Raw genomic sequence first — 57,671 nt, 5'->3', positions numbered from 1 at the left:
GTAAAAAGTCTTTCCAGTATCGTATGCACCAGGCTTCCCAGCGCGACAGCCTGTGATTCTTCGGCCAGATCCCTGAAATGCGCCAGGTACTTGAAATAGAAGGAAAGCGGACAGTTCAGGTAGGTGTCCACTTTGGAAGGTGAAAAAGTCATGTTTGAAAGCGTTTTCATGATCTCATCCTTGAAAATCTTGAGACCTGTATCTTTTTTCAGCCTTACAGGGAAAGCCTGTTCGAAAACGGAAGCCGAAAGCCTGCCTGAAACTTTTTCCTGTTCCCAGATGAATTCTTCCACAAAACGACTTTTGACTTTGTCCGCTCCTGTTAAATGGAACAGATGGGCTTCACCTGAACCTTGAACCGCTGCTCTGAAATAATGTCTGTAAAGAAGTTCCCTGTCCCTGTATGTTGGCAGGCCCGCCGCTTTGCGCAGCGCGGGAGAAATCAGGGCCTCATATTTCCTGACACTTGGGAGCACGTCGTCATTCAAGTCCAGAAAAAAAACCCTGCCGAATTTGAGGGATCTGGTCTCGAACAGTCCGAGCACCTGATAGCCTTTGAGAGGCACACCCCTGAAATTTACTGAAGTCTGCTCAGCCAGATGCCTGAAAATGTTGAAAAGATCCGTGCTTTTCCCGCTTCCGGCCTCATACTCGGAAAGGCAGCTTTTTTCCAGGCTTGAGAACAGTGTCAGGAAGCTTTCCAGAAACTCAGGCGCAAAGTAGTAATGCACGCTGTCGCTGTTTCCGGACAGAAAGAGGAGCATTGATTTGAATCCGGAAAACAGGCCTGCCAGCGATGAGACAGCTTCGAAATTCCGGATGAATTTAGCGAGCAGGAAATGAAGCAGCCGCTCCTCTATAGCAGGAGGCAGTCCGTTGTGTGAAGTTCTCAAGTCAGGCTTCAAGAGGTCAGGCAGCTCGGAGATGGAAAAAAACTGGAGCTGCTTTTTTTCGAAGGTTTCAGCCAGATTCTGCACCACCATCCTGGTGAGAGAAGGGTCCTGACCTTCAAACGAGATGCTTTTCACATACGGATGGGAGAAAAGCGAGAGAAAATTCCTGGAGTAATATTTTTCCTCCACTCTGGTTTCCTGCACCTGCATGATCCGTTCGAGCAGGCTGTAAAAAGGGGTGCGTTTAAGCGGATATGTCAGAGAAACGTTGTAATCCTGGTCCAGGTAATCCGCGGTTTCCCAGAGGAAAGGTATCAGTGATTCTGACCTCGGCATTACCACCGCACAGTCAGACAGATCTCCTGATCCGCGCAACAATTCGCGCAGCAGCACCATTTCGTGCTGCACACTGGTAGCCTGATGATGGGTCACAGCAGGTTTTTTTAAAATGGAACTTACGCGTTCCTGAGTCGTTTCGAAACTGCGTGACAGATTCAGGACCACCTGATCTGCAGGCTCGCACTGTGCAAGATATACTGAAGGCCTGCTTTCCATGATCCTCCTGAACAGCTTCTGTTCGCTGGCTGTCAGGGAATAGAATGAAGCGAAGATGATTTGATCGACGCCTGGCAGTTCGATCCTGCTGAGATCGCCTGCCCTGCGGCAGAGTAGACCTGCAGTATGCAGTTTTTCCCGATCAAGCATCCTGCACCAGCTGGAAAAGATCTCGCCCATGTTTTTCCAGAGATATAGCGCTTCAGGCGGAGCTTCCGCGAATTCCTGGGCTTCAGAAAGTTGCCTGATTTCAGTTTCTCCGATCGATCCTGACAGGAATTCCTCGAATAACCTGAAAAGTTCCAGTCCCCAGTAGAAAAATGCCGAGAAGCTTCTGAACGAGCTGAGTTTCTGCTGCAACGGGCCTGAAGGAAGTTCATTCAGAAACTTGTAAAGCAGGAAGCTGCCTTCGCTTGAATCGATTTCCCGGCCTGCCGGTTCCACGCACCTGTTGATCAGTTCGGAAAGCGACAGGATCTGCGGAGGCAGGAAATCGCGTCCCAGTTTCAGGGAGAGCTTTTTTCTCAGATACAGCGCCGGCCGCTTGCCCGGGAAAATCACCATTTTCCTCTCAAGCTGACTTCCGTCGAGCAGCATGCCGCAAAGATGTTCCAGCAGGTCAACGCTGTAATCAAGAGTGATGAATTTTTTCAGCATGTTATTCTCAAATGCATTTCTCCAGGTTCTGTTCCTTCAGATAAAAGATGTATCCTTCTGCTGATGTCGCCTTGAAGATGCCGCCAAGATGCTTGAGATACTTTCTCACCTGTTCGTGATGAGATTCGGTTCTGGCTCCTGTCTTGTAATCCAGCACCGTGAGCTTGCCCTCCCGCAGAATCACCCGATCTGCAACCAGCCTTTCTCCTTCAGCAGTCATGAATTCCAGTTCAGTGAAAATTTCGCCTGAGTCAGGGGAAAAGAAGCTGTTCAGCTTTTCAATCGTCGGGATTATGGTGCTGATGGCAATTTCAGCTGGAATCAGGTTCTGCCGCACAGCCCTGGAAGAGCGGATTTTATCAAGCAGCACTTCCCTGTTTTTCTCAGGATCAGCGTAAATAATCTCCGACAGGATGGAATGCACTGCATCTCCGAAATCTGCTGATTCGGAGGATTCCAGCGATTGGAGCGTGATTTTCTCGCGCACCAGTTTGTCGTACCAGTGGGTCTGAGGCCTGGGCAGTTCCTTGCTGACTTCCGGTTCCACCGGCGATTCAGTGCTGGTTTTCAAAAGAGATCCATATTGCAGGTTTCTTGCATCTCCGGTGAACAGAAGATCAGGCAGAAGATTATCGTCAGTCTCAGGAATCAGGACATGAATTTCCTGCCTGGCTCTGGTAAAGCTCACATAATTCAGGTTGAGTTCATCCACAAACGAGTTCAGCTGTTCATTTTTATACGCATCTACAGCTGCCGCAACGAGAGGTTCGGTGCAGGATGCCAGATTTCCGGCCAGACCGGCGGTCATTTTCACCATTGTGACCGAGCCATCCATTGCAGGGACGAAAAACTCGTTTTTCCTGGAGCTGCGCTTTTTGATGCATTGCCCTGGCAGGACTGTGATGTCAAAAGATAATCCTTTTGACCTGTGCATGGTCATGATCCGGATGCCGGCCAGAGAACCGGATAATTTGAGATAAAACGAGTCATCATCACCGGAAGCTATGAACTCCAGCAATGCTTCCAGGCTGTTTTCTCCTCTCTCTTCCCTGGATGAGACCAGTTCCAGAAAATGGTGGAAGATTCCGGAAAGATCCCTGTGTAAGGAAAAACACTGCCAGTTTTCCATGATTTCCCGGACCAGGTCATAGGGGGGGAGGAATCCGACCCGCTTGAAAAAAGGGGAAAAATGGTTTTCCCAGAATGTCGGGTATTTTTCGCGGAAAGAAATGTAAAGAGGTACTTGACGCCGGCAGTTCAACTGCCAGGAAAGCAGCTCTTTTCCAGACAGGCCGGTCAGCGCTCTAAAGAGATTCCCTGAGACTGCCGTGAAAAAGGAGAGATTGTCAAGCGGCGAATTCAGGAAGCGCAACAGGGCAGTGATTTCCGCGATTTCCTGGTTTTCCCTCACATCCAGACTTTTTTCGGAAATAACTGTAAAGGGGAGAGCCATGGAAAGGAGTAAAGAGGCGATTTTTTCCTCTTCGTCTCTTTTGCGCACCAGCACTGCAATTTCAGCATTCCCGTCGGGAAACCGCGCAGCGAGGCCAGCGAAAATTTCCTTCAGTTTTTCTTCCTGAATGCCTTCTGCGTTTTCGTGGCAGGTCAGCGAGACATAGCCTCCGGACGTGGATTCAGGGATTTTCTGGGCAGGGGAAGAATAGATTTCAGCTATGGAATCTGCGAATGCCTGGTCGAAAAAGCTTTTAGCATCCGCCTGCCGTAAAATCCAGGCAGAGAGGTTGACTGTCGAAAAAGTGTGATTCACGAACTTCACGATTTCAGGAGCGCTGCGGAAATTGGTTTCCAGATAAAAATCGACTTTCTGCTCGACTGCAGGGAAAAGATCTGGAATTTCCAGGAATAGTCTGGAACTGCCGCCTGAAAATCTGTAGATCGCCTGTTTCATGTCTCCGACCAGGAAGAAGGAGCTGCCTGAGGCGTGTTCGCCTGACAGTGCGTTTTCCACCAGCGGGAAGAGGTTTGAAAGCTGCAGCCTGCTCGTATCCTGGAACTCATCGATCAGGAAATGGGTGAAGTCAGCGCCTGCGAAAAACAGACAGGCAGGCATGCCTCCCGAATCTCCGATCAGGGAGTGGATCCGCATGTTAAGTTCGTCGATGAACAGGAGATTCCCTCTGTTTTCCACATCAGTCAGTATGCTTTTGATTTCCTGATGTATCTTCAGATGATGATAGGTGTCCTTCCCGAGGCTTGCTGCCACGAAACGGCCGTAATCTTCGCAGAGACGCACTTCCAGTCCCTTGAAATCGAAATTCCTGTTTTTTTTCAGCCACGCCTCCACTGGTTCCAGCGGCCATTGCTTGGAATCCGGCGGCATTGTGAACTCCCTTGATTTTTCCAGGAATTTAAGAAAATACTGGATGAAACTGTCGGATTGTCCTGATTCGTCGATCAGAGCGAGCAGCTCAGAGGCGGTTTTAAGGAATCTGATCAGCAGTTCATAATAATCGTCCCTGAGTTCAGCCTGGAAACCGTCTGCAGAAGAAAGTTCCCTGGTTCTGAGTTCAATCACTTTTTCCATGATCCTGTCATGCACTGACCAGGTATCAGATCTGTCATAAGTGAACATCAGTTCAAGCAGGTCATTGATCAGCCCTGTGATCTCAGGCTCCGCGACTTTCCCGTATTTGCGGAGAAACTGCTGTAAACAGTATTCCAGGTAGAAATTCACGTCCAGCCGGATTTCCTGGCGGGGCGATGAGCGCAGTTCCAGGGCAGAGACAGTGACCAGAGTATTGATGAAACTGTCGATTGTGCGCACGTTGAAATCAGAATAATGCGAGATCAGATAATCGATCTGCCTGATGATTTCTTTCTGTTCTGGTTTTTCCGGGATCAGACCTTCCACACTGTCCGTATTCAGGGCTTTTCCGCTGCCAGGAAAAGCCAGCGACTTGAGAGTGCTGAGAATGCGGGTCTTCATCTCTGCAGTAGCGGCATTGGTAAAAGTGATGGCCAGGATGTTTTCGAGCTTGACGCCTTTCTCGAACAGAAGCTTTATGAACCAGGCAGCCAGCAGATTGGTCTTGCCCGATCCGGCCGAAGCGTTCACGCGCAGAATCAGCGGGAATTTCAGCTCGCACAATTCTGAGATGTCGTGGATTTTACGGATGGGAGCGCCTTTCAGGGAGAAGTCCAGGAATCAAGCTTCCCGTCCAGAAAAGTGCATCGCCCGTCATGGGCATGATTGAAATATTCATAGTCCCAAACAGTGTACTTGAACTTCGGAGAAATCAGTTCAGACTTTGTGATTTTTTCCGGGTCACCCAGGATTTTTTTGACCTCTTTCTCGGTCATTCCTTTTGTCAATGTCTCCCAGAGAGTCCTTAATTTCAACAGTGAAGCCGGATCTTTTTTATTAACGGAATTGTTTTTCAGTTCCGACACTTCGATTTCCAGGGTCTGGATTCGCGCTTCCAGCCTGATCAGTTCGGAAACCAGAATTGAAATCTTCAACTGCAGTTCTTTGATCGTGTTTTCATTTGAAACCGCAGTTGTCAGATCGGATTTCACCTGGGCTGTGAGAGTAAAAGAAAGAAAAAGAAAGCTTATGATCAATAAATTTTTCATGACTACATTGTATTTTTTTTGAGGGAATTTGTCAAAATGAATCTGCAGGGCTGGATGCAGTGACAGGCTTGTCTCCGCAAGTGCAGTTAAAATTTTATCAGCTGGGAAATCTTGTAAATTGCGCTGAATCCGTTCAGAAAAGCGTGGAGCCAGATCCCTGACCAGACATTTTTAGTTTTATACACAGCTATGGCCAGCAACACTCCCATCAGGAACTGTTCCTGGATGCAGCCTGCCAGTGCTCCATAAAAACTGTGGAAGAATTCGCTTTTTACATTCAGATATCTCATAGGAAAATGATAAATTCCAAAAATCAGGGAACTCGCTGCTACAGCTATCACCGGCGAGCCGGTCAGACTTTTGAGGGACGACATCAGGCAGCCCCTGAACAGGAATTCTTCCCAGAAAGCTACCATGATCAGCATCTGCAGCATGGCCAGAGGGAGCCAGAGAAAAACTTTAGGGGTTTTCATGATCTGGAGTATCTTTTCCGAATCCCGGACTGTAAACATCAATAAGGGCAGGAACCAGATCATTACAGGCAGCATCTGCCTGAATCCGGAAAAAATCCTTTTAAATTCAAAATTCACATCTTTCAGGCTGTATCCCATGAATTTGAGGATTGCCGCAGGGATCAGAAACTGCACCAGCCAGTAAAATATCGATGCCCCCAGAATTGTGAGCCAGTACATCGAAATCAGATAAACCGCCAGGTAGCAGATCAGAAAAACTGCCGTTTTTTTGTCAGGGCCTGATTTTTCCTCATTGGAAGGATTCATTCTGATTAAAAATATTGCGGCCAGCAGATTCCACAAGACAAAGAGAAAAGGAAACTCTTTGAAGTAATAACAGGAACCGAGATAAATTCCGATTCCGGTCAGAACAAACATCAGTTCAGATGCAGTCAAACTGCTGTAAAATCCTGTCAATTTTTTTCTCATACTGTTTTTCTGACTTCTTCCAAAGTGTATTCGAACTTATCCCTGTTCTTCAAAATAAAGTCCGCGATCAGACTGATTTTTTCCTGCTCTTTTTCCACTTGTTCGCGGCTTTCCGCGGTTATCAAAGGGCCGGGCAGGCTTTCTCTGTTCCGAAAAGCCGCTGCAGGAAGGAGCAGGAACCTGAAACTGATCTTTTTTAGAAATGAGGGTATTTTAAGCGTATCCGGATTTACCGCCAGGTTCGGTTCGCAGACCAGGAGCCAGCCGAATGTTGTTGTTGATACTGAAACCAGGGCCAGCTGATCCAAACCATGAGGGTCGTCCAGGGTGAATCTGATCCAGGGGAGCTGCAATTTTTCAGGATGCCCGCCGCAACTTTCATTGGTGATGATTCCGGTCAGGCCGTTCAGTTCGTTCACAAGTGAAAGAATTTCAGGCTCAATCTTGAGCTCTGATTCATGAAAACTCCTGGATTTTTCGATTTTTTGCAGTATCTGGCTGGTTTTCAAATTGGAATCAGTTTTTCTGAACATGAAAAGATTGTATCTTAACGCAAGCTTGATTTAAAGGAAAGCGATAAGCAATTAGGACTGATAATTCTATGACAATGAATCAACCAGTCCGGTCGGATAAAGAATGCTGCCATTCCTGAAATCAGAGAGCGGCTTCCAGAGGCAGCGGAATTTTTCGCCATTGTCTTCCACGCCCTCCAATTCGGATCTGGAGTAGATTTCCCTGTCGAGCGACTCGATTTCAAAGACGAATACGATTTCATGTCCAGGCACGCCATTGCAGGTGAAGATGTTTTCCAGCACTGCGATCCGGTTCAGGATTTTTACATTTAGATTCAGTTCTTCCCGGAATTCCCTGACCAGAGCCTGTTCAGCTGTTTCGCCGAACTCGATTCCGCCGCCGCAGGGCCGGTAGAAAGTCTCGTTTTTCACACTGTCAGATCCTTCAAAGACCAGGATCTGATCATTCCGGCGAAGAATTCCAATCGCAATCGGTCTGATCTTCATAAAAAAATCATAATTAAATTACCTTGAATTCATGGAAATTATCGATAGGCCTGGCTGGACGGAACAAGTGGGGAACCACTAGCTCTTCTTGCGGCCCTTTCTTACCTGTTCCAGGTATTCCTTGGCAGGCGGCACGTTGTCCACTATAAAGGAGACGTCTTGGCACGGATAATCAGGGCATAAACCGCAGTTTTCATATTTTTTCGCCAGATTGCATTTGCGGACCTTGCATTCATTGCAGTGGGAGAATTTTACTCCTTGGCCCTTGCAGCCTTCGCAGTTGATCTGCTCCGGCTTGATGTCAGAGTTGAACTGGGCAGACCATTTTTTGGCAGTCTCCTGTCTCAGCTTGCCGTCGTTATTTTTCGTGGCGAGATAAGCTTCGCAGGTGCCGCATTCCAGACCACAGTAAGAATTCATGAGACCTCCATTTTTTGGTTCGGGGTTCGAGATACGGGGTACGGGGATTTCCGAATCACGAACCTCGCACCACGCACCTCGTACCCCCAAGTCAGTTTGAAAGAAATATTGAGATGATTCATTACAGGATACCTTTAGAATTTTTGAAAAGACCGGCTGTATGATTGTTAAAAAGCTCCAGGGCCTGCTGCCGGATCAGGCTGTAATCCACTTTTTCCCATTTCGGTTCTACTTTCCCGCTTTTGGGGAATATTGCTTTCTGCAGCCTTGTGATGATCTGATATGAGGCGAATGAATGGGGCTGGCTGCGGTCGTTCTTTGCTTCGGATGCAAACCATAAAAGCCGCCTGTTTTTTTTCCAGTAGATCAGTTCCACCAGCTTGGCGCGATATTCCAGATCTATCTGGCAAAGATCAGGGTATTTTTTGTAATCGGAAAAATGCTGAGCTTCGTGCCTGAGGAAAGAAACCTGAAAATCGTCTGTATTCATTTTTTTGGCATAGCATTTATGAACGCAATAAAGGCCATCTTTTTTCGCCCAGCCCCCTGTTCCGGCCAGATCGAACGTGGCATAAGAAAGCCAGCTTCGCATCAGAAAACCGCGCAGGAAAAAGACGGGCAGATTGTAAGATCCGTCAGGCAGAGCTACTTTAATGATCTTTTTTTCGGACTTTTCATAGATATACGGACCGAGCAGTCCGCTAGTCTTGCCACCGAGAAAATGGAAACCCTTTTTCCCGACCTTTTCCGAGATCAGTGATTCCAGTTTCTCGCTGTCCGGTTTTCCCGAAGCCCCCATGATCGTAGCCAGCCGTTCCAGCAGAACTTTTTCGGCTGCGTCTGCACTCTGCTTCCTGGTAAGGACTGAAGTAATATACTCGCAGTATGCGCGGCAGATCCTGCGCAGGAAGGGATCCCCTGTCTTGAATGAATAGCGGTGGTTTAAGCTGAAAAATCTGCGTTTCACCTTGTCCCTGAGTTTAGCGGCGGAAGTTCCGGGATTCTTTAAGTCGCAAAGGTATTCATAGGCAGAGATAAGGTCACCCTGACAGCAGAGAGAAACATATTTATTACGGATTTCCTTGAATTTTATCATCTTAACCACCAGCACAGGTTTCATTATGATGTTTGGAAGTTTCAATTGATATTATATTCCTGTGAAGGATTTTTAACAATTTCAGGCATTTCTGTTTTCAGATGGAATTTGTTCGTCCATGACCAGACTGGATTACCTTTTGAGAATGCCGCCAACTCCTCCTGAAATTACAGCACTTACATTGATCAGGGCCTGCGGGATCCGCATCCTGCTGGTAGTGGCAAGATAGCAGGACCGCCATTCAGGTGAAAATTTTTCCTTGTACTTTCTAAGCCCCTGGAAATTGTAGAAATGTTCGCCATGTTTATATACAAAGGACAAAGTCCTGTTCCAGACAGGCATGGCTGAACTTTCGGGAAGGCCTGACAGGGGAGCCATCCCCAAGTTGAAATACTTATAACCTTTATCCTTTGCATAAAAAATTGTCCTGGTCAGAAGGTAGTCCATGCTTCCTCCTGGTGAGGCAGGGCTGAATCTCATCAGGTCAATCGAAGATTCCTCATTCCCAGCGCTTTCCAGGAGATTGGCGAATGCCAGGGGAACATCGTTCTGAAAAACAAGCGCTGTCGGGAATTTAGACAGATATTCTGCATCAAAGAATCCCAGGGAAAATCCTTTTTCCCTGGTGTTTTTTTCCTGCAGCCACTGGTCTGAAATTTCTTTCATTCTTGGCAGGATTTCACCGGTATGCTCTCTGGAAATCACCTCGAATCTGCAGTTCAGATGCTCCATTCTGTTGATCGTCTGCCTGTAATCGCTTCCTTTTTTTCCCTGCAGGGAGAGTTCGGAAAGTCTGATCCGCCCAGTTTCACCGATTTTCACAAGGGAAAGGCCCACATCCAGATAATGACTGAGAAATCTGTCTGAAATTTCGTAGAAAACCGGTTCCCTGTCGTATTGATCGCACAGGTCGCGGAAGGAACCGATCAGTCCGGGAATTTCTTCAGAAGGTCCGACAGGATCGCCCATGGAGATGAAGCAGTTCCCGTGTGCGCCAAACATGATGAAGGCATTGCCTGACTCTGAAAAGTGGAACAGTTTATCTCCAAGCAGTGAAAGAAAAGCCGATGTATCGATTGATTTTTTCAGGATGCCTTCAACTTTAGCGATGATTTCAGGATTGTTTTTCTGAAAGTCCGGCTGACCTGCTTTGAAAAGCTGATGCATCCCATAGAGCAGCATAATGATTGCGATACCGATCTCAGCCCTTAGAAACCTTGGAGCACCGCCCATCAGCGCGAATTTCCACCACAGTTCGCTTGTGAACTGGACATGCTTGTAGGAGAAAAATCCAAGCCAGAGAGAGCTCAGGACTACAAGCAGCATCGAATAAGTCCAGACTCCGGAAAACATCCTTCCGGAAAGTCTGGTAGCACGGTTGAAGAAAATCCGGTTTGGGATCAGAAGAACCGCGATCAGCAGGAAAAGAGCAGCCTCTTCATAATTCAGGCCTTTGACCAGGGAAAAAGCCGCTCCCAGAAAGAGTAGCAGAATGGTTGAGTAATAGGCTGCATCCAGTCTGCGGTAAAGACCGTGAGCTATGATCAGGAGCAGAGTGCCGGTAATGCTGCCTAAGAAATGCGAGATTTCAACGAATGGCAGCGGCAGGAACTGGTACAGGATCAGCATCCTGGTTCTGACAGGTGGGAGGGATCCTGAAAAAAGCAGCACTGCTCCAGCTGTGAATGTCAGGAAGGCCATTGTGGAAGGAACGATTTCAGACAGAGCCTCTTTGAATACTTCGCGTTGTGCGCTGAACTTACTTCTGCGGGATAGCAGTTCGTTGGCTGCAAGCGATAAAAGCCCGGCAGTTAGAGGGATGAGATAATAGATACCCCGAAAAGCGAGAATCGACCCCATCAGAATCTGGGCTGGAAAATACCCGGACAGGCTTTTAACCATGACCAGTTCGAAAACACCTAGACCTCCGGGAACGGTGCTGACAATTCCGGAAAAGGTTGAAAGCAGGAAAATCGAAAGGAACTCAGTCAGGTGAATCTCACTTCCGGCTGGAAGCAGCACAAAGAGGACTGATCCTGCAATGGTCAGGTCCATGACTCCGAGCAGCAGCTGGATCAGGCTGGTTCCAGATGAGGGAAGCTCCATTTCAATCCCTGAAACTGATAATTTTCTGACTCTCCTCAGAAAAACCAGGATAAATGCAAGGCAGGATAAAAAAAGGAGAAATCCGATTGATCTATACAATACTGCCGGAATTCCCAGGCTGCCGGGAATAGCCTCATTTCCAAAAGAAAAGGTCAGGGCTCCCAGGCCGCAAATTCCCAGTGCCAAGGTCAGCATGTTGAAAATACCGATTTTGAGGCTGTCCAGATAGGTAAAACCGAAAACTGAATAGAGATGTGTCCTCAACGCGCTGCCGGAAACGATGGAGAGTCCAGTGGTATTACCGAGGCTGTAACTGATGCAGGCGGTGAAAGCGATTCGCGGATAATTTATCGGAAATCTAAAATGTCTGAAGGCCAGCGTATCATAGAGGCTGAACAGAAAAAAATTTACTGCAGTGAGGATTGCAGCAATCAGGATGCTTTTTGGAGGAAGGTTATGAACTTCCCTGACAATGTCTCTGTAATGAACTTCCTTTAAGGCATGAAAAAGAATGAACAAGGTAACTGCAAACAGAATCAGCCCTAATTTCTGTTTGAGATTGCTCAGAAGAAAACTGATGAATTTCGAGTCCTGGTTTTTTATGAAGGGTTTCATGTTTGATGATTAATAAAAATCAGATTCGTGTCGGCAGGCATGAATCAAAATTAGCTTAAAAACAGTTTTTGAGCAAATTACTGATGAGAGATCAGGCAGAACATTTGTTGTTTCAGGCAGTGTCTGATAAGATGAAAAAGCATGAAGCGGAATATTCGTAATCTGGTTTACTCCTCGATCTTTCTCTGCCTGTCAGTGCTTGCACCTCTGATTTTTCACATGTCCGGACTTGCCGGGGCTGTCTTTCTTCCCATGCACATCCCGGTATTGCTCTGCGGCCTGATGACCGGACAGCTGAACGGGATGATCGTGGGGATGCTGGCTCCGATGCTGGGTTTTCTGCTGACCGGAATGCCGCCGTTGAGCCCGATTCCTATAGCCCTGCTCATGTCTTGCGAACTGGGCGCTTATGGATTTTTCGCCGGCTTCCTTCATCTCGGGCTGATGAAAAACCTGTTTTTATCCCTGTTCTCAGCGATGCTCTGCGGAAGGGCGGTGCTTGCATATGCAGTATTTCTGCTCAGCACCCTGGCCGGTTACAATATTTCCTGGACTGATTACCTGAAAGTAGGTGTTGTCACAGGACTGCCTGGCATCTGTTGCCAGATTCTGCTGGTTCCTTTGATTTATAGAATACTGGAGAAATATAGAATTTAAGAGAGGCATTCATGAACCAGGAGAAGAAATGCGGATCTGAATCCTGTGCTGTCGCCGTGCTCGGAGCAAGCAGAAAAACTGAGCGTTACAGTTACATGGCATTGATGCTTCTCAGGGAAAAAGGATATCCCGTTTATCCTGTGCATCCCGTCTTTGCTGAAATCGAAGGAATACCTGTATACAGTAACCTGTCTGATGTACCTGTTATACTTGATACAATCACCATTTATCTCTCTCCTGCTAATTCAGCCAGCCTGGGTACTGAGATCATCAAGGCCAAGCCCAGGCGCGTCATCTTCAACCCTGGCGCTGAAAATCCTGAGCTATCCGCGGAATTGAAGCAGCTTGGAATTGATACTCTGAATGCCTGCACTCTGGTTTTGCTGAAAACCGGACAGTTCTAACGTGGCCGGATTAATCCTGCTCGGACTTTTCATAGGTACGCTGGGCACGCTGATCGGGGTGGGCGGCGGTTTTATCCTGATGCCTGTGCTGATTTTTCTGTATCCGGATCAAAATCCCGAATTTTTGACCAGTATTTCTCTGGCTGTGGTGTTTTTCAATTCCCTGTCAGGGTCGTTTGCTTATGCCAGGATGGGGAAGATCGATTATAAATCGAGCCTGCTGTTTTCAATGACTACGGTTCCAGGCGCAATTTTAGGAGCTTTTACGACAGCATATATCCCCAGGCGATTGTTCAACATTGTTTTTGGGGTTCTGATGATTCTGGCATCCGTTTTTCTTGCCTTTAATCGAGAAAAAAAGGCCGGAAAAGGTCCGCCGGCCGGGAAAACGATTTTCAGGCAGATCATCGACAGGGACGGCAACAACTATAATTATTCCTTTAACCCGGCTTTAGGTATGCAATTCGGTTTTTTTGTCGGATACCTTTCCAGTCTGCTGGGAATCGGCGGAGGAATTATCCATGTGCCGCTTCTGATCTATTGCCTCAATTTTCCGGTGCATATTGCTACTGCGACTTCACATTTCATACTGGTCATAGTAGCCCTCACCGGTACCATCGTGCACATCGCCCGAGGAGCCTTTGTTCATGGAGCCCAGATGACTGCAGCGATTTCTCTGGGTGTGGTGATTGGTGCCCAGTTAGGGGCGGGATTATCCAGGCGAGTTCAGGGCAAATGGATAGTCCTCTGTCTGGCCATGGCCCTGGCTATGGTTGGACTCAGAATAATTTTCACCAAGTAATCTGCACTTACGGTTGTGGAGCTCTTTTTTGGTTTTGTACCACTTACCATCTTTGGAGTAACTAACAAAAATTTGCCTAATCGGCATGAATATATTAAATTACTTGACTATATGCTGAAAATCAGGCGCGGGAAATGCGGATGAGAAAATTCCGGGTGTTATTGAAACCCCTGCTGTTTCTGCCTTTTCTTATTATAACCGGATGCGGGGGACCTCCTGCCGGACCTGCGGGATTGGCTCCCAAGCAATTGGTGGTTCCGGTTCCCCAGTTACCACAGAATACTGTTGAGACCCAGGAAGATAAAGTTTCTGCGATTTTACAGAGCGTGACAGGGGAAATCTTCGATGCCGGCGAAGACCAGTCTTCGCAGGAAACCGTGATTCTTGCAAAGATCAACAGCGAAGAGATCAATCTGGAAATGTTCCAGGAAGAGCTTGACAATATTCCCAGTGACCAGAGGCAGAAAGTTTCCAGTATGGAGTTTCTGAATCGCATGGTGGACATGTATCTGATCATGAACGAAATCAGGGAGGAACGTTTTTATGATGATCCGGCATATAAGCAGCTTCTCGGCCGGGTAAGCAGAGAACTGATTTCCAGCGAATTCGGTAATCAGCGATATAATTCCATCTTCGACAAGCTGGAGATCGAGTCCAGCGAAATCGAGAAATATTATATAGAACATCAGGATACCTTCAAGATTTCGAAGCAGATCCATGCCAGACAGATACTCATTTCCACAGACAACGGGCGTTCCAAGGAAGAAGCGCTGGAAAAGACCGGATCTATTTTGCAGGAACTCAAGGCACTGGATTTTGCCGAAGCCGCCCGGAAATACAGTGAGGATGACGCTACCCGCAGTAATGGAGGAGACCTCGGCTTTTTTACACCGGATGCACTCATCAAACCGCTGAATGATTTTGTTGAAAAAGCCAAGCCTGGAGATGTTTCCGAGCCTGTCGAGACTCCTGGAGGATATTACCTTTTGAAGGTTGAGGAGATCAGGGAAAATATTCTGCGTCCGCTCGAAAATGTCAGGGAAGAGATTCGGGATACGCTGAAACGTAAAGAAGCTACTCAGCGGTATGAACTTTGGAAAGAACAGACTCTTGCAGATTACAAGAGTGATATCAGGGAAGACTTGCTTAACAAGCAGAATTTGCCTCCTGAAACAGTGATCGCAACTGTTGAAACTGATGAAATCACTTTTCATGATCTTCTCGAACAGATCAAGAAAATGCCCGCCATGGTTCACAAGGCGTATGAGCGGACGGACGAACGGGTAAGGCTGTTGCACAAGATGATCGACGACCAGAAACTTTATCTGCTGGCTGAGAAGAGCAAGCTGCCATCCGATCCGGAATGCCAGGGGAAACTGGCTTCAATGGAGAAAAATCTTCTGATCAACAGTTACATCGATAAAAAAATCGCCGAAAATGTCACGAATAATGAGAAGTTCAAGCAGAAATTCTTCGCTGATTTTGTGAAACAGGTGAGGGTTTCCCACATCTTTCTAAAGGCGGACAAGAATTCTACCGATGAGGTGACAAGTGCAGAAGTCAGGAGCAAGCAGACTTTGAAAGAATTGAGGAATGGTGGAGATTTTGTCAAGCTTGCCACGACCTGGAATGGAGATTCCAGCAGGATGCGTGGAGGCGACCTTGGGTATTTCAGCAAGGGAATGCTTGGGGAACCTCTGGAAAGCGCGGTTTTTTCCCTTGGCACTGGTGAGATCAGCGAGATTGTCCACAGCTCTTTCGGATTCCATATCCTCATGGTCACTGACATCAGAGAGGATCAGGCCCGTAAAGATCAGCTGGCAGAGGGAGAAAGCTCTTACCGGAGTGCCATGGTCCAGGAATTTTACCTGAACTGGCTCAGGCAGTTACGGGAGCGGAGCAGGATAGAGGTTTATCCGGAAAGGTTACCGAAAAATTAATGGACAAACTGCTTGAAGTCATGAAGAGATTACGTGCTCCGGGAGGGTGTCCCTGGGACAGAGTTCAGACCATCAAGAGCCTGAGACCTTACCTGCTGGAAGAGACATATGAAGTGCTGGATGCAATGGAAGAAGGGGATTACCGGAAACTCTGCGAAGAACTTGGGGATCTCCTGATGCAGATCGTATTCCAGGCTGAAATCGCCGAGGATGAAGGAAAATTCACTTTCTCAGATGTGGCACAAGGGATCACAGAAAAGATGATCAACAGACACCCCCATGTTTTTGAAAACATGACTCTCAATACCCCTGAAGAAGTGGTGAATGAATGGGATAAGTTCAAATCCAAGGAAGGAAAAAAGGGAATTTTCGAGGGGGTTCCTGGAGAACTGCCGGCTTTACTGCAGGCGGAAAAGTATCAGAGAAGAGCCAAGCGGATAGGTCTTGAGTTTGAAAGCGGAAGTGATGTGATTGGAAAATTGAAAGAGGAGCTGAGTGAACTTGAAAAAATATATCAGAAGGGAAGCACTGATGACCTGGAAGAAGAATTCGGGGATGTGCTGTTCTCTATTGTAAATCTCGGCCGGTTTCTTGAGATCAACCCTGAACTCAGCCTGCTTTCGGCCAACAGGAAATTCAAACAGCGGGTCGAACAGGTTGATTCCTTGCTCGGGAAAGAGCCTGAACGTCAAAAAATTGAAGCTGATCCACATTTACTTGATGTACTGTGGAATAAAGCTAAAAAAACAAAGAAAGGAGGTGAAAGCAGTGTATAAGCTTTACAAAATGTCCGCTTTTACTTTGCTAATCATGTCGCTTGTGATCATGTTCGGAGGAATCTTCTTTTCCATCAACTACATGCAGGTTCCTGATGACACGATCGTATCAGCAGATCTGGCGATGGGCAGGTTGTTCTTTGTCAACCGCTGCTTCGAGATCGCCAACATGATCCTGGTATTCGCAAACATCGCGCTGAGCTACGCAATCCTCACCGGATTGAAGCTTGACGAGAAAGATGTAAAGTAATCGATCAACTCTGCGTACATGCTTAAAATCATGTACGCAGAGCTCTTTTTATTTAACCTTGACAAAGATCACACTAGAAAAACTATCATTTATTTATTCTCAAGACACCCCTTTTGAATATCCTGTTTTTCGTGAGATTGACCTTGAGATTCAAGCTGAAGAGGTTTTCGGGTTACTCGGGCGCACCGGAACCGGAAAAACCACCCTGGCTCAATTGATCGGGGGGTTGATCAAACCTACAAAAGGCAGAGTGACGGTGGAGCTCTCGAAAGACAGGGAAGCCGGGATCGGCATTGGATATGTCCTCCAGTACCCTGAACATCAGTTGTTCGCTGAAACTGTCTACGAGGACATCGGTTATGGCTTGAATGAACTTGTGCTTCCATCTGAAGAAGTGCGGCGCAGAATCGAATGGGCCTGTGCGTTTCTCAAGATCAGGCCGGCCTGTTTTTCCAGATCCCCATTTTCGCTTTCAGGTGGTGAAATGAGAAGGGTAGCGCTGGCTGGAATTCTTGTTTTGAAACCTGAAGTCCTGATTCTGGATGAACCGACTGTCGGACTTGATCCCAAAAGTCGGAAGGAATTCATCCAGCAGCTCTTTGCAATCCATTCTGAGGAAAAGTTCACTCTGATCGTGATTACCCACGACCAGGAACTGCTTGGGTACCTGGACCGGGTCTGTGTGCTTGGGGACGGGGGAATCGCCTTCAAAGGCACTACTGCTGAGCTTTTGAATTGTGATAAATTTACCCGGTTCGGGTTGAAAAGGCCGCTGATAGTCAGAGTAATGGACACGGTGATCGGAGAAATCGATTCAGGATGGAGGTCCCGCGAATCGGCACTCGCCCTGCTTTCAGAGCGGATGAAGCGGGGTGCTGATGCTTAGCTATCTGAGGGACTTTTCCCTGGGGCAGTATATTCCTGGAAATTCTTATCTCCATCATCTGGACGCCAGGATGAAAGTGATCCTGATGTTCATTTTCATCGCCAATGTCTTTGTTGTGAAAACCATTTTCCTGTATTTACTGCTGTTTTTATTCATCAGCGACCTGATCCTGCTGGCCCGTCTGCGATTCTATCATTTTATCCGCGGATTGAGGGCTGTCCTGTTTCTAGTAATCTTTGTCACTCTAATGAATCTTTTATTCATCACAGACGGGAAAGTGATTTTCAGTTTCTGGATTTTAAAAATCACTGACCAGGGGCTTTCTCAAACCTTGATCGTCATTTCCAGGCTGCTGCTTCTGGTAATGACCACCACCCTGCTTACTCTGACAACGTCCCCAGTTGATCTGACTTATGCCTTGGAAAAACTGGGAAAACCTTTGAAGAAAATCGGATTTCCTGTGCACGAATTCGCCCTGATGACTACCATTGCACTGCGCTTTATCCCGATACTGGCGCGGGAGCTTGACAAGATCATCAAAGCTCAGATCGCCCGCGGGATCAACTTCGGGAAGGGAAATTTCATTGTCAGACTCAGAAAAGTATCCTCACTGCTGCTCCCTCTGTTTTTTAATTCCTTCAAGAGAGCGGACGAACTTTCTCTGGCGATGGAAGTCAGATGTTACACAGGAGGAGAAGGCCGGACCTCCCTCAGGGAGTATCGACTTAAAACTATTGATTTTGCTGCATTGCTCCTGTTCGTGTCTCTGTTTGTTTCATGCAAGCTCGGTCTTTTAATAATATGGATGAGCTGAACATCGCCCTCACCATCAGCTATGACGGCTCCTGTTTCCATGGATTCCAGCGACAGCCGAAAGCAAGGACAGTGCAGGGCTGTCTGGAAGAAGCACTGAAACCCATTGTGGGACATAAACTTACCATCGCCGGTTCAGGCAGAACCGACACAGGAGTGCATGCTCTAGGTCAGGTGGTCAATTTCAAAACAAAAAGCTTGCAAGTTCCTCTTGAAAAAATTAAACTTCTTCTCAACCATTCGCTGAACGGTGAAATCACCGTGCGGAGTGTTTATACTGTCCCTGCGGATTTCCATTCCCGTTACTCGGTCAAGCGTAAGGTTTACCTTTACTGGGTGAAGACCGGGGAATTGGAACCCTGGCTGCGGAATTACTGCTGGTTCTGGCGGAAGCGCAGCTTCGATAAAACTCTGGTGCAGCGGACGGCGGAGATTTTTCTAGGCGAGCATGATTTTGCCGGGTTTGCCGCCAATCTGGAGCCCCGGACAAACACGGTGAAACGTCTCTACAGCCTGGAAGTAACAGAAAACAGAGAAGGAACCATCTTCACTTTTGAAGGAGACGGCTTCCTGAGAGGCATGGTCCGGGTGCTGACCTCGATGCTTCTGCACTGTGGTGCGGGGTATATCAAACCGGAAGCACTGCAGCTGCAGCTTTCGCACCCGGGCAAGGTGAACCTGCCGGAAAAAGCGCCTCCGAATGGTTTGTACCTTGCAAAAGTAATTTACACGTAATCCTTGGGAGGATTGAATGAAAACCTATACTCAGAAGCAGGAAGAGGTTAAAAGGAAATGGTACCTGATCGATGCCGAGAATCAGATACTGGGGAGACTCGCCACCCGGATCGCCGACATATTGAACGGCAAAAATGAGGTGACCTACACTCCGCATACCGACTCCGGAGATTTCGTGGTTGTGGTGAATGCGGACAAAATCCGTGTGACAGGGCGCAAAATGACGCAGAAGATGTACTATAAATATACCGGCTATCCGGGTGGACTAAAGTCGAAGACTTTCGAAGAAGTAATCTCCACTGACCCGGAACGGGTGATCCATGGTGCAGTAAAGGGTATGCTGCCGAAAAACAGGCTCAGCCCCCATAAATTGACCCGCCTGAAGGTCTACACAGGTAGCGTTCACCCGCACGAAGCCCAGAATCCAGAAAAAATTGAGCTTTAAGGAGGAATAGATGCAAGTTTACGTAGGATGCGGCAGAAGGAAGACCTCGGTGGCCCGTGTGCGCATGTCCGAGGGGACCGGAGCCATTACCATCAACGAGCGTACCATGGAGGAATACCTTGCCAATCAGCAGAAGCTGATCGGCTTCGTGAAATCCCCTCTGATGATCACGAATCTGGAAAAGAATTTTGATATCTTCATCCGTGTCAACGGCGGTGGATTCACCGGACAGGCCCAGGCCATCAGGCATGGCATCAGCAGGGCTCTGATCAGGGTGGATGAAAATCTCAGAGCGCCTTTGAAGAAAGCCGGGTTTCTCACCAGGGACTCCAGGATGAAGGAACGCAAGAAGTACGGACAGAAGGGCGCCAGGGCCCGCTATCAGTACTCCAAGCGCTGATTCCGGCTGATGATTGTGGATAAGATAATGAAAGAGAGTAAAGCCTGCTTTACTCTCTTTTTTATATTGTTCTCAGCAGTTCTGTCTGCCGACGAACTTTCAGACCTCCGCGATCAGGTCAACCGGCAGTTTGCTGAATATACCGACTATGTGAAGCGTTTTTCCGCAGATGACCAGCATTCCAAAATTCTCTACTCCGGTTATCAGAAATCCGCGAAAAAACTGGAATTGCTGCAGAAGAAAAAAGATGATTATGATCTGGTGGATTTCCAGGTAGATTCCGAGATTGGATTTGATCCTAAAAAAGCTGATTCCAGCAAATCCCTGTCGATTCCAGATCCATTGTCTGATTACAGACTGGCCTGGTTGAACGTGAAGTTCTTTGAATATACGGCCGCACTGGGTTTGTTTGAGATTGCCCTCTCCAAAGCCAGGGTTCAGAAGCAGGATGAGGCGAAGTATTATTTCGGCCGGGCTTACTGCAATTTCCAGCTTGCGGAAACAGAGCGCGGGACTTCAGAAAAAAGGGACTTTCTCAAAAAGGCCTTGGATGACCTCACGACCGCTCATGAAAAATCGGACAACAAATACGATAAATTCGTCAATTCTCTGAAAAAAAAGGCTCAGGCAGCCCTGGATTATCTGGAACTGGAAAAAGAGTGAAATGAATCTTGATCACCCGGGAATCAAAGCTCTGCTTGCCGGTTCCAATGACCATGCTCTTTTCCAGGAAGCTTTTGAAACCCGGGCTCAGCATTTTGAAAATCAGGTCCATCTGAGAGGGATCATTGAATTATCCAATGTCTGCGCCAGGGATTGCGCCTATTGCGGGATCAGGCGGAGCAACAGGAGCCTGCAGCGCTATCGCCTTCCGCCTGCCGAAGTAATCTCGCTGGCCGTGCTGGCACATCACCTGAAAAAAGGTCTGAATACGATCGTACTCCAATCAGGAGAAGACGATTTTTACAAGGCAGAAGACATTGCTGATATCGTCAGAGGGATCAAGGACCGCGTGTCTGTAGACGTTACCCTGTCCCTTGGTGAACATGATCCTGAGGTTTACAGGATGTGGCGCGAAGCTGGCGCAGACCGCTACCTGATGAAGATCGAGACGTTCAACCGGGAAAACTATCAAAAAATGAGGCCTGGCTGCGATTTTGAAAAGAGGCTTGAGCTGCTTGGCAGATTGCAGGGACTGGGTTATGAAACCGGGTCAGGCATCATCATCGGCCTGCCGGGAGAGGGAATTGACGACCTGGCTGACAGTCTGCTCAGGCTTTCTGAATTGAAGCTTGACATGCTCGGCTGCGGACCGTTCATTCCGCATCCCGGAACACCGCTGTCAGATGAGCTAGGCGGGGATTATCAAACCACCCTGCGCTATACGGCACTCCTGCGGATTCTGAACCCGCTCGCCAACATACCTGCCACTACTGCACTGGTCACAGTGCGGCCTGAGGGAAGAGTGGAGGGACTGAAGGCAGGCGCCAATGTAATAATGCCGTCTCTGACACCCGCCAGAAACCGCAGATTATATGAAATTTATCCAGGCAAGAATATCGATTGCGATTGCGTGCTGGACAATCTGGACGGCATCATTGCCGAGATCGAGGCTGCCGGATTCCGGATCAGCGAAGGGACAGGGAAATCGAAAGTGGTTCATCAGGGTAGTATTGAAAAATAATTATAGAATCTAAATCACTAAAAAAGATACTGCTTACCATACTGTTGGTGTCCCTTTTTTTTCAGCACACCTCAAAATGGCAGGATGTCTGATATTACATCGTCACGTCAAGGCATGCTTCTTCGACCATGTAATCCGGGATTTTGATGGATTCCTTATGGACAGGCTGCGTATCTCCATACATGAAGATCACCATTTTCCGTCCTTTGTAAGTGCCTGGGATGATTTCACGATAAGGGATAGTGATGAAAACTTTGTTGTTGGGTCCGATCTGGCTGTTCTCAAGCAGATAGGTGCAGCCGAATCTGGTGATTCCAGGATGCTCTGGTTTGAGCCCGGGAAGTTCGGGCAATACCAGCGTGAAACTGTGTTGAAAATCGTTTTTATTGGTCACTTCCAGAATCAGCTGCAAGCTCCGGTTGATCTTTTCCCAGGAAGAACGGAGTGAGAAGTCCCCGCTATCCAGTGATTCATCACAGGGGCCTTCAGGGTATGAGACGAAAACCGGCCAGGAAATCTTTTGATTGCCGCAGTCAATGCTGATTTCCTGAGTCCCAGGCAGAGAGGGTATCAGGTTGAGCTTGAGTGTCCTGGATTCCCCGGGTGGTATGACTATCTCAGCTTCCTGAGGATAGATCCTGATATTGTCACCCGTGAATTTGAGCTTCTTCCCGATCTGTCTGGCAGTCAGATTCCTGACAATCAGTTCCGGGTTCACCTGATCTGAGCACCCCAGGACTGGCATGGAAAAAAGGGAAGAGGTCAGCAGCATGTCGTCTGTGAGATCGATCTGTCTGGCAAAGGAGTCGAGCTTGGAATCCTTGTTGTAAAGCTGAAACACCATGAAAAAACGACCATTTCTCTCGGGTAATCTAAGAGCCAGCGGATAGGAACCTGTCTGAAGGTGCAGAGTTTCGAAGTTCAGCAGCACAGGTTTGGCGCTTGTTACAAAAATAAAAAACAGGTAGGCTGGGATCAGGTTGAAAACAAGTGGTAAGACTGCGACAGCCCTCAAACCTGGGGGATACTGGTGCAGCCATCCGGCAAGGTTCTTTGCCAGGTAGAAGCAGAGAATGAAGAACATGGTCTTTGCATACAGGAGAAGAGTCTGGTCTTTGGCAAGATATGACAAAGGCAGCAGGATGAAGGCTGCGCAAAATAGATAAGCTGCCAATGACAGGAGATTCAGCAGCATTACCTCCCTGAACAGCTTCAGATAGATCAGGAACCAGGTTACAGTGAGGAGGATCAGGAAAAGACAGAGCAGCCTGGAAAAACGGTTTTCACCAAACCAGGAGCCTGGATCTCCTTCCCAGATCTGGTAGTTGACCCTGTCGGCTTTCTGGGGAAAAAGTTCCGGGCAGACAAGCATTGTCCTGGTCAGGGATTCTGATTCTGAAAAAGCAGGTATCGCATATCCACGGGACCTGTTGATCAGGTTGAAGCGCTCCTGATAAAGATATGCGATCAGTATGGAGTACAGTATGAGGAAGAAGACTGTCCATTTTTTATTCATAGATACACTGAGCCTCTAGCAAAATAGTATCCGAAACATAGTGAAAAAACATTCTGCAAGAATTCCATAGATTATTATAGTGTATCCGGTAAGCTCGATTCAAGAAAAACCTCAGCGCGGTAAAGTACAAGATACGTGCAGGCTGCGACTATAATCCCGCCCGGAATGGAAGAGAGGAGCAGCAGGCGGAGCATTCCTGGTGTGACTGCTTCGGGAAGCACAAAGCTCAAAGCTATGAATTGCCCCAGGTTGTGAAAAATTGCGCCTGACTGTGAAATGAAATAAATTGACGATTTTTTCCGGGTGATCAGCATGACGAGGAAGGAAAACGCCGTGCCTGTTGCTGCAAGCAGGAACGAAGGCCCCAGATTTCCCAGTATGATTCCGGGCAGCAGCACTTTTCCGGTCGCAATCAGGAGAGCCTCTGAAACAGGCAGCAGGAGCACCCCGAGGAGTACAAAGATATTTGAGAGGCCCAGCCTGAGAAACGGCATGGTTTGGAAGTAAGTCTGGAGGGATGTGTCCAGCAGGCTTGCACAGATGGCCATGGAAAGCAGGGTGGCGGCCAGAGCAACTCTTTTACTGGCAGATAGCGTCGAGCTCACCGGAATCCCCCTTGATCCTGATTATGATTCTAGCCGGCACACAGACAATGCATTCACCAGGAGCGCTGATTTTTCCCATCTTTTCGCAGATGTGATTCTGACAAAGAGATCCGTAAACTGAAACCTGCCCTTCACTGATCCGGATTTTCAGGGGAAATTTTCCGCTGATTTCGATCAGGCGTTCAGCTGACAGTGAATAAGAGAGCAGGCTCACTCCGTTTTGGATTTCCACCCGGTCCCCTTTTTTTCCGGATCCGGATAAAGCCAGCAGAATCACTAGAATGGGCAGCAGCAAGTCATTTGTTTTGAAGAATTTCCGGCGCATTTCCGATCCTCTGAATTTCTCCCGCAGAATTGATCAGAATTACCGGGATCCCCGATTTCACGGCGAATTTCCCGGCTTCCTCTGACCCCATGGCGAAGAGAGCAGTAGAGAGAGCGTCTGCCTCCGCTCCTGACCTGGAGAAGACGCTCACACTTTTCAGATCGCTGTCGTTTCGGCCTGAAAAGGGCGAAAAAATATGGATTATTACCCGCCCCTCCACTTCGAAGCGGTTGTTGTAATCGCCGGAAGTGGAAATTATCCGGTCCAGCGCAAAATCACCGATGATACCGTTCCCTGACGGATCCCTCAACCCGACCCGCCACGCTCTGTCCCCATTTTTGCCAAAAGCCGCTACTTCTCCTCCGAAATTGATCAGGAATCCATTGAGATTCTGATTTGAGAGATATTCCACAGCAGAGTCGATGGCGTATCCCTTTACGATCGCCCCGAGGTCCAGGGATTGACTGGGATCGATGCTGATCTCTCTGGAGGACAGCATCAGTTTCAGGTGCGTGTTTTCGGAAATGATTCTATTGAGTTCAAGGTCAGACGGGAGGCGATGCTTACCGTCATAAAATCCGTAAGCATCCATCAGGGTGTAAATCGAGGGATCGAACCATCCTCCAGTTTTTTCGAAAAAATCCCGGGCCAGGGTCAAACAGCGGAGAAAATGAGGCGAAGGGTTTTTTAGAATTTTGTCGCGATTTAAAATCGTGAGCTCCGATGGTATGCCCTCCTTTGTGTCGAGGGAGAAAGGAGCAAGCGCTTGTTCCATTCTGGATCTGGCTTCCCTGACTTCAACCGCGCCACCTCCCGAAATCTTGATTTCGCAGAAAGTGTTAAAGATCAGAAAGTTATCCGAATCAAACGGCGGTCCCGTTAACTTATGATAGAACGTTGCACCTGTGATTAATATCAGCGCGGAAAAAAAGGCAACTGCAGATTTCATCCGGCTTCCATGCTAACCTACCAGAGTACCAACATTCAAATCTGCTAAACAAAATTACCATAAAGGCCGATGGTTTAGGGGATGAAAGCAAGGCTGTCCTTTATCTGCCTTTTCCTTATTGTTTCCGGTTGCATGGCGGTCGGTATCAGCGAACGTCAGCTGCTCTCGGCCTATGCCACTTCCGAAGTATTGAAGGAACCCGTGCATCGAGACCGTCTGTCCAGGCTCAAGGGCCATTTTGAACTGGACTGCAGCCTCAACGGTCATTACCAGTCTGATTTAAACTTCATCCCTGAAATCGATGACTTCATCGATCCAAAATACAGTGACTCTGAAAACAAGGATGTCGCCGTGCAGCCTACGCTCTGGGGGCGGTATGTCGGTTATCATCCCTATCTCATATTTAACTTAAACGATAGATTCAGCCTGTATTCATTCCGCCATTACAGTCATGAAAATCGATGGTGGAACGATTTCGAGACTGAGCTTGGTTTCCACTGGAGCAGCTGGAAAATGGTGTTTGTGCCCGGAATTTATTATGAAGAATATGCCCAGGGAAAATTCTTTTATCAGGAAAAATACAAATTGGTTTGCGAATTCAAATGCCTGGGATTTGAGGGGATCCTGAATAATTACAATTTTTATTCAGTAGACGAGCGTGACGCCAGAGAGCGGATTTTTTTCCCCTATATGTTTTATCAGAATGGCCATCATGCCTTTAAAATCGGATACAGACAGGAGCACCGCAGATCGAGGCAGGAATACTATTCATTTCTAGAAACTTATCCATCCATCAGCTGGAGCTATCAGATTCATTCCTGGAAAATCGCTTTGGATTACAGCTATTGCCACAAGGATTTTGACCTGACTCAGCCGTCGGACAAACGGGCCAGGGAAGACAGCGTAGGGCGTAATTCCCTGGAACTGGTCAAAAAACTGCGCAATCACGAGGTTTTCGCAAGGCTATCGAACGAGCGGAGAAATTCCAACCTCTACAGATATGATTTCGATTTCCACACTGTCGATGTCGGATTGAACTACACTTTCTGAAGAACGCGGAGGATATCATGAGTTTCAAATGGTTTCTATTGATAATGGTTGTTGCTGCCGCCGTCTTCATCGGCTGCGGAAGCTCTCCGCTCGGGCAGACGCTGAACAATACTGATCAATGGAATGATCAGGAACGGGGGACAGATTACCGGCTGGTGAAAAAGGATTATGCCACCAGGGACTGGGACCAGACGATATCCCGGGGGACACAGTATGTCGCCCGTTATTCCTCGGAAAGCGACCAGGATGTGGAAGAAGTGCAGTATCTGGTAGGGGACTCTTACTACCAGCAGACCAAATACGAAGAAGCGATCCAGGCCTTCACGAAGGTGACTCAGAATTATCCATACAGCCCTTACAGGCCTCTGGCGATGCTCGGTATCGGTAATTGCTGCAAATATTCGGAAAAACACGGCTTCGACGAGGCAGTGGTGAAATACCAGGCTTTCCTGACAGAATATTCCGACCATTCTCTGGCTGCCGACGCCCAGCTCGGAATCGGGGAATGCAAATACCGCAAAGCTTCAGAAGAGGTTGAATTTGAAACTGCCATCACAGAGCTTCAGAAAGTACTGATGAATTATGAACTTCACGGCAACAGCGCTACCAGGAAAATGGCGGATTATTATCTGGGGAAAAGTTATGAGGAGCGGCCTCAGGCTACATACGAAGTGGCGATCAAGTATTACAAAGATCTCGCCGAAAACGACAGTACTTACCTGGGCGGGGATACCTGGTACAGGATTGGAGTGCTTTATCAGGAAAAGCTCAACAAAATCGCGGATGCCAAGGCTGCCTATTACACAGTGATCACTCACTATCCATACTGCACATATTACAATGAAGCCAGGAACAGGTATTACTGCCTTTAATCCTCGGTTCCGGTAATCTTTTTTTGATCGAGTTTCAAAAGTAAGCCTGAGATTTTTTTCTGAAAATCCAGTGAAAGATCATGCATCTCTTTTTTTCTGACTTCTACCGGAAGCCGGTCCAGGTTTCTGAGCTTATGGTGAAAAATCTGGAATTCGCTGGAAATTTCGTCCAGCACCAGCGTGATTTCTGCCCCCAGTTTGTCGAGATCTGAGAATCTCTCGCCGATCCTGGCAATGCCTTTCCTGATGGCTGTTGAAGGCTTTTTGTAGCCGGACGATATACTTTTGATGGTTCCGGGAAGGTCCCTGAGTATCAATTCCGGTTCGAGCCGCTCGGGTGCAGTGCGGATTGCATTCATTTTCATGTTTACCATTTCCCTTACAAACCCCAGCGACTGCTCGCACTCTTTCAGAAATCTGGATTCTTCAGCCAGAAATGAGGTCAGGCTCTTCTGAAAGTCCGCAAATCTCTGGAACAGGAAATTCTCCAGATTGTAGTGGGAATCGGTGACAGCTTTGGCGGTTTCGGTCAGGTAGTCGGGTTCAGAGTCAGCCAGATTTTCTGAATCCGTCAGTTCCAGATCCAGATGTAGATTCCAGTATTGACGGAAATCCACCGCCACGTTCTCACCACGTGACATCTTCTCCAGAAAAGTGAAGATGTCTTTGGCTTCCGGATTGATTTCCAGGGCTTTCTGGAGCCAGTGTGCTGAATCTCGCGATTGTGAGAGCAGAAGATAATATACTCCTGAAATTTTGAGAGCCAGTTTAAAATTGAGATTGTCGGTCTTAAAGGATTTCTGAAATGCTGTGATTGCGTCTTTTCTCTTTCCGGCTCTGAGGAAGAGATCTCCCTGATATTCATAATCCCTTGGATTCGGATCCAGCGACAGATATTGTTCCATGTACTCCGTTGCTTTGAGAAAGAACTTCCGTTCTTCGCAGAGATGGGCCAGGTTTTTGATGATCAGCAGCCTGTCCTTGAGGCTCAATTCCCATTCCAGGCATTTCTGATAGATTTTTCCGGCTTCATCGAATCTGCGAAGCTGTTCCAGGCACCCGGCGATCGACAACTGGATTTTGAGACTGTCGGATTCGATTTCCCCTGCCCGGGAAAAATGAGAGAGAGCTGCCTCGTAGCTCTGCGCGCTCCAGTATAATTCGGCGATCTGGAGATACCCTTTGCTCTGATTCGGGAAATGTTCAAGATAGGCCTGCCACAGAGTCAGGGCTTTGACAGGTTCGCTTATTTCCTGGTACAGGCGGGAGAGTTCCTCATAGATTTTGTAAGTGGGATTGATTGTCCGAGCGAATTCAAGCAGGGCAATGGCATCTCCGATTTTTTTCTCTTCATCGAAACATTTAACCGCCATCAGGTAAGCGGACACATTTTTCGGATTAAGGCCGATAGCCTTGTGAGCGTGCTGCAGAGCCCCGGAAGGATCGCTCCCTTTGAGAAGCAGCCCGCTTTTAGTCAGTTCGATTTCGGCTTCCTGGTATCTGATCGGGGATTCCAGACTTTTCTTGGCAGTGTTGATCAGCTTCAGGGCGTCGGGCTTCTGGTCAAACATCAATTGACTTTTTTCTTCTTTTTATCTTTGCTGAGCGGTTTCTTTACTGAATCATCACCTGTATCGTCTTCGGAATCGTCATCATCAATATCTTTGCTTTTACCTTTGCCTTTGTCCTGGTCTTCATCATCATCCTCTTCAGGAAGATCCTCGTCCAGAAAATCGTCTTCAAAATCCTCTTCGAATTCCAGCTCATCCACGACATCGTAATTCAGGTCCCCGTCATCGAAGTCGTCCGCAAGGTCGTCTTCTTCAGGTGTTTCAATGTCCTTTACTTCCTCGCCATCGCCCAGAGAGGGATCGTCCTCGATGAATTCGATATCATCACTGTTGCAGTCCGGACAATGGTTGTTCTTGGTGAGCTTCCCCTCGAAGCCGCAATCATTGCAGTAGCCATAAGCCATGATATAGCTTCCTCCCAAAGATTTTTCAGCCGTTAATTTAGATTTTCCCATAAAAATGACGATATACATTATGCTGGAAAACCTGTCCCGACGGCAGCCGCGAATACCGCATTCTAGAGGCATTCCGGCGGATATATTGGGGATGTTAAAGAAAAAATGGAGCTGTGTCAATACTTTTTTAAAAAAAAATGGGAAACCGGTCGATTGGTATTAAAAAGGAGTTAATTACAGGAATTCTTCGGCCGATAGATTGAGTAAATCGCGAGAAAAAACTTATTTTATATGGAGGAAGGCTATGGAAAGGGTAAGTCTCAAGAAAAGGATCCTGTTATTCAGTCTTCTTGCTTTCTTTCTCTCGCTGCTGATCGGATGCGGCGGGGACGGCGGAGCCAGAGGCTCCAGGCTGGTGGTCTACGTTCAGGAAGCCAAGCCTGCCGGAGCCACGATCGCTGATGCGACCGTCAGGATTTATAATGGTGAGAAAGGAACCACTGATAACAATGGCATTTTCAGCAGGCAGCTCACCAAAGCCAATGGTCCCGGCGATGCTTACATTTTTGAAGGCCTGTCCAATTCCGAGTATTCGATCATCGTGGAAAAATACGGCTATCAGAATCCGACAAATTCTGAAAACAATCAGAATACGACCAGCAGCGCTGCTCCCCTGAGAGCCAATCAAATCGAAGTCACCAAAACCATCCAGGTAGAGGACGGACAGCAGTATGTAGTCACCGTTTACCTCGAGAAGACTCCGCTGAACAATACCGGGGTGGTACAGGGTAAGGTACGCGAAAAGACGGCAGACGGTTCGCTAGGCGACCCGATCGCCAATGTCACTGTGTCCATCGTGAACGGCGCCAGCAGCGGCGGTACAGCCACATCTGCCGGAATCGGCTACACTGACGTGACCACTGCCAGCGGAGATTACACGATCACGGATATTCCGGTCACAGGTCAGCCGATAGATGTATATGCTTATCCGCCCAGCCCGATGTGGAAGGAATTCAAAGGCAAGCTGGTCGTTTCCGGTTCCGGACAGCCCACCATCTATGACATTCAGCTGGACAAGGTGTCCGGCGATACAGGCACCAGCGTTGAAACTGGAACTCTGACATACTCTCTGGCACTCTATTCCAACGGACCGACTCATTCCGGAAACAATCCGCTGCCAGGCACGACCCACAAGATTTACTATGATATGGATAAGGGCAAATCCGGCGTCGCCTTCGTGGTCGAAGCGCAGAGCGATGTGACAGGGGTCAAGTATTTCGCCAAATATGAAGGTACCACTAACGCCTACTTCAAATTCCCCAAACTGCCTGCAGGCAGTTATACGCTCAGGACCATCCCGGATCTTTCCGCCAATGCCAATCAGATTTCAGCGCAGGTGGTGGCTGGAAGGGATAACGGATATTCAGAAGAGAGGCAGCTCGCCGACGCTTATGCCGGACATCTCAGGGTCTGGGTGGCTGCAGGCAACACTGTGCCCTCCTGCACAATAGTCGTCAGATATCTCGCCAAGGATGTGTTTTCAGTCGAAGACGACAATATCACGATCCCGGCCGGCGGTGGATCCCAGGGACCTTACCTGTATGATCCGCTTCCCTGGGCTACATACACTTCAAACGACGTAGCTACAGCTTCCATGGAAGTCACGGCTGGCGAAAATGTGGTCATAAATGCCCTTAACACGACCGCTGACTCATGGGTCGTTGTCAAGATGAAGAGCTGAGCGCAGCCAGCGAAAAAAGAGGTGATGGCAGATGATTAATAGAAAACTGTTGCTGACGCTGGGAGCCGGGCTGATTTTCAGCCTGAGTTGCGCAGCCGAAGACGGGTCCGGCCAGGCAGGAGCCTACCTGAAAATGGGGGTCGGTGCCAGAGCGCTCGGGATGGGCGGAGCTTTCTCCGCGATTGCCGACGATGCCACAGCCTCTTTCTGGAATCCTGCGGGACTGTCCCAGCTTTCCTCCAGCGAGATCGACACCATGCATACTGTGCTTAAAATGGACCGCACCTATAATTTCATCAATTATGTGCAGCCGGATAAGAAGAGGAAGTCCTCCTGGGGAGTAGCCTATACCAGATTCGGAGTGGACGATCTGGCCGAAACCCACATCTGGCGGTATAAAGACGCTGCAGACAAGGCAGCCAACATCATCCGCAGGGATCTGGTTTACGGCGAAGCGGTTACTACGAACGACGGTAAAGTGCTGCCTGTTCTCAAGGGAGATGCAGCATTCGACGCTCAGTTCAAGAACGTCTATACCGGCAACTGCTCGTACAATGACTGGAAAACCTGGCGGGCAGGCGCAGGAATCAATGAAGACATCGATGTTTTCTCTGTATTCAATGACACGGAATGGGCATTCGCAGTAAGTTACGCACAGCAGATGAACAATCCGAAATGCCTGCTCGGCGCAAACCTGAAGTATTTGAAACAGGACCTCTTCACCTACAGCGCCGATTCCTGGTCCTGGGATCTCGGGATGCTTTACAAGGCTACTCCGAAGTTCAACTATGCTCTCACATTCAAAGATCTGGCCGCAGGCCTGAAATGGGATACTCCGTCCGGGACTGAAGACAAGATTCCGGTAACTTCTACGCTGGGCCTAGCTTATTTCCCCAACAAATCAATCAATGTAGCACTGGATTATTCCAAAGTGCAGAACGGTGAAGGTTCCCTGCATTTCGGAGTGGAAGGATTCATCAAGGACAAGTTCGGGCTGCGTGCAGGTGACGATGACGGAGATTTCACCATGGGTGCGTCTTTCAAGAGCAATGCCTGGAGATTCGACTACGCTTTCCGTGATCAGACGCTTGGCAATGAGCACAGGATGTCGGCAAATTACAGGTTCTGATGTAAAATTAGAAAGTTAAATAAAGTCCTGCTTCAGCAGGACTTTTTTATTACCGCTAGAATTCCGCTGAGAAAAATCAGGATTCCGGATTTCAGAAGCATCTCGATCTGGTATTCCGGTACTTCAAAGGGTGCCGGAGCTATGCCATGCAGCGAGCTGTCAGGACCTGATTCGATTCCATGGGATTCTTCCTGCATGGCCAGCTGATCTTCCAGTGTATCATTGCCTTCTATCCCATTTGTTGAAGCCAGCAGTTTCTCATGATCCGCCCGCAGCTGATTTTTTATTATCAGCTCGATTTGATCATAGTTCTGGCTGATTTCATTGATCGGAATAGGATTGATGCCGGCCTTTTTCAGAAGACCGGCGAATTTCTCAACGTCATTATCTTTCAACAGGCAGGAGATAAAGTAGAGCATTCTTAAATAATTTTCCGGAATATAAAATGTTCCCGGATCGTTGCGCTGCGGATACAGTTCAAGTGCGGTCCTGAAATTGAGCTTGGCATGGTCCAGGTCGTTCTGATACAGGAACTGAAGATTTCCCAATTCTGAGTATAGCTTGTCCAGATCAGGGTTGTTTTGATTTGCGGCAATGCCCTGGTTGAGAAAATCCTCCGCTCCCGCCAGATCGCCCATAAAGCTGAGAAGCTGGAATGAGCCCACGATGAAGGCATCCAGCCTGGACGGGTTAAGGTCCGCCACGATCCGGCAGAGTGAGATTATCTCTGCGGGGTCAGTTGCCGCAGCGTGATGATACTGGTCCACCTTGAGCCAGAGCAGGTCGGAAATGAATTCTCTGGTATCGCGATAGAAAAAGGAAAAAAAATAGGTATCATAGTTGAGATCCGTCACTTTGGCGAGGGGTAACTGCATGGCACAGACAAACAGCAGCGAAAGGCAGAACAGCAAGTACTTCATAATTCCCGGTGATCGATCAGCAGACCGGCCAGGCTGATCATGAAGGAAATGTAAGCGATGGTATAAAGCAGCAGATACAGCCAGTAAAGCGCGGGAATCGCCAGCCTGTGCACTACCGGACCTTGCAGGTTGTAGTATTCCAGATTGGGCAGAACATATGCTGCAAGATTCAGAATTTTTGAAACTAAGCTGCCCTGGGCGGATGCGAGGCGAAGGTATTCATGAAAGTTGGTCAGAAAATAAATCAGGCAGCCGCCGGTAAGCGAGATAACAGTATTGCCTGACAGGGAAATCAGGATCAGGATGGAGATCCAGACCAGTGACTTGAACAGGAAAAATGGCAGGAGGGAGAGGATAGGACCAGGGGAGATGCCGGAAAAAGCGGATAAAAAAACTGCCACTGCGAAACTGTATGCAAAAAGGAAGATGGCTGCTGCCATGGCGATCCCCCCGAATTTCCCCAGCAGATACTGGGTCCGGGAAATTCCTTTGGAAAGCAGGAAATAACATTTTTTCAGCCGGATATCTTCAGGGATTTCCAGACACACCAGCAGAAGGCAGCAGGCGAAGAGCGATACGCTTTCCAGCGAAAGCGTAAGATCGGAAAGCACTTTCTCGGGAATGTCAGGGGCAATTCCTTTGAGATAGAAATAAAAAAGGACGTAAAATGCCAGCAGGGAAATTAACACGAATCTCAGGTTTTTTTTCCAGAGGCTGAGCAGAGTGAATTTGGCGAGCGCCAGAGTTTTCATTTTCTACCTACAATCTCGATGAAATGTGATTCCAGATTGCCGATTTCCGAAGTTTTCAGGTTGGAAACAATTGTTCCCTGATCAAGGATCACTACCCGGTCGGCAATCTCCTGTACTTCCAGCAGCTGGTGGCTGCTGAAAAAAATGCTTTTCTTCTTCCCCTTCAATTGAATCAGGATTTCCTTGATCCTGATCCTTCCGATCGGGTCAAGTGCGGTCATCGGCTCATCCAGGATCAGAAGATCCGGGTCTGAAATCAGAGTCTGGGCAAGGCCGAGTCTCTGTTTCATGCCGCGTGAAAACTGGCCGACTGGGCGGGTTCCGTCCTGGTCCAGCCCGACGAATTTCAAAAGATCAGCAGTGGAATAGGCAGTTTTATCTGCAATCCTGCTGAGGCCGTCGAGAAATTCACTTGCTGTCAGTTCATCCCAGAGAAAGGGATTTTCCTGCAGGAATCCGATTCTGGAAAAGTCCGGCTTGCGGTTCTCGAACAGCTCGATAATCCCGTTGTCCGGACGCAGAAATCCCATGATCAGTTTGATGGTGGTACTCTTTCCCTGCCCGTTCTTGCCGAGAAATCCCACTATTTCCCCGTCCGACATCTGAAGATTCAGACCGTTAAGGATTTTCCGGCTACCGTAACTCTTGTGAATGTTTTTCAGATTCAGAATGTTCATCTGAAAAAATAATACTCCAGCTCTTGCGGTTTATCAATTCTGGAGGAATGAAGATGAATCTGATAAAATCAGAAAATCATGGAGCAAAAGACCTCAAATCTGATTTTCTATGAAGCACTCTTCTGGCTGGTAGGATTTGTCGGAGCAACCTTCATGACTTTCGGACCGCTTTTTCTGGATAGATGCGGTTGCAAGGGTGAAACGATCGGACTTTTTTTCACCCTCTCCTCTCTGGCTGGCTTCGTATCCATGAATGTCTGGGGACCGGTGTTCGACCGATTCCCGAGAGCCAGGGCTTTTGTAGTCTTCGGTCTGGCAGCCGACATCGGGATTCTGGTCGGGCTGATCCGGTCCCGCGATCCCTATTTCATGATCTGCAGTTTCAGCCTGATCATGCTGCTGGAAGCTTTTTTCCCTGCCGCCCAGGCGGCGATCACCTTTCTTTTTCCGGATCAGAAGGGCCGGAAACTCGGACAGTTATTCTGTTTCGAGTCTGCCGGATTTGGAACTGCCTGCCTGGCAGGAGTAATAATTTTTGCAGCCGCGGATATCCTGGAGATATTTCTGATTTTCCGCTTTGCGCTTTTTATTTCCGTGATTCTGCTGGTACTGTCAATTTTTGTTCCCCTTGTCAACTGGGTTCGGATTGAGACTTTGGAGAAAAGAAGTCTGCTCGGTCAAATCGCTCTGTTGAAGAAAAACAGGCAGATCGCCTGGTTCGGAATGCTCCTCTTCTGGGTGGCAATCGGAAACAGTATGTTCTTCGCTTATTTCAGCGTTTATTTCAAGCGGGTCTGTGGCGGGACTGAGAGTATGCTGGGAATTTCGCTGTTGCTTGCCACAATTTTTGGAGCGCTGGTCTATCCTTTTTATGGCTGGCTGGGTGACAGGCTGGGTCCCAAGTTCCTGCTGAATCTTTCCGCTACAGGATATTTTCTTGGATTCGCTCCGATGATTTTCATCAGAGATCCTCTCCTGGTGATCATAATTTATTCACTCCCCTTTTATCCTGCCTTGCGGATCGCAGGCAACCTTTTCGTCAGCAACCATACAGAAGAGAGCGAACGCGGGACCGGGATCGGTCTGATCGAATCCCTGCACGCGCTGGGAATGGTGATTGCTCCCCTGCTCTCCGGAATTCTGGTACACTTTTTCGGTTATGCTTCACTCCCGCTTGGCACCACACTGTTTTTTTCGGTTTATTACCTTATCTACATCGCAGGCAGAAGGCATCTGACTAAAATGGTGTGATTAGAAACTGCAGGTCTGATATAATTTTGAAAACCAGTTATTCATTCCATCATTTTATAATGGGTGGAAAATAGAACAATGTCTCCCACTTCGGGGGGACCAGGGAAAGTTGAACTAATGTCCCCCACTTCGGGGGGACCAGGGAAAGTTGAACTAATGTCCCCCACTTCGGGGGGACTTAAGAATCCGTAAAATCCTCGCTGCACTCGGATTTAACGGCTTCTAAAGGAGGTTGAGATGCGGAAAGTCGTGGATTATTTCGTTCCGGAAAACCCAAAAGAAGCATTGCAGCTTCTGAAACGTCATGAAAAAGCCAGAATTCTGGCCGGCGGATCGGGGATCAATGCCGAAAAGAATGGCGAGTATTCCCTGATTGATTTGAAAGAATGCGGCTTGTCCTATATCAAAGCCGGCAAATCCGGAGTCCGGATCGGGGCCATGACTACAATTTCAGAAATACTGGGGCATCCATTTTCTTCAAAACTCGGCACTTTTTTTGTGCATTCGCTTGCTACAACCGGCCACGCAGTAGTCAGAAACCAGATCACGATCGGCGGGTCAGTTGCTTCTATGCTTCCCTGGTTCAACCTGGCTACACTGCTGCTGCTTCTGGAAGCTGAATTAAAGCTGCTGGGCCCGGGCGGTGAAGAAAAGATCAGCTTCGCGGAATACACCCGGAAAAAAATCCACGAGTATCTGAAAAACCGTTTGATCGTCGAAGTGATTCTGCCGTCAAAGGCTCTGGGGGACTGGAGTTTTACCAGACTGGCCCTGACGGAAGTTGATTTTGCTCCCCTGTTTGTGTGCAGCAGGCTGTCCTGGAAAGGGAAAAATGTCGACTCTGTGAAGATTGCCGTCTCGGGCTGCACAACCCGGCCGATGCTGCTTCCAAAGACTGCGGCTGCTTTTTCAGCCGGATTCAACGAGAAAGCCGCGGATGATGCCGGAAAAACTGCCGTCAAAGAGCTTAATGGCAAGATTATTTCAGCTAATCTGAATTTTCCGTTAGAATACATTGTACAGATCCTGCCCGCTTTCATCAAATCCAACCTGGGAGGTCTGAAATGCTGATCGAACTCCAAATCAACAATGAACTCTGGGAGATGGAAATCGAGCCCGGCACCATACTGATCGACCTTCTGCGTGAATCCGGATTTGCGAGCGTCAAGGACGGCTGCCGGGAAGGAGAATGCGGAGCATGTACAGTGCATGTGAACGGCAAGCCGATGAACAGTTGCCTGTTGCTTGCCGCCCAGGTGGATGGCTGCGTTGTGACTACGGTGGAAGGTCTCGGAAATCCTGATTTTCCTCATGTCCTGCAGGAAGCCTTCGTGGAATGCGGGGCTGTACAGTGTGGATTCTGCATCCCAGGCAAAATCATGTCGGCCAAAGCCCTGCTGGACAAAAATCCTGACCCGAGTGATGCCGAGATCAAGCAAGGCTTGAGCGGAAATCTCTGCCGCTGCACTGGTTATGTGAAACAGGTGGAAGCTGTGAAGCTCGCTGCCTCGCGTTTGCGGAAAGCCGGTCTGAAGAAAGGGAGGAAACAATGAAAAAAAAGGAATTCAGAGTTGTCGGTAAAAGCGTGCACAAGATCGACGGTCTGACTCTTGCCTGCGGCCTCCCGAAATTCGCGGAAGACATGCCGTTCAAAGATCCGCTTTACGGGAAAATACTCGCCTCTCCATTCGCGCACGCGATTATCAAGGAAATCGACACTTCTAAAGCTGAAAAACTCGCAGGCGTGCATAAAGTGTTCACCTATAAAAATGTGCCGAGGCATGTACATACCACAGCCGGCCAGGGATATCCGGAACCGTCCCCTTATGATACATTCATCCTGGATAAAAAAATGCGTTTCGTAGGGGACCGCGTGGCTGCGGTTGTTGCCGATACCCCGGAAATCGCGGAGCAGGCCTGCAGGCTGATCAAGGTCAAGTACAAAGAACTTCCAGCTATACTCGACCCGCGGAAGGCGCAGGACACAGGCGCGCCTGTAATCCATGACGAACCAGAAGCCTATCATCCGATCAGCGCTAAATACGATCCTAAACATAATCTGGCCGCTGAAGTTAAAGTCTGTGCTGGAGACCTGAAAAAGGGTGAGAAGCAGGCCGATGTGGTGATCGAAGATACTTATTACGCGCATTACGCCCAGCATTGCCCGATCGAGCCGCATATCTGCTGCGGGGAGCTGGATCACAACAACAGGATCCTCCTTTACTCCAGCACGCAGGTTCCTTTTCATGCCAGGCGTATTACAGCGCAGGCTCTCGGAATTCCCCTGAAGCGGATTCGCGTGGTCAAGCCCAGGATCGGTGGCGGATTCGGCACTAAGCAGGAAGTGCTGCTGGAGGATCTCTGCGCCCTGATGGTGCTGGAAACGAGAAGGCCAGTGATCATGAAACTAACGAGACCTGAGGAATTCATCTCCCGCACCAGGCATCCCATGTACACTACCATCAAGGCTGGAGTGAAGAAAAACGGGGATATCACTTTGCTGGACATGCGCGTACTGTCCAACACTGGAGCCTATGGCTCACATGCACTTACAGTGATGAGCAATGCAGGCTCAAAAGTGCTGCCGCTTTATCCCTGCGACAACGTGAATTTCCATGGCCAGACTGTTTACACGAATCTGCCTGTCGGGGGTGCATACCGCGGTTATGGCGCTACCCAGTCCTATTTCGCCATGGAATGCATCATTGACGACCTGGCGTGCGCGATCGGCATGGATCCTGCCGAATTCAGGCTCAGAAATCACATCAAGGAAAACCAGACATCCCCGATCTTCAAGGCTCTCGGCGAAGGCAGGGAAGGCAATGAAATGTACATCCGTTCCTGCGGCCTCACCGAGTGCATCAAGCTCGGCATGCGCGAGATTGGCTGGAAGGAAAAGCGGAAGAAGAAAAACGCAGGCAGATTCCGTCGCGGAGTCGGCATGTGCGCACTGATGCAGGGCAGCTCGATCCCTGATATCGACATGGGCGCCGTATTCATCAAGATCAATGACGACGGGTCTTTCAACATGAATCTGGGCGCTACAGACTTAGGCACAGGCTCAGACACGATCTTCGCCCAGATGGCTGCGGAAGTGCTTGGAGTGGAGCCTGAGGACATCATCGTCTATTCTTCCGACACTGACATGACTCCTTTTGACGTCGGAGCCTACGCCTCTTCCACGACTTATCTCTCAGGCCAGGCTGTGATCAAGACCGCCGAAGGCATTCGCGATCAGATCCTGAACGTGGCCAAGGAAATTCTGGGTCTGGATACGACTAAAGGCATGAGACTGGAAGGCAAGGCAGTGCATGTGAAAGGATTTGATCCTCTTCCGATTTCCGAGATCGCCTGCCATTCGCTTTACTCGCACAACCAGCATCAGATCCAGGACGCCAAGTCTCATATCACCAAGGTTTCGCCCCCGCCCTTTTCCGCTCATTTCGCGGAAGTCGAAGTGGACACCTGGACAGGGCAGGTGAAAGTGCTGAAATATGTGGCTGCCATTGACTGCGGCACAGCCATCAACCCGCAGCTCGCTGAAGGCCAGACTGAAGGTGCGGTGGCAAACGGCATTTCTTACGCCATGTGGGAGCAGTTCGTGTTCAACGATAAAGGCAAGGTGCTGAACAACAGCTTCGGCAATTACCACATCATGCGCACAGTGGACATGCCTGAAATCAAGACGATCCTGGTGCCGACCTATGAGCCGACCGGCCCCTTTGGAGCTAAATCAGTATCCGAAATCAGCATCAACGGCGGCCTGCCTGCGATCAGTAACGCCATTCTCCACGCCACAGGCATAAGGATGAAAGAAGGTCCCTTTACGCCGGACAGGGTTTACAAAGCGCTGAAAAAAGCGAAGATCGTATAGATGTGTCCGGGGTCTGGTCGATCCCGCAAAGCCAGCCCCAAATCCGACCTGACCCCGTTTCAAGGCAAAAGAAAAAACAACTTCAAGGGAGGATGTCATCCTCCCTTGAAAATCCCTCCAATCAATGGGACTCCGTCCCCTTGAAACCCCTGGCGGGGAGTTCCGGGATTGTGCTTCTATCAAGTTTCGTTCTTACCACATGTTTGATAACAGAAATGACTCTCTGACTAAGAAAGATTCCGCGTTTTTACCCAAGATTTGGAGCTACCCTCTCAACCCCTGACATTTTTCGAAAGCGGCTAACGGGGAATTCAATAAAACTGCAAGTTGCTTATAAAATGGAAATCCCCTCCGGAGAGGGGATTTCCGCGATCTATCTCAACCGATGTTTACACTTTTTCGTTCTTGAGACCCCTGAGGTATTCCTCCAGGTCTCCGATCTCTTTCTTCAGCCTTCTGATGGCGAATTCCTTGCTGCAGCCGTTGGAGGCTTCCACCACTACAAGCTGGGCTTTGAGATCCGCAAGCTTGGCCTCGGTTTTCTGGATCTTCTGCTCCAGCGTCAGTTCTTCGCGGTCGCCTTTATCTTCGACCATGTTGGCTATGCCGTGATAATTGACGGTTTCTTCCTCGCCACCTTCTTTGTTCACGAATTTGACCGAGTATTCAAGGTTGATCTGGTTGCGGGGGGCACTGGGATTTGTCCATGAAGCAGCGTCGATCAGGATGTCTGCCGAGACTGCCCTGAACTGGGGGCCCTTGTTGAAGAAGGTGCGATTGAAACCTGCCAGCAGTCCGGAAAGGGCATCTGCGAGATTCCTGTCTTCCACTGTAAAGCTTCTGGGAAGTACCATGATGTGGATGCCAGTCTGAGGTTCGATGAAGGAGACATTGCCTGAATCAAACTGCACAGCGAGGTGGACTGCATTTTTCGCTCTGACTGTGTCGAGCATGAATTTGAAGAATTCTTTTTCCGCCGCTTCTGGGCCTGCAAGCCTTGCTGAGCAGTATTCATCAGTGATCCGGAAAATGTCGCGCACTGTTTCACCGTTGACGGTTGGTGCTGCTGCGTAAAGGTTCCCTGCGAGTAAGAGTGTGGCAAATGCCGCGATAGCCAATCTGAGATTCATTTTTCCTCCCTGCCTTGACAGGATGTTTTTGATCTCTTCTGCGCACTGAATTGGATTGTGGAGTGTAGCGATACTCGCTTACTGAATATTAAGCACTTGAATTCACTAATAGGATACAGGGAAAATATTGGATGTCAAGAAAAATAATAAATACCAGTCACTAGTGGTCCGCCACACTTAAATTTGTGTTTTCAGAAACATGAGATCGAGACAGATTCGCGAAGCGGCGACAAGGCAACCTGGGCTGGTTGCCGCGACAGCCGCGACAAAGAAGCTGGCCGATATCATGTTTCATCCCTCGTTGACTGCCGGGTGGCGGCGATCCGTCTGCTGCGTTGCGGTTCGTCGAAAATGCACCACATTTTCTTCCTCACCGCGCCTTGCATCCGAATCCCGGGCACTCCAGCTGAAATCACAAATTTAAGCGTGGTGGACCACTAAATTGATTCATTCTTTTCTACATAATTTCTCAAGCGCTCGAATCGGTCGAAGGAATCGCGGTAGCTGACATCTACCCTGCAGATCTTGTCATACATTTGCATGGCATCCTCGAAAAGGCCGGCTTTTTCGAAGGCTTCACCAATCAGATAACATAATTCCTTCAGATCAGGAGACATCCCGATCTCGTCGAAATTCGTGATTTTGTATTGTTCGTTGGCGAGATCGAACAAACCTTTCCGCAGATAACTGAGAATCAGCAGCTTGCTGCTGCGATGCTGCATAAAGGTGTCTGGGCTGAATTTAAAGCATTTCCTGAAGAAAGCGATGGCCTGGTTGAGTTCCCCGCTTTTAAACAGTTCCTTGCCTTCTTCGAACAGATTTTTGACTTCATCCACGGAAAGTTCACCGACCTTAGAATCAGAGGCGTCCACAATCTGATTTTCACGCAGCTTGATTTTTTCCCGCAGTTGAGAGATGTATTCTCGGAAGGCACTCCGGCCCGGATTTTTGTTGGCCATTTTCTCCAGATGCGCGAGCAGCCAGGTGATTTTATCTTCCTGTTCACAAATATCGGCGACAATCATGAACAGTTCTTTTTCTTCAGGGATCTTTTCCAGCAGCTCCACGCCGAGGTTCAGAGCCTTTTCATGTTTTTGCAGGTTGTAGTATCCGCGCAGCAGGATCGGTTTTATCTGCAGCGCCAGTTTCTCGTCCTTGTTGAATTCGAGATAGCGCTCATAAATCTCTCTGGACTTGTCGTCAGATCGTTTTTCCTTGAGAGCCAGAATCGTCCACAAGTGCAGAACCTCAGGGTTGGCCGGCTCCAGACGGTAAAGTGTCTCCAGAATCAGAGGCAGATCGTTGCCGAAAGTCTTGTTCCATTTTTCAAAAAGTTTTTCCCCGGAAGAATTGAAAAACTTTACGATCAGGTGCAGGAGTTCGATGTTGTTGGGTTCTTTCTTGATCAATCTGGCGTATTCGTAAAGGGCTTCGTCGGACAGAATCTCTTTTTTCAGGAAAATTTTCGCGATCAGGGAGTGGCTCTGGATGTCATTCGGATCTACTTTTATCACATTTTTCAGTGCGGTCAGGGACTTTTCATAATTTCCCTGCTGAAAGTTCGATTCAGCCCAGATTCCATAGACAGACTTTGTTTCTGAGGGAGACAGAGGCATTTTTTCAAGCTTCCGATACAGATCGCTCACTTCAGAAACTTTGCGTTCTTCAAAGGCAGACTGTAATTTTCCGAGCAGTCTTTTTTTCTTGAAAGGTCCTTGATTGAAAAGGAACCAGCCGCCGCCTGCCAACCCTGAGGTCAGCAGGATCAAGAGAAAAATCCAGCCGCTGTTTTTACGCAGTTTATAATAAAACACTTTGCTTTCCAGGGTGCGCCTGAATTCGGGGTGTTTCACCAGCTCCACCGGCAGGGTCATGGCTTTGAGAAAGTATTTGAAAGCCTGATCGTTTTTCCCGGTCTGTTCGCAGGAAAGACCGGCATAATAATAAGCTTCTACTGCTATAGGGACTTGTTCGAGCAGAAGATTGCTGGTCCTGATGCAGTCATCCCAGCGTCCCAGGTTGTAATAAGAGCGGAGAAGAAGACTGTAAAAAGAGAGGTAATCCACCAGATTCACTCGGTTTTTGTCGATGATTTCCTTCTGATATTTTTCTACAGTAAGGTTGTATTTTCCGTCCGCGAACCAGGCTACACCCATGTTCAAAGCAAGAAGGGCTTCAGATGCCTCGCGCTTGAGCTTTTGAACTTCAGTGATTCTCGCAAGGATTTCCTTATTGTTCGGGAATTGCTCCTGTGCCTTTTCGAGCTGCTCCAGAGCCTGGATGTATTCCTTCCGTTCGATGAGGCGCAGAGCATTTGTAAAGTATGGGGTGTCGATAATTTCCTTGGTTTCCACCTTGGGCCTGCTCTCCTGCTCCTTCTCCCTCATTTTGCTGATGGTGTTCAGCAGCTGGAAATATTCCTGAGTTTCAGGTTCAAAACCGAAAGCCGCGGTGATATTTTCATAAGCTCTTTGCAGGTCTTTTTTGTCTCTGAACAGCAGTGCCAGAATATAATAGGCCTTGGCTGTAGTCTTCTTCAGACCAATCGCTTCTTTCGCGAATTTTTCTGCTTTGTCAGGGTCCCCGATCTTGTAATAGACTTCAGCAATTTTGGCTGGAATCATCGCTTCTGAAGGATACTGGAGATAAAATTTATTCAGCTGATTGACAAATTTTTTCAGAGAAGCCTGAAGTTTATCGTTATTTTCCTTGGCAGGAAAAATTTTATAAAGCAGTTGATAAGTCGACGACTCCCGCTCATAATCTTCCTGGAAGTCGTATGTTTTGGCGAGCTTGTCGTAGGCGTTTGCTTCCCGGTTGTTCTTGCGGATTATGGACTTGTATTCTTTAGCTGCCAGATCATATTCCTTGTTGTTCAGGAATGTCTCTCCACGCTTGTACATCTCATCAATCGTGTATTCCTGGGTGATCGGCTGGGCAATTTCCTTGAGAGTGTTCCCTCTGATGGAATCGCTGGCTGTTTCATCATTCGCCTCAGGTTCGCTATCAGCGGGCTGGGCGGAATCGCCTTCTGTGTCCACGGTGTTGACTATCTCATCCGGGCTGTTGACTTCATATACTTCCACAGAATCATCCGCGAGGAGCGGCAAGCCTGACAGACAGACAAAAATGAGAGCATAAAGAATCCGCATTCTTTTAAATCCCTCTGTCAGTGCAGACTAACATATTCGACCATCTGCTATTCCTTGATGAGCTTACCACAGCCAAGGCAATATTCGCTGTCGATCGGATTGAGATGTGCGCAGTTGGGGCAGATGTAAAAGTTGCTGTCTTCCTCTTCCTTTTTCTGCACGATTTTTTCTGCATATTCGGTTTCTTCGCCCTTTCCGATGATCTTGTTGGCGAGTTCCACGAAACGGGTGAACTGGGAAAACTTGACTTTGCAGTCTTCATAGTAATGCTTCAGTTCTTCGTATTTACCCATTTTCTGATGGGATTCAACATTGATTTTGTGCAGGTCTTCGTCGTCGAGGAATCCTTTCTCAATCAGGGCCTTGCAGCACTCGATCGCTTTCTCATACATAGCGAAGGTAAAATAAATCTTGGCCAGTTCCCGCCTTACTTCCTGCTTATTCGGGAAGAAGCCAAGAAATTTTTCATAGAGCTCCATCGCTTCTTTCGTGCTTTCATGTTTTCTGATAAAACGGGTGACTATCAGTTTGATGATGTCTTTGTTGTCCGGTTCGACCTTGAGGTATTTCCGGTACACCGTCAATGCGTCGTCAGTATTCAATTCTTTGCTCAGGTAATACTTTGCGAGAATGCCGCAGATTTCCATGTCAGTCGGGAAGTGCTTGAAGTAGAGCTGATATTCCTGTAAAGCTCGCTCGTGGGTGGCGTTTTGCTTGAGAAAGAGCCGGGTGAGCTGGGTGTGGGCGGCGTCGATCGTATTATCGTATTTGAGAGTTTCGGTCAGAGCCTTGGTGGCCTGGGGGAGTTTACCGAGGTTAGTATAGGCCATGCCGATCTGTAAGTTGATGTCTGCCAGATCCTTCATCTGCAATTCCTCTGCATAACGTGGGTTTTCCATGATCTTCTTGTAATAGTCGATTAGTTTCTGCCATTTTTTATCGTTATAGAGATCCCTGCCTTTTGAAAGATAGGCATCTTTGGTGGGTTTGAAATTGATCAGTTCCTGTAGAAATTTGAAGAGCCAGGGAGCCGCGATCAGGATGATGATGCCGAAGATGAAATGGTCGCCGTACCGCTTCCAGAATAGTTTCTGCTTGGCGTTGGTCCAGGCTGTCTTCGCTTCCCTGTGACCAGCGTCGAAGTCCAGCACCTTTTCCGAAAGCCGGATCACTTCCTCCCATTTTTCTTCCTGCTCAGCTTGGTACATCTGTTCCAGGGTTTCGGTGAGCCAGTCTTTTTTCTGCTTCTTTTCCCGGTCTTCACCGATCGCCAGGCCTTCGAACTGCTTCCTGACTGTTTCAACATCTGCTTCGGTAGTTGCCCGGCCTGGTGTTGGAAACAGGAGCACCAATGCGCATATCATTTCAATCAGGATGTTCATCATCTTAACACCTCGCTTTTGATTTGAAATTATTGAAATGTTCAGCAGTAAGACCGTACTTGCCGACAAGAAGTCCGCATACCGTTTGCTCTCCGTGGCAGTCTGAGCCGCCTGTTGCAAGGAGATGGTATTTGTCAGTGATCAAGAAGTATTCCTTTTCCGTCATGCTGTTATGCTTGCTGTGGAAAACTTCGATCCCATCAAGCCCGTAAGGAAGGAGCCCTTTAATCTCAGCCTCCCCGTAACTGCTGGTGAAGGGATGGGCAATCACCGCAAGACCGTTGAATCTCTTGATCAGCTGGATGGCTGTTTTCGGTGTCAGTTTATGGAAATGCGGCTCATACCCGGGTTTCCCTTTCTCAAGGTATCGGCGGAAAGCGTCTTCAAATGAGAATGAAAAACCATTTTTTACAAGCACTCTGGCCAGGTGTGGCCTGCCTGGAGGAGCATTTCCCGCTTCATGAAGAATTTCCTCGAGATAGACGGTGATCCCGATTTTTTTCATGTTTTCAAGCATTTTCTTCATCCGCACTACCCTGGCCTGCTTCAGAATTTTAAGCTCTTCCAGGAACACCGGATCCTGATGGGGAATGTAATAGCCCAGAATATGGACTTCTCCCCCCGGTCCATCAGTATTCAATTCAATCCCAGGAATCACCTCTACCCCGATTTTCCGTCCTTTCTCAATGGCGGATTCAAGCCCATCGACGGTGTCATGGTCGGTAATGGAACATGCCGAAAGTCCAAATTCAAATGCCATGTTAACCATTTTTTCCGGGCTTAACAGACCGTCCGAGCAGTTTGTATGAAGATGGAGATCAGCTACAATTTCCATAACCCATTATAATATCAGCAGAGAGCCCATAATTCAAGAGGAAATGGAGAAAATAATCCCTACCGGAAATTGTAAAAAACATATTTTTCAGCTACATTTTAAAATAAATATGAAAAAAAGAGTGGATTTATTACTAACTGACCTGGGCCTGACCAGATCCAGGGAAGAAGCCAAGGCACTGATCATGAGGGGCGATGTTTTGCTCGGTGACCAGAGGGTCGACAAGCCGTCGCATCAAGTGGCTCTTGAAGATGCCGGCAGGCTCAGGCTCAAAGAGAGACTGAAATATGTCTCCCGGGGCGGCTTGAAGCTCGAACGTGCTCTCACTGAATTCAAAATCGAGGCAACCGGGAAAACCTGCCTGGACGTGGGTGCTTCTACAGGAGGTTTCACAGATTGTCTGCTCCAGAATGGAGCTGCAAAAATTTACGCTGTCGATGTCGGATACGGGCAGCTTGATTTCAAATTAAGGAAAGATCCGCGTGTGGTTTTACTGGAACGGAGAAATTTCCGTTATCTTGAAAGATCCGAAGTCGATTCGGATCTGGATTTCATCTCAGCCGATGTTTCCTTTATTTCCTTGAGACTTCTGATTTCCAAATTCCTGGAATTTTCTCTGACTTCCACTGAACTGGTGATGCTTGTCAAACCTCAGTTCGAAGTTGGAAAAGCCGATGTGGAGAAGGGAGTGGTACGCGACCGGGAACTGCATCTGCGCACCCTGTCTGAAGTGACAGGGGATTTACGCGCCGCAGGCTTCAGATTGAGAGGAGCAACTCATTCTCCGATCACTGGCCCCAAGGGAAATATCGAGTTCCTCCTGCACCTCGGGCTGTCAGGGCTTGATTCCCCCGTTGATTTCAGCGATATTATAAAGAAAGCTTGGTTTGAACTATATGACAAAGGAACTTGAATTCAAGAAAATTGGACTGTTCGTCAACCCTGCCCGGCCGAGTACCGCTGACTGCTCGATTAAAATCAGGCACTGGCTGGAGCTGAATCGGGTTTCATACGAGTATTTCAACGATTATCCGCTGTTTTCAGACTGGCCTGACAAAGGCTGTCGTTATAGCCATCTGGACCTCGCCATTGTGCTGGGCGGGGATGGGACTTTTCTGAATGTAGCCAGAGCCATGGCTCTCTCTGATGTACCCCTCTTCGGTATTAATGTTGGGAGGCTCGGGTTCCTTACCGAAATTGACTTCAGGGATGTGGAGGAAAGGCTTTCGGACGTCTTGGCAAAGCGTTTTCAGCTGCAGAAACGCTATTTTCTGAAGGTGACTGTCTACGAAAGAGAAACCAGGAAGAGCTTCATTGCGATTAATGACGCGGTGATTTCCCGTGCCAGGCATGCCAGGCTGATCAAGATCGAGATCAGGCTGCAGGACCAGGTGGTGGAGAGCTACCGCGGCGATGGAGTGATCTTCTCTTCCGCCACCGGTTCCACCGGGTACTCCCTTTCTGCAGGCGGCCCGGTAGCCTACCCTGAAATGCGTACGATCATAGTCACTCCAATCGCGCCCCATTCGCTCAGCTGCAGGCCGATCGTGATGCCGCCGGGTGCAGTCCTTTCAGCCAGGGCCGAAGAGGCACAGGATGATGTATTGCTGACGATTGACGGCGTTTCGGGCATCCAACTGGGACCTGAAAGCTGCGTGGAAATACTCTCACCCTCGACTTTCATCAATGTCCTGACTTTCAAAGAGATCAATTTTTTCTCTGTCCTGCGGAAAAAACTTGGGAACTGATATGTCCCAATTGCCTTTCACCACAGCCAATTTTTTCGGCAGGGAACAGGAACTTGATCATCTGATGTCAGGCTTTCCCGGTCACAAAGTGATTGTGATCTCCGGTATACCTGGAATCGGAAAAACCTCGCTGGGTCTTAGTTTCGCAGGCCGCCTCAACGCCAAAAAGGCGTACCAGGATCGGATTTTCTGGATCACCTGCAAGAATGGCTGGGACCTGGACGACCTTTCGACTGAAATCGCTCAGAAAATCAAGGAAATATACGGAATCAGGACAGAAATCTCCTCAGGCTCAAAGATTCCAGAAAAGATCGTCAGAATCCTGGATGAAAATTCACTGATCCTGTTCATCGACGATTTTCATCTGGTTTCGGATCAGCTTTCCGGCCGTTTTGTAGAGACAGTCCTTTCAGGCTTGAAGAAAGGGAAACTTGTGATCCTGTCCCGCAAACGGGCCGAAACATACGGCGTCAATGATCCTGATTATCTGATCCTGAATCTGGAAGGAATGAGCTTCCAGGATTCTTCCAGAATGATGGACTCCTATTTTGAACTGCATGAAATGGATAAACTGCCTGAACGCTTAAAACATGAATTGTACCGGAAAATCCGGGGGCATTCTTTTTCACTCAAACTGATGATCAGCCTCCTGGTGTCGGGCGGATATTCCCCGCAGTATCTGCTGGAAAATCCTTCTGACTACCTGGCAGAACGAAACAGATATCTGCTGGACAGGGTCTGGGAGAGACTTTCCGGAAAAGACAAGGAGATAGTATCCCGCCTTTCTGTCCTCAGAATCCCGGTTTTCCCTGATAGGCTGCCTCACCCTGACAATGCTGGAACCAGGCGCAGCATGAAAAACCTGAGGAACAACTACCTGGTTGAAGTGAATCATTCAGGTGCCGTTTCAGTGCATGATCTGTTCAAAGAATACACCGACAGGATCATGGATCAGGCTGAAAAGAAGAAACATCATTTCGAGGCTGCTCTGAAGTTCAGTCAAGCCGATTCAACCCCTGTCGAACTGCTGGAAGCGTTTTATCATTTCGTCCAGGCTGAAATCCCGGAAAGGGCAGTAGACACGGCTCTGGAAATCCACAAGAAACTCCTGATTCTCGGGGAGAAAACCGAGAGCTTCGATACTGTGCTCGCACAGGCATTGAAACTCTCGTCCGGCTACAGGGGGCAAGAGATCTTCAGAGCCAGAATCGAATACCTGTTATCCAGAAAGATTACTCAAGAAGTGGAAAGCCTGATTGCTTCCCTCAGTTCAAAAACAGAGCGCGACCTGTTGACGGCTGAGCTTAAGTTCTGCCTCTCTAACTACTCTGAAGCTGCAGAATTTTACAGGAAGGCATTGACAAAGCTCCAGTCAACAGAAGACAGAGTCGGTGCCCTGACTCAACTCGGGCTGGCTTATAATTACCTGGGCAATGTTGAACTCTCAGCCGAACACCTGGAGCAGGCGATCGGGGAGGTGGATCAGATTTCCACTCCTCTGTTCAGAGCCAGGGTTTTTACCAGTTATTCAATTTTCCTGACATACAGAGGCAGGATCGAAGATTCCCTGAAATATCTCGAGCTCGCCGAACAGATTTTCAGGGATTCTGGAGCCACGGAACAGCTGGCTTTCACGCTGCGCCAGAAAGCTTACAATCTACGCGAACTCTGCAGAAGGGAAGAGGCGGTGGTGACCTTGAGGCGTGCCATCCGCATCCACAAGAAAATCCGTGCTTTACGGGATCTGATGAGGGATTACAGCTTACTGGCATGCACTTTCACTCTGCTGAAACGATACAAGGATTCGATCAGGATTCTCAGGAAAGCCCTGAAAACCGCCTCCAAGTTCAGCTGGACCTTTGAACAGGCCAGCCTGCAGCGGGGAGTAGGTGAGGTCTGTACTTATACCGGTGACAACGCCGAGGCTGAACTCAGCTTCAAAAAAGCCCTGGAACTATATGAAAAAATTGATTTTCCCACCAACAAGATTTGGGCACACCAGCTTTACGCTCAGTTTCTGCTGATCAATAACGAGCCTGCCCGCGCTCTGCCGCATCTCGAACTTGCGGGGAAATTCTCGGAACAGAGCGACAACCGGGAGTTGCTGGTTTACTTTTATTATTTCATGGCCAGGGCTAAAGGAATGCTTCTGGAAACGGAAACCGAAAAATTTTACCTGCAGCACTTCCGGACTACCATGGAGCAGTTTTCGCCAGGATATCAGCGCTGGATAAATTATGGTCTGGAACTTGCCGAGGATGCCTTCAACAAAGCGCACGAAAACTGTATCTTTCTTACTTCCAAGGGCAGAAACATTGTCTCCTTCAAAGAGCTTGAGGTGAGCTGCAGAAGAAAAAACGGATTTGAGATTTTCATTGATTTCATCAATCATGAAATGCTGCTGAAGGGAAGGATTGTGAAGATATTCCAGCGCCAGAAGCTTTGCAGCCTGCTGCTTGAACTGGTCCGTGAACCTGGTGCAGTTCTTCGGACTCCTGAAATTTTCGAACTGGTATTTGGGAATAAATACGAGCAGGAGAGTGACGGGAACTCAGTCAGGAACGCGATTTACCAGTTGCGGCTATTGCTGAGGGACAACAAGAACGAGCACTTCATCCGGTCTTCACCGGAAAAGGGCAGCTATTTCTTTAACCTGCACACTGATTTCTGCATCGTGCTGCCACAGGATTCAAGAAAACGGGATTAAAACAGCTAAGCTGTTCAAAAACAGATGGATGCAAGGCGTGACGAGCCATTTGAGCGGAGTGTACCTTAATGTACATGAAGCGAAAATGGAGAGGAGCAACGAAGCAGCCGACTGTTTTTCAACAGCTTAGAACTTGGGTATCGGGCAGATCCCGTCGTGGCAGCCTTCCTCTTCCGGACGCGAGGTGTCGCCTTTTCCGGGCTTTTGAAATCGCAAATTCTTAAGAAGTGATTCGAGCTCAACGATGGAGAAATTGCCCAGCATCAGCTGCTCTCCGCTCTTATTCAGCACCAGGAAAGCCGGAATTCCGGTGATGCCGTAAAGCTTGATTACATCACCCTTTTCGTCCATCAGGCAGGGGAGAGAGAGATTGAATTTTTTGAAGAACGCCTTGATTTCATCTGCCGTTTCCATGGCATTGACAGCTATGAATTTTGTACCAGGATATTTATCCTTGATGGAGTCTATTCCAGGAATATCTTTCTGGCAGTGGCTGCACCAGCTGGCGAAAAACACGAAAACAAGGTTGCTGGCAGGATAATTTTCCTTGAGATTGAATTTTTTACTTTGAGTGTCATAATAGGGAAGTGTGAAATTCTTGGCCTGCTCGTTTGAGCCGAGAATCTTCTGGTCAGCTTTGCCCGGAAAATTGTGACCCCAGGTGGGTAAAATGAAGCTTAGAAATAAAAAAAGAAGGAACAACTTCATATCTACCTCCACTCCATACTCATTACTGCTATCATTATACCCGGAATTTATGAATTCTACAAGTTTTTTGACAGAGCCTTAAGCGCTTCCCGTTGAAGCACAGGCTGGTTGCAGCAGAGAAAGCATTCCACATGGCTGAGGTCGAGAGGCAGGCATTCTTTCTGCAGAAGTTTCAGCGCCAGATACTGCAGGGAAAAGTCCCGTGATTTAAGGCAGTGCTCGATGATGTCTGTGTTTTCATGAATCTTTTCAGGCTCGATCTGCTGCAGGTACTGATATTTGAGGTTCGTTTTCAGCTCTCTGAAAGTACTGAGACTGGCAGTACAGATTTTTTTCCGCAGGTATTTACGATTCCAGTTGTCAGGCAGGCGTGAATAAAAATCGAGGATCATCAGATTCGCCTGTTCTTCTTTGAGAGATAAAGATTTTCCAGGGGTCTGCTCGCCGATGGGAAGCGAGTTCAGTTCCCTGAATGACTGCTTCTGCCGCCTGGCGATCAGGAAAACAGTAAGAAACAAGGCGGCCGGATAGATCAGAAGAAACCAAAGCATTGTCATGGATTGCGAAAACACCCCCAAACCATATATCTTAGAAGGTATCGGAAGATTGGAGCAGCAATGTATAGGTATTTTTCTGAGTATTATGACCTGATTATGGCTGATGTCGAATATGAGGAATGGATCGGATATCTGCAGCAGCTGATCGAACTTTCCGAAACCAAAGTGGAAAGTGTACTGGAACTTGGCTGTGGTACCGGGAACGTCTTGCTGGAATTGGAAAGACAGCTTGATTTTAAATTGATGGTGGGACTGGACGAGAGTTTTGAAATGGTGAACAGAGCCAGGAACAAGGCTCTACAGTGCGATTCCAGATGCCGTTTCCTGGTTTCCAGAATGCAGAGTTTCTGCCTGAACCGGCGCTTTGATCTGATCCTTTGTCTGTTCGACACTTTGAATTACCTGATTGACGAGCACAGCCTTCGACAGACTCTGGTGAACACCTATCGAAGCCTCTCAGACAGGAAACTTCTGATCTTCGATACAATCACCATGCGTAAGCTTCAGAACCTTTTTCCAGGCGGTTCTCTCGGAAAAGACAATGGAGACTGGGCATATATCTGGGAAAGCCAGTGCCTGCAGTTAAATAAAATTTACAATATCAAGAGCACATTTTTCCAACGCAGTGAAGGTAAAACTTTTTTCAAACACGTTGAGAACCATGCCAAAAGAATATATACTATCGATGAGCTCAAAACAGTATTAACGGAAATGAACTTTGAAATTCTCGGGATCTACGATGCCTATAAATTCAAAATCCCTGACGAGCGATCTGAAAGGGTATTCTTCCTCTGCCGCAAAGGAGGCTTTTAGATGAAGAAGCGTTTCATACTGGATACCAACGTGCTGATCCACGATCCGGAAGCTTTTCTGTGTTTTGAGGACAATGAGGTGATCATCCCGATGATCGTAATCGAGGAGCTGGATCACCTCAAGAGCAGGCCAGGCACAGTCGGGCAGAACGCCCGCCGGACCATCAAGAATCTCGAAGCCATGCGTAAGCTTGGCAGCCTCCATGACGGAATCATCATGAAGGAAGGTGGATTTCTCAAGATCGAATGGAGTTTCCATGCGGTCCAGAACATCCCTGAAACAATGGACCCTCACAAACCTGACAATCAGATCATTGCAGTGGCCCAGGAATACTCGGGTCAGGACAGTTCCATTCCAGTAGTGATCGTTTCAAAGGACACCAATGTCCGGATCAAAGCCGATGCCCTTGGGTTGCGCGCAGAAGACTATGAGACAGACAAGGCAAATGTGGCGGAAATTTTCAAGGGTTTTGAGATCATCGAAGTGCAGAAAAAGATCATCGATCAGTTCTATCAGAGTTACGAACTGAAACTGGAAGATCATCTGTTTTTCGCCAACCAGTGCGTTCTGCTCAGGACCAAGAACGCTTCCCATTCAGTTCTCACCAAATACTGCGTGGAGAGAGACCGCCTGATTCCGCTCTTCCATATCAGCGCCAAGCCGTGGGGAATCGAACCCAGAAACCTGGAGCAGCGCTTCGCGATCGAACTCCTGCTCGCTGATGATGTAAAACTCGTCACTCTGCTCGGTTCAGCCGGCACCGGAAAAACCCTGCTCGCCCTGGCCGCCGGATTACAGAAAATCCTGGACGAAAAAGTCTACAAGCGGATGCTGGTGGCACGTCCGATCGTGCCCATGGGTAAGGACATCGGCTATCTGCCTGGCAGTAAGGACGAAAAGCTCACTTCCTGGATGCAGCCGATCACGGATAATCTTGATCTTCTGTTTGGGGCTGATGTGCGTAAAGAATATAATTATTTATACGAAAACGGGCTGATTCAGATTGAAGCCCTCACATATATCCGCGGACGCTCACTGCCGAACAGTTTCATCATTATTGACGAGGCTCAGAACCTTACTCCGCACGAGATCAAGACCATCATCACCCGTGCCGGAGAAAATTCCAAGATTGTTCTGACAGGCGATCCATTTCAGATTGATAATCAGTATCTGGATGAATCCAGCAACGGGCTGTCATTTGTGGCGGAGCGCTTCAAGTCTCACGCCATTGCCGGGCATATTGTACTGATGAAAGGGGAACGTTCCAAGCTGGCATCGATTGCCGCACAACTGCTTTGAATATATGCGCTTACTGCTGCTGGTTCTGATTTTTACGAGCTGCCTCTTTGCCGATGAAGACAGCAGGCTGCTGTCCGAACGCTGGTATTCCTGGGCAAATTTTTATTACAACCTGGGTAAAATGGACAAGGCTTTCGAATTTGCCGAAAAAACCCTTGAAATCAATCCCTATCACGAAGGGGCATTTCTGGTCCTGCAGCAGGTCCGGGAAAAGAAACCTGACCTCAAGTCCAAATGGGAATCGATTTCTCTGCCTGAACTTAAATCCAAGAACAAGGATACCCAGAACTGGTATACCAGCGGTCTGGAGAGATTCTTCAAAGCCGATTTTGTTCGTTCTTTTTATTGCTTTCTGGAGGCCTTCAAGATCGATCCTGATGATGAGGCGGTCAGGATCATGTATTATCGCAGCCATTTCAAAGTGAATCTCTCACAGATGGCCGCAGAAGAGAAACGTGATCTGAAGACACTCTGGAACAAAGTGGTGGCTGAAAAAAAGAAGGACAGCGAATCGTCGTATTACTGGTTCCTGCTCGGCAAGTACTATTACGAGAAAACCAGTGAACAGCAGAAAGGGTTGGACTGTTTTGAGATTTCTCTGGCGCTGGATGACAAAAATCAGGACCTGATCGCTTATCTCAAAGGGATAGAGGACAAGAAAAAGGCTGAGGAAGAAGCGAAGCAGGAGCTCGAACGGCAGAAATTGATTGAATTTGAGAAGAGGAGGCTGGAAGAAGCCGAAGCAGAAACTAAGCGGAAAACCATGCAGTCCAGCGAAGAGATTACTGCCCTGCGGGATCTGGAAGCGGAAAAGAAATCCAGAGAAGAGGAAGTCCGCCTGGAAAAACTAAAAAAATACAAGGCAAGCATTGATATAACAGAAATCAAGACCGAGAATTTCGCTCCCAAAACAGAGGAAGTGTCACAGAAACCTCCTGAGGAAGAAAGCGCAGCCGAAAAGTCCCGCAAACTGGTGAAGAAATTCTTCGGCAAAGGCGAGAAGCTTCTGAACGCTTCCGGTGAAATTCAAGCGCTGCCTGAGATTGAATCCGCTTTCCTGGAAATCCTCAGACAGTATCCTGAGGATCTGAAGTCCAACTATTACCTGATGCTGATCGCTTTGAAAAAAGGCGAGACAGGCCGGACCATCGAATTCGCAATGGATACCATGAAAATAGTGCAGAAATATTCATATCCGGACAAGGAATTTGAACAGCAGGCCCTTGAAAATCTGGATTGTTATCTGAGAAGTGTGGTGATACAGGCTGCGCTGGAAGCATTCAACAACAGGGAAAAGATGCAGCTCGATCAGAAGAATTTTGACATGAAGACGCTGGAAAAAATGGGCTACCTGAAGAAACGGACCAGGAATCTGAAACTGGATTTCAAGACACCTGAAGGAAAGCAATTCAAGCTGGAATGGAAGGTGGAAGGAAATAAATGCGGGAGATACTGGTATAATTATTTTTTAAATCCCCAGGGGCTGATCGAATGCCAGGTGCACGGCCTGTCGCCGTTCCTGAAAGAGAACGCCCTGGTGGAAGAATATTAAGCATAGTAATCGCATTCAATCTAATTGCTTGTTCATTGCATGAGGTTGGTAAGTTAGTAAGTTAGTAGGGAAGGAGTGACTAGTGAAAAAAGTTATGTTAATACTCGCAATTCTGATCATTGCCCTGGCTATCGGATTCATCGCTTCGTCTTCAAATAGTAATTCGTCCGGCAACTCAGGTGTTGAAGCTCCTGGTTCTTCCGGAACCCCGGGAGAATTAAACCAGGAACAGTCAACTGCAGCCGAAGGAGTAGATGAACTGACAATTACAACCGTCTCATCCAACCTGATAATCATTCCGGTAGAAACTTCTGAGATCAGGGCTGTATTCAGCGGAAAGAGCGGCATCAGCATTCCAGCTGGGAAAGCGCCCAGCCTGGAACTGGAGAAGGCGGGAAACAAGGTCCAGATCAGGTTGAAATATCCCGGAAATACTGAAGTTTCATTTTTCAGCATCAATTTTGATTCCAGACTGGAAATTTATCTGCCTGACCGGTCATTCGCTAAAATTACGGCAGATACTGTTTCCGGCAACATCGAATGCCCGAGAATCGCAGCCAGGAATCTGTCTATGACCACTGTTTCCGGTGGAATGAATCTCGGACTGATCGTGGCTGAGAACGCCAGGTTCAGCACTAACAGCGGTGATCTGCTTTTTACTAGAATTTCGGCGGTTACAACGAACAGCAGTTCGATTTCAGGCAGACTGAGATTCGACGAACTGCTCTCTGATGAGTCCAGTTTGACCACTACCAGCGGACAGATTGGTATTTCTCAATTCAAAGGGAAACTGGGGCTGAAGACAGTTTCCGGCGACGCTGACCTGACCCTGACCGGCGGCTCGGTCGAAATATCCTGTGAGGCAGTCTCAGGCAGTCTGAAGCTGGCTTTTTCCAATCCTGCAGGATTCAAGGCTGATCTTTCCTCCATGTCTGGCGAGATTACCTGCGGGTTCGAGCTGACCGACGAAAAGAAGGATCTGAAAGAGCTGACAGGCAGCTTCGGCGACGGCAGCGGCACTGTAAAAATGAAGACTGTTTCAGGGAATATTTTACTAAAAAATACGAAGAATTAACTTTTTAAAAGGAGCGAACATGAGAGACTTCAACACCATCCTGCTGACACTGTTCCTGGGATTCTATTTCACAGCCTGGGGAGCGCCGGAAGCAACGAAAACACAGGAAAACATGGTTACCGGCGCAATTTCGGATCTCAAAGCCACTCCAGACAATGTAAAGAAAATCAAGGCCGGCTTCATCTATGTGGGGCCTGTGGGAGACTATGGCTGGTCCAATGCCCATGAAATGGGCCGGCAGTATGTGATGAAAAAATTCCCCTGGCTTCAGTCCATGATCGTGGAATCAGTGCCTGAAGCAGACTCGTCCCGCGTGATCGACAGACTGGTAAGGGAAGAGAAATGCGATGTGGTCTTTACCACCAGTTTCGGTTACCAGGATGCCACCGCAGATGCAGCCAAACGCTATCCTGACAAGATCTTCATGCACTGCTCAGGCTATAAGCGCGACAAGAATCTGGGCACCTATTTCGCAGAACTCTATCAGCCTTATTATCTTTGCGGCCTGATGGCAGGAGCGCTCACAAAAACAGGCAAAGCAGGCTATATCGGAGCCCAGCCGATCCCTGAAGTCATCCGCCATATCAATGCCTTTGCGCTGGGAGTCCGCGACGCCAATCCCAAGGCAAAAGTGCAGGTGAAATGGCTGTTTTCCTGGTATGATCCTGCCAAAGCCAAGGAAGCCGCTGAAGCGCTGGTTGCAGAAGGCTGCGACGCCTTGTCCTTCACCGAGGATTCTCCTGCAGTGATCCAGGTGGGGGAAGAGCATACCAAGGCAGGTAAACCGGTTTATACCTTCAGCCATTACAGCCCGATGCAGAAATTCGGTCCGGACTCAGTGGTATCCGGCCAGCTCGTGGACTGGGGCGTGATGTATGAAACGATCCTGAACAAAATCCATGACAATAAATGGGACAACAGCGATTACTGGTGGCTGCTCAGGGAAAAGGCTGCCATATTGGGCGGGGATTATCAGAACCGCATCAACCCGAAATTCGTGGATCTACTCAAGGGGATCACCAGGGAAGTCGCCACACTCGGCACAGTCAGCGTTTACGACCTGGTGGAAAAGCGGCTTTCCCAGATGAGCGCAGACACAATAGAATTCGAGCCTTTCACTGGCCCGATCAAGGATCAGTCCGGGGCAGTCAAGATCCCTGAAGGCCAGAAGGAAGACCATGACATGCTCTGGAGCATGAACTGGTTCGTGGAGAATGTAGAAGGCGCGATACCTAAGTAAAGCGATCAATACAGGCCAAGGGAGGATTTCGTCCTCCCTCATATGGATGACCTGCCTGTCAAGAGGAAACAACTTTCAAAACCTGTTTATGAGTTCCGTGAACTTTCAACCTCATATTCGCGTGCTGGTTAACGCAGTAAGCTCAGTCCGAATGTGAT

53 protein-coding genes (1 of these 53 running past the window's edge) are annotated in these 57,671 nt (G+C 48.2%); 29 read left to right on the top strand and 24 right to left on the bottom strand.

What is annotated here, in order from left to right:
* The 9 genes from PHW04_08325 to mprF form a co-directional block, all read right to left on the bottom strand.
* Positions 1 to 2,105 carry the 5' portion of a PD-(D/E)XK nuclease family protein gene (locus PHW04_08325; GenBank protein MDD2715882.1) on the bottom strand. Its footprint begins 679 nt before the window's first position, so 2,105 of the gene's 2,784 nt are visible here — the first part of the coding sequence; it begins with the start codon at positions 2,103 to 2,105; its stop codon lies off the left edge, out of view.
* Positions 2,106 to 2,112: 7 nt separating this feature from the next.
* A complete protein-coding gene (locus tag PHW04_08320) occupies positions 2,113 to 5,214 on the bottom strand; it encodes a UvrD-helicase domain-containing protein (protein MDD2715881.1) in 3,102 nt (1,033 codons plus the stop codon).
* 38 nt (positions 5,215 to 5,252) lie between these two features.
* Complete coding sequence (locus PHW04_08315) at positions 5,253 to 5,699, bottom strand: hypothetical protein (GenBank protein MDD2715880.1); 447 nt, start codon at positions 5,697 to 5,699, stop codon at positions 5,253 to 5,255.
* Positions 5,700 to 5,785: 86 nt separating this feature from the next.
* Positions 5,786 to 6,640, bottom strand: coding sequence for a CPBP family intramembrane metalloprotease (locus PHW04_08310; protein MDD2715879.1), 855 nt, complete (start codon positions 6,638 to 6,640; stop codon positions 5,786 to 5,788).
* Complete coding sequence (locus PHW04_08305) at positions 6,637 to 7,173, bottom strand: hypothetical protein (protein ID MDD2715878.1); 537 nt, start codon at positions 7,171 to 7,173, stop codon at positions 6,637 to 6,639. Before PHW04_08305 ends, PHW04_08310 begins: the two co-directional genes overlap by 4 nt.
* A 66-nt stretch (positions 7,174 to 7,239) precedes the next feature.
* The gene (locus PHW04_08300; GenBank protein MDD2715877.1) at positions 7,240 to 7,659 is read right to left on the bottom strand and encodes an NUDIX hydrolase; all 420 of its coding nucleotides are present in this window, start codon (positions 7,657 to 7,659) and stop codon (positions 7,240 to 7,242) included.
* Between the two features lie 78 nt (positions 7,660 to 7,737).
* Positions 7,738 to 8,079 carry a DUF3795 domain-containing protein gene (locus PHW04_08295; protein MDD2715876.1) on the bottom strand — a complete coding sequence of 114 codons (342 nt, stop codon included), beginning with the start codon at positions 8,077 to 8,079 and terminating at the stop codon, positions 7,738 to 7,740.
* A 121-nt stretch (positions 8,080 to 8,200) separates the two neighbouring features.
* Positions 8,201 to 9,175, bottom strand: coding sequence for a hypothetical protein (locus tag PHW04_08290; GenBank protein MDD2715875.1), 975 nt, complete (start codon positions 9,173 to 9,175; stop codon positions 8,201 to 8,203).
* A 132-nt stretch (positions 9,176 to 9,307) separates the two neighbouring features.
* Complete coding sequence (mprF, locus tag PHW04_08285) at positions 9,308 to 11,896, bottom strand: bifunctional lysylphosphatidylglycerol flippase/synthetase MprF (GenBank protein ID MDD2715874.1); 2,589 nt, start codon at positions 11,894 to 11,896, stop codon at positions 9,308 to 9,310.
* Between the two features lie 141 nt (positions 11,897 to 12,037).
* Between mprF and PHW04_08280 the strand changes: the two genes are divergently transcribed.
* The 13 genes from PHW04_08280 to hydE all read left to right on the top strand — a co-directional run bounded on the left by PHW04_08280 (position 12,038) and on the right by hydE (position 21,688).
* Positions 12,038 to 12,553 carry an ECF transporter S component gene (locus PHW04_08280; protein MDD2715873.1) on the top strand — a complete coding sequence of 172 codons (516 nt, stop codon included), beginning with the start codon at positions 12,038 to 12,040 and terminating at the stop codon, positions 12,551 to 12,553.
* Positions 12,554 to 12,564: 11 nt separating this feature from the next.
* Complete coding sequence (locus tag PHW04_08275; GenBank protein MDD2715872.1) at positions 12,565 to 12,957, top strand: CoA-binding protein; 393 nt, start codon at positions 12,565 to 12,567, stop codon at positions 12,955 to 12,957.
* A 1-nt stretch (position 12,958) separates the two neighbouring features.
* Positions 12,959 to 13,759, top strand: coding sequence for a sulfite exporter TauE/SafE family protein (locus PHW04_08270; protein MDD2715871.1), 801 nt, complete (start codon positions 12,959 to 12,961; stop codon positions 13,757 to 13,759).
* Between the two features lie 140 nt (positions 13,760 to 13,899).
* Positions 13,900 to 15,699 (top strand): peptidylprolyl isomerase, encoded by a 1,800-nt coding sequence (locus tag PHW04_08265; GenBank protein ID MDD2715870.1) that lies wholly within the window; start codon positions 13,900 to 13,902, stop codon positions 15,697 to 15,699.
* Positions 15,699 to 16,475, top strand: coding sequence for a nucleoside triphosphate pyrophosphohydrolase (mazG, locus tag PHW04_08260; GenBank protein ID MDD2715869.1), 777 nt, complete (start codon positions 15,699 to 15,701; stop codon positions 16,473 to 16,475). Before PHW04_08265 ends, mazG begins: the two co-directional genes overlap by 1 nt.
* Positions 16,468 to 16,725, top strand: coding sequence for a hypothetical protein (locus tag PHW04_08255; protein ID MDD2715868.1), 258 nt, complete (start codon positions 16,468 to 16,470; stop codon positions 16,723 to 16,725). Before mazG ends, PHW04_08255 begins: the two co-directional genes overlap by 8 nt.
* A 58-nt stretch (positions 16,726 to 16,783) precedes the next feature.
* Complete coding sequence (locus tag PHW04_08250; GenBank protein ID MDD2715867.1) at positions 16,784 to 17,611, top strand: ATP-binding cassette domain-containing protein; 828 nt, start codon at positions 16,784 to 16,786, stop codon at positions 17,609 to 17,611.
* Positions 17,604 to 18,425: an energy-coupling factor transporter transmembrane component T gene (locus PHW04_08245; protein MDD2715866.1), complete on the top strand. Its 822-nt coding sequence runs from the start codon at positions 17,604 to 17,606 to the stop codon at positions 18,423 to 18,425. The genes PHW04_08250 and PHW04_08245 overlap by 8 nt, the downstream gene beginning before the upstream one ends.
* Positions 18,413 to 19,159 (top strand): tRNA pseudouridine(38-40) synthase TruA, encoded by a 747-nt coding sequence (gene truA / locus PHW04_08240; protein ID MDD2715865.1) that lies wholly within the window; start codon positions 18,413 to 18,415, stop codon positions 19,157 to 19,159. Before PHW04_08245 ends, truA begins: the two co-directional genes overlap by 13 nt.
* Positions 19,160 to 19,175: 16 nt before the next feature.
* Positions 19,176 to 19,604, top strand: a complete 429-nt coding sequence (rplM, locus tag PHW04_08235) for a 50S ribosomal protein L13 (protein ID MDD2715864.1) — start codon at positions 19,176 to 19,178, stop codon at positions 19,602 to 19,604.
* A gap of 10 nt (positions 19,605 to 19,614) precedes the next feature.
* Complete coding sequence (rpsI, locus tag PHW04_08230; GenBank protein MDD2715863.1) at positions 19,615 to 20,004, top strand: 30S ribosomal protein S9; 390 nt, start codon at positions 19,615 to 19,617, stop codon at positions 20,002 to 20,004.
* A gap of 27 nt (positions 20,005 to 20,031) precedes the next feature.
* On the top strand, positions 20,032 to 20,667 hold the full coding sequence (locus PHW04_08225; protein MDD2715862.1) for a hypothetical protein: 636 nt from the start codon (positions 20,032 to 20,034) through the stop codon (positions 20,665 to 20,667).
* Between the two features lies 1 nt (position 20,668).
* Positions 20,669 to 21,688, top strand: coding sequence for a [FeFe] hydrogenase H-cluster radical SAM maturase HydE (gene hydE, locus PHW04_08220; protein ID MDD2715861.1), 1,020 nt, complete (start codon positions 20,669 to 20,671; stop codon positions 21,686 to 21,688).
* 94 nt (positions 21,689 to 21,782) lie between these two features.
* Here the strand turns inward: hydE and PHW04_08215 are convergent, their stop codons facing one another.
* The 4 genes from PHW04_08215 to PHW04_08200 all read right to left on the bottom strand — a co-directional run bounded on the left by PHW04_08215 (position 21,783) and on the right by PHW04_08200 (position 25,083).
* Positions 21,783 to 23,204 carry a hypothetical protein gene (locus tag PHW04_08215; GenBank protein ID MDD2715860.1) on the bottom strand — a complete coding sequence of 474 codons (1,422 nt, stop codon included), beginning with the start codon at positions 23,202 to 23,204 and terminating at the stop codon, positions 21,783 to 21,785.
* A 74-nt stretch (positions 23,205 to 23,278) separates the two neighbouring features.
* Entirely contained in the window at positions 23,279 to 23,809 is a 531-nt protein-coding gene (locus PHW04_08210) for a Gx transporter family protein (protein ID MDD2715859.1), read from the bottom strand.
* The gene (locus PHW04_08205) at positions 23,784 to 24,134 is read right to left on the bottom strand and encodes a NusG domain II-containing protein (GenBank protein MDD2715858.1); all 351 of its coding nucleotides are present in this window, start codon (positions 24,132 to 24,134) and stop codon (positions 23,784 to 23,786) included. Before PHW04_08205 ends, PHW04_08210 begins: the two co-directional genes overlap by 26 nt.
* Positions 24,106 to 25,083, bottom strand: a complete 978-nt coding sequence (locus PHW04_08200) for an FAD:protein FMN transferase (GenBank protein MDD2715857.1) — start codon at positions 25,081 to 25,083, stop codon at positions 24,106 to 24,108. Before PHW04_08200 ends, PHW04_08205 begins: the two co-directional genes overlap by 29 nt.
* 81 nt (positions 25,084 to 25,164) lie before the next feature.
* Between PHW04_08200 and PHW04_08195 the strand changes: the two genes are divergently transcribed.
* Both PHW04_08195 and PHW04_08190 read left to right on the top strand, forming a co-directional pair.
* The gene (locus tag PHW04_08195; protein ID MDD2715856.1) at positions 25,165 to 26,133 is read left to right on the top strand and encodes a hypothetical protein; all 969 of its coding nucleotides are present in this window, start codon (positions 25,165 to 25,167) and stop codon (positions 26,131 to 26,133) included.
* Positions 26,134 to 26,150: 17 nt separating this feature from the next.
* Positions 26,151 to 27,005 carry a tetratricopeptide repeat protein gene (locus PHW04_08190; protein MDD2715855.1) on the top strand — a complete coding sequence of 285 codons (855 nt, stop codon included), beginning with the start codon at positions 26,151 to 26,153 and terminating at the stop codon, positions 27,003 to 27,005.
* Here PHW04_08190 and PHW04_08185 read toward each other — a convergent pair.
* Together PHW04_08185 and PHW04_08180 are read right to left on the bottom strand one after the other, a co-directional pair.
* Complete coding sequence (locus tag PHW04_08185; GenBank protein MDD2715854.1) at positions 27,002 to 28,576, bottom strand: hypothetical protein; 1,575 nt, start codon at positions 28,574 to 28,576, stop codon at positions 27,002 to 27,004. The two genes, PHW04_08190 and PHW04_08185, sit on opposite strands and share 4 nt — an antisense overlap.
* Positions 28,576 to 28,980, bottom strand: a complete 405-nt coding sequence (locus tag PHW04_08180; protein ID MDD2715853.1) for a hypothetical protein — start codon at positions 28,978 to 28,980, stop codon at positions 28,576 to 28,578. The genes PHW04_08185 and PHW04_08180 overlap by 1 nt, the downstream gene beginning before the upstream one ends.
* A gap of 295 nt (positions 28,981 to 29,275) precedes the next feature.
* Here PHW04_08180 and PHW04_08175 point away from each other — a divergent pair, with 295 nt between their 5' ends.
* Together PHW04_08175 and PHW04_08170 are read left to right on the top strand one after the other, a co-directional pair.
* A complete protein-coding gene (locus tag PHW04_08175; GenBank protein ID MDD2715852.1) occupies positions 29,276 to 30,712 on the top strand; it encodes a carboxypeptidase-like regulatory domain-containing protein in 1,437 nt (478 codons plus the stop codon).
* Between the two features lie 31 nt (positions 30,713 to 30,743).
* On the top strand, positions 30,744 to 31,841 hold the full coding sequence (locus PHW04_08170) for a UPF0164 family protein (protein MDD2715851.1): 1,098 nt from the start codon (positions 30,744 to 30,746) through the stop codon (positions 31,839 to 31,841).
* A 32-nt stretch (positions 31,842 to 31,873) separates the two neighbouring features.
* On the opposite strand, the gene PHW04_08165 is transcribed toward PHW04_08170, so the two are convergent.
* From PHW04_08165 to PHW04_08155, 3 genes are read right to left on the bottom strand one after another with little or no spacing between them, the layout of a single operon-like run.
* Positions 31,874 to 32,761 (bottom strand): hypothetical protein, encoded by an 888-nt coding sequence (locus PHW04_08165; protein ID MDD2715850.1) that lies wholly within the window; start codon positions 32,759 to 32,761, stop codon positions 31,874 to 31,876.
* Positions 32,758 to 33,513, bottom strand: coding sequence for a hypothetical protein (locus PHW04_08160; GenBank protein ID MDD2715849.1), 756 nt, complete (start codon positions 33,511 to 33,513; stop codon positions 32,758 to 32,760). Before PHW04_08160 ends, PHW04_08165 begins: the two co-directional genes overlap by 4 nt.
* Positions 33,510 to 34,190, bottom strand: a complete 681-nt coding sequence (locus PHW04_08155) for an ABC transporter ATP-binding protein (GenBank protein MDD2715848.1) — start codon at positions 34,188 to 34,190, stop codon at positions 33,510 to 33,512. Before PHW04_08155 ends, PHW04_08160 begins: the two co-directional genes overlap by 4 nt.
* A gap of 78 nt (positions 34,191 to 34,268) precedes the next feature.
* Here PHW04_08155 and PHW04_08150 point away from each other — a divergent pair, with 78 nt between their 5' ends.
* The 4 genes from PHW04_08150 to PHW04_08135 all read left to right on the top strand — a co-directional run bounded on the left by PHW04_08150 (position 34,269) and on the right by PHW04_08135 (position 39,315).
* Positions 34,269 to 35,441, top strand: coding sequence for an MFS transporter (locus PHW04_08150; GenBank protein ID MDD2715847.1), 1,173 nt, complete (start codon positions 34,269 to 34,271; stop codon positions 35,439 to 35,441).
* A 237-nt stretch (positions 35,442 to 35,678) separates the two neighbouring features.
* Positions 35,679 to 36,512 carry an FAD binding domain-containing protein gene (locus PHW04_08145; protein ID MDD2715846.1) on the top strand — a complete coding sequence of 278 codons (834 nt, stop codon included), beginning with the start codon at positions 35,679 to 35,681 and terminating at the stop codon, positions 36,510 to 36,512.
* Positions 36,506 to 36,994 carry a (2Fe-2S)-binding protein gene (locus PHW04_08140; protein MDD2715845.1) on the top strand — a complete coding sequence of 163 codons (489 nt, stop codon included), beginning with the start codon at positions 36,506 to 36,508 and terminating at the stop codon, positions 36,992 to 36,994. Before PHW04_08145 ends, PHW04_08140 begins: the two co-directional genes overlap by 7 nt.
* Complete coding sequence (locus PHW04_08135) at positions 36,991 to 39,315, top strand: molybdopterin-dependent oxidoreductase (protein ID MDD2715844.1); 2,325 nt, start codon at positions 36,991 to 36,993, stop codon at positions 39,313 to 39,315. The genes PHW04_08140 and PHW04_08135 overlap by 4 nt, the downstream gene beginning before the upstream one ends.
* A 389-nt stretch (positions 39,316 to 39,704) precedes the next feature.
* On the opposite strand, the gene PHW04_08130 is transcribed toward PHW04_08135, so the two are convergent.
* From PHW04_08130 to PHW04_08115, 4 genes are all read right to left on the bottom strand, one after another.
* Positions 39,705 to 40,445, bottom strand: coding sequence for a hypothetical protein (locus tag PHW04_08130; protein MDD2715843.1), 741 nt, complete (start codon positions 40,443 to 40,445; stop codon positions 39,705 to 39,707).
* 437 nt (positions 40,446 to 40,882) lie between these two features.
* The gene (locus PHW04_08125; protein ID MDD2715842.1) at positions 40,883 to 43,597 is read right to left on the bottom strand and encodes a tetratricopeptide repeat protein; all 2,715 of its coding nucleotides are present in this window, start codon (positions 43,595 to 43,597) and stop codon (positions 40,883 to 40,885) included.
* A 47-nt stretch (positions 43,598 to 43,644) separates the two neighbouring features.
* On the bottom strand, positions 43,645 to 44,982 hold the full coding sequence (locus PHW04_08120) for a hypothetical protein (GenBank protein ID MDD2715841.1): 1,338 nt from the start codon (positions 44,980 to 44,982) through the stop codon (positions 43,645 to 43,647).
* A gap of 1 nt (position 44,983) precedes the next feature.
* Positions 44,984 to 45,814: a PHP domain-containing protein gene (locus PHW04_08115; protein ID MDD2715840.1), complete on the bottom strand. Its 831-nt coding sequence runs from the start codon at positions 45,812 to 45,814 to the stop codon at positions 44,984 to 44,986.
* A 109-nt stretch (positions 45,815 to 45,923) separates the two neighbouring features.
* On the opposite strand from PHW04_08115, the gene PHW04_08110 reads away from it, so the two are divergent.
* From PHW04_08110 to PHW04_08100, 3 genes are read left to right on the top strand one after another with little or no spacing between them, the layout of a single operon-like run.
* Positions 45,924 to 46,727, top strand: coding sequence for a TlyA family RNA methyltransferase (locus PHW04_08110; GenBank protein ID MDD2715839.1), 804 nt, complete (start codon positions 45,924 to 45,926; stop codon positions 46,725 to 46,727).
* A complete protein-coding gene (locus PHW04_08105) occupies positions 46,711 to 47,562 on the top strand; it encodes an NAD(+)/NADH kinase (GenBank protein ID MDD2715838.1) in 852 nt (283 codons plus the stop codon). Before PHW04_08110 ends, PHW04_08105 begins: the two co-directional genes overlap by 17 nt.
* Before the next feature lies 1 nt (position 47,563).
* Entirely contained in the window at positions 47,564 to 50,269 is a 2,706-nt protein-coding gene (locus tag PHW04_08100) for an NB-ARC domain-containing protein (protein MDD2715837.1), read from the top strand.
* 126 nt (positions 50,270 to 50,395) lie between these two features.
* On the opposite strand, the gene PHW04_08095 is transcribed toward PHW04_08100, so the two are convergent.
* Both PHW04_08095 and PHW04_08090 read right to left on the bottom strand, forming a co-directional pair.
* Entirely contained in the window at positions 50,396 to 50,977 is a 582-nt protein-coding gene (locus PHW04_08095) for a TlpA disulfide reductase family protein (protein MDD2715836.1), read from the bottom strand.
* Between the two features lie 56 nt (positions 50,978 to 51,033).
* Positions 51,034 to 51,534, bottom strand: coding sequence for a hypothetical protein (locus tag PHW04_08090; GenBank protein ID MDD2715835.1), 501 nt, complete (start codon positions 51,532 to 51,534; stop codon positions 51,034 to 51,036).
* 60 nt (positions 51,535 to 51,594) lie between these two features.
* On the opposite strand from PHW04_08090, the gene PHW04_08085 reads away from it, so the two are divergent.
* The 5 genes from PHW04_08085 (at position 51,595) to PHW04_08065 (ending at position 57,513) form a co-directional block, all read left to right on the top strand.
* Complete coding sequence (locus tag PHW04_08085) at positions 51,595 to 52,347, top strand: class I SAM-dependent methyltransferase (protein ID MDD2715834.1); 753 nt, start codon at positions 51,595 to 51,597, stop codon at positions 52,345 to 52,347.
* Positions 52,348 to 53,646, top strand: a complete 1,299-nt coding sequence (locus PHW04_08080) for a PhoH family protein (protein ID MDD2715833.1) — start codon at positions 52,348 to 52,350, stop codon at positions 53,644 to 53,646.
* A gap of 4 nt (positions 53,647 to 53,650) precedes the next feature.
* Positions 53,651 to 55,198 (top strand): hypothetical protein, encoded by a 1,548-nt coding sequence (locus PHW04_08075; protein MDD2715832.1) that lies wholly within the window; start codon positions 53,651 to 53,653, stop codon positions 55,196 to 55,198.
* 82 nt (positions 55,199 to 55,280) lie between these two features.
* Entirely contained in the window at positions 55,281 to 56,273 is a 993-nt protein-coding gene (locus tag PHW04_08070) for a DUF4097 family beta strand repeat-containing protein (protein MDD2715831.1), read from the top strand.
* Positions 56,274 to 56,292: 19 nt separating this feature from the next.
* Positions 56,293 to 57,513, top strand: a complete 1,221-nt coding sequence (locus PHW04_08065; protein MDD2715830.1) for a BMP family ABC transporter substrate-binding protein — start codon at positions 56,293 to 56,295, stop codon at positions 57,511 to 57,513.
* The last annotated feature ends 158 nt before the right edge of the window (positions 57,514 to 57,671 follow it).

Source organism: Candidatus Wallbacteria bacterium (genome assembly GCA_028687545.1).
GTDB lineage: Bacteria > Muiribacteriota > JAQTZZ01 > JAQTZZ01 > JAQTZZ01 > JAQTZZ01.
This window is presented reverse-complemented; position numbering and strand designations above follow the sequence as displayed.

Coding starts and splice junctions, on each gene's coding strand:
- PHW04_08315 (MDD2715880.1), bottom strand. CDS start 5,699: ATGAAAAATTTATTGATCATAAGCTTTCTTTTTCTTTCTTTTACTCTC.
- PHW04_08310 (MDD2715879.1), bottom strand. CDS start 6,640: ATGAGAAAAAAATTGACAGGATTTTACAGCAGTTTGACTGCATCTGAA.
- PHW04_08305 (MDD2715878.1), bottom strand. CDS start 7,173: ATGTTCAGAAAAACTGATTCCAATTTGAAAACCAGCCAGATACTGCAA.
- PHW04_08300 (MDD2715877.1), bottom strand. CDS start 7,659: ATGAAGATCAGACCGATTGCGATTGGAATTCTTCGCCGGAATGATCAG.
- PHW04_08295 (MDD2715876.1), bottom strand. CDS start 8,079: ATGAATTCTTACTGTGGTCTGGAATGCGGCACCTGCGAAGCTTATCTC.
- PHW04_08290 (MDD2715875.1), bottom strand. CDS start 9,175: ATGATAAAATTCAAGGAAATCCGTAATAAATATGTTTCTCTCTGCTGT.
- mprF (MDD2715874.1), bottom strand. CDS start 11,896: ATGAAACCCTTCATAAAAAACCAGGACTCGAAATTCATCAGTTTTCTT.
- PHW04_08280 (MDD2715873.1), top strand. CDS start 12,038: ATGAAGCGGAATATTCGTAATCTGGTTTACTCCTCGATCTTTCTCTGC.
- PHW04_08275 (MDD2715872.1), top strand. CDS start 12,565: ATGAACCAGGAGAAGAAATGCGGATCTGAATCCTGTGCTGTCGCCGTG.
- PHW04_08265 (MDD2715870.1), top strand. CDS start 13,900: ATGAGAAAATTCCGGGTGTTATTGAAACCCCTGCTGTTTCTGCCTTTT.
- mazG (MDD2715869.1), top strand. CDS start 15,699: ATGGACAAACTGCTTGAAGTCATGAAGAGATTACGTGCTCCGGGAGGG.
- PHW04_08245 (MDD2715866.1), top strand. CDS start 17,604: ATGCTTAGCTATCTGAGGGACTTTTCCCTGGGGCAGTATATTCCTGGA.
- truA (MDD2715865.1), top strand. CDS start 18,413: ATGGATGAGCTGAACATCGCCCTCACCATCAGCTATGACGGCTCCTGT.
- rplM (MDD2715864.1), top strand. CDS start 19,176: ATGAAAACCTATACTCAGAAGCAGGAAGAGGTTAAAAGGAAATGGTAC.
- rpsI (MDD2715863.1), top strand. CDS start 19,615: ATGCAAGTTTACGTAGGATGCGGCAGAAGGAAGACCTCGGTGGCCCGT.
- PHW04_08225 (MDD2715862.1), top strand. CDS start 20,032: ATGAAAGAGAGTAAAGCCTGCTTTACTCTCTTTTTTATATTGTTCTCA.
- hydE (MDD2715861.1), top strand. CDS start 20,669: ATGAATCTTGATCACCCGGGAATCAAAGCTCTGCTTGCCGGTTCCAAT.
- PHW04_08215 (MDD2715860.1), bottom strand. CDS start 23,204: ATGAATAAAAAATGGACAGTCTTCTTCCTCATACTGTACTCCATACTG.
- PHW04_08205 (MDD2715858.1), bottom strand. CDS start 24,134: ATGCGCCGGAAATTCTTCAAAACAAATGACTTGCTGCTGCCCATTCTA.
- PHW04_08200 (MDD2715857.1), bottom strand. CDS start 25,083: ATGAAATCTGCAGTTGCCTTTTTTTCCGCGCTGATATTAATCACAGGT.
- PHW04_08195 (MDD2715856.1), top strand. CDS start 25,165: ATGAAAGCAAGGCTGTCCTTTATCTGCCTTTTCCTTATTGTTTCCGGT.
- PHW04_08190 (MDD2715855.1), top strand. CDS start 26,151: ATGAGTTTCAAATGGTTTCTATTGATAATGGTTGTTGCTGCCGCCGTC.
- PHW04_08185 (MDD2715854.1), bottom strand. CDS start 28,576: ATGTTTGACCAGAAGCCCGACGCCCTGAAGCTGATCAACACTGCCAAG.
- PHW04_08180 (MDD2715853.1), bottom strand. CDS start 28,980: ATGGCTTATGGCTACTGCAATGATTGCGGCTTCGAGGGGAAGCTCACC.
- PHW04_08175 (MDD2715852.1), top strand. CDS start 29,276: ATGGAAAGGGTAAGTCTCAAGAAAAGGATCCTGTTATTCAGTCTTCTT.
- PHW04_08170 (MDD2715851.1), top strand. CDS start 30,744: ATGATTAATAGAAAACTGTTGCTGACGCTGGGAGCCGGGCTGATTTTC.
- PHW04_08165 (MDD2715850.1), bottom strand. CDS start 32,761: ATGAAGTACTTGCTGTTCTGCCTTTCGCTGCTGTTTGTCTGTGCCATG.
- PHW04_08160 (MDD2715849.1), bottom strand. CDS start 33,513: ATGAAAACTCTGGCGCTCGCCAAATTCACTCTGCTCAGCCTCTGGAAA.
- PHW04_08155 (MDD2715848.1), bottom strand. CDS start 34,190: ATGAACATTCTGAATCTGAAAAACATTCACAAGAGTTACGGTAGCCGG.
- PHW04_08150 (MDD2715847.1), top strand. CDS start 34,269: ATGGAGCAAAAGACCTCAAATCTGATTTTCTATGAAGCACTCTTCTGG.
- PHW04_08145 (MDD2715846.1), top strand. CDS start 35,679: ATGCGGAAAGTCGTGGATTATTTCGTTCCGGAAAACCCAAAAGAAGCA.
- PHW04_08140 (MDD2715845.1), top strand. CDS start 36,506: ATGCTGATCGAACTCCAAATCAACAATGAACTCTGGGAGATGGAAATC.
- PHW04_08135 (MDD2715844.1), top strand. CDS start 36,991: ATGAAAAAAAAGGAATTCAGAGTTGTCGGTAAAAGCGTGCACAAGATC.
- PHW04_08130 (MDD2715843.1), bottom strand. CDS start 40,445: ATGAATCTCAGATTGGCTATCGCGGCATTTGCCACACTCTTACTCGCA.
- PHW04_08125 (MDD2715842.1), bottom strand. CDS start 43,597: ATGCGGATTCTTTATGCTCTCATTTTTGTCTGTCTGTCAGGCTTGCCG.
- PHW04_08120 (MDD2715841.1), bottom strand. CDS start 44,982: ATGATGAACATCCTGATTGAAATGATATGCGCATTGGTGCTCCTGTTT.
- PHW04_08115 (MDD2715840.1), bottom strand. CDS start 45,814: ATGGAAATTGTAGCTGATCTCCATCTTCATACAAACTGCTCGGACGGT.
- PHW04_08110 (MDD2715839.1), top strand. CDS start 45,924: ATGAAAAAAAGAGTGGATTTATTACTAACTGACCTGGGCCTGACCAGA.
- PHW04_08105 (MDD2715838.1), top strand. CDS start 46,711: ATGACAAAGGAACTTGAATTCAAGAAAATTGGACTGTTCGTCAACCCT.
- PHW04_08100 (MDD2715837.1), top strand. CDS start 47,564: ATGTCCCAATTGCCTTTCACCACAGCCAATTTTTTCGGCAGGGAACAG.
- PHW04_08095 (MDD2715836.1), bottom strand. CDS start 50,977: ATGAAGTTGTTCCTTCTTTTTTTATTTCTAAGCTTCATTTTACCCACC.
- PHW04_08090 (MDD2715835.1), bottom strand. CDS start 51,534: ATGACAATGCTTTGGTTTCTTCTGATCTATCCGGCCGCCTTGTTTCTT.
- PHW04_08085 (MDD2715834.1), top strand. CDS start 51,595: ATGTATAGGTATTTTTCTGAGTATTATGACCTGATTATGGCTGATGTC.
- PHW04_08080 (MDD2715833.1), top strand. CDS start 52,348: ATGAAGAAGCGTTTCATACTGGATACCAACGTGCTGATCCACGATCCG.
- PHW04_08075 (MDD2715832.1), top strand. CDS start 53,651: ATGCGCTTACTGCTGCTGGTTCTGATTTTTACGAGCTGCCTCTTTGCC.
- PHW04_08065 (MDD2715830.1), top strand. CDS start 56,293: ATGAGAGACTTCAACACCATCCTGCTGACACTGTTCCTGGGATTCTAT.